Below are 52,729 nucleotides of genomic sequence, written 5' to 3' on the forward strand. Positions count from 1 at the left end.
AGGGCCAGCATCTGGTGGCCCAGGCAGATGCCGAACACCGGCGTGCCGCTGTCGACCAGCTTGCGGATCTCTGGGACGGAATATTCGCCGGTGGCGGCCGGGTCGCCGGGCCCGTTCGAGAGCAGAACGCCGTCGGGCTTGCGGGCCAGGATAGCCTCGGCGCTGGTGTTGGCCGGAACCACCGTCACCTTGGCCCCGATGCCGGCCAGCGAGCGCAGGATGTTGCGCTTGACCCCATAGTCGACGACCACGACCTCGTATTTCCCGGCCTCGGGCCGGGTGTAGCCGGCGGGCCAGTCCCACGGGCCTTCGTCCCAGACGAAGGACTGCCGGCAGCTGGCGTCCTTGGCCAGGTCCAGGCCGACCAGGCCGGACCACTCGCGGGCCTGGGCGGTCAGGGCGGGAATGTCGAACTGGCCGTCCGGCGAATGGGCGATCACCGCATGCGGCATGCCCTTCTCGCGGATCAGCCGGGTCAGGGCGCGGGTGTCGACCCCGGCGAGCGCGATGACGCCCCGCCGCTCCATCCACTGCGCCAGCGGCGAGCCGGAGCGGTAGTTGGCCGGGTCGGTCGGCGTATCGCGGAAAATCGCGCCTCGGGCGGCGGTCTCGCTGATCCCGGTGACCTGCTCGACGTCTTCCAGGTTGGTCCCGACATTGCCGATGTGGGGGAAGGTGAAGGCGACGATCTGGGCCATGTAGGAGGGGTCGGTGAGGATCTCCTGGTAGCCGGTCATGGCGGTGTTGAAACACACCTCGCCCACCGCCGAGCCGACCGCGCCAACGCCGTACCCTTGCAGGACGGTCCCATCGGCCAGGACCAGGACTCCGGTGACGCCAGCAAGCAGATCGGTCATGGCGTGGCTCCGGGGTGGTGGACAAACGGCCGCGTTGGTAGTGAGTCGGCCTTCTCGGGTCAACAAAGGAACGCGCCATGCTGGCTATGCGCCCCAACTGCGAGTGTTGCGACCGCGATCTGGCCCCTGACGCGGCCGGGGCGATGATCTGCACCTTCGAATGCACCTTCTGCGAGGGCTGCGCGAGCGAGCGGTTCGCCGGGGTCTGCCCCAACTGCGGTGGCGGCCTGGTGGCGCGACCGGTGCGGCCCACGGGCCTGTTGGGGAAGGCGCCGGGCTCGACGGAGCGGGTGCGCAAACCGCATGCGGCCTGCGTCTAGGCGGGCCGAGAGAAGCTGGCTATTACCCCGCCATGCCCATCACCACGGTCGGCCTCGATGCCGATGACACCCTCTGGCACAACGAGACCATCTTCCGGCTGACCCACCAGCGGTTCGTCGAACTTCTGTCCGAGTTCGGGGACGAGAAGGCCATCGAGAGAAGGCTGGCCGAGACCGAGAAACGCAACCTGCGGGCCTACGGCTACGGGGTGAAGGGTTTCACCCTGTCGATGATCGAGACCGCCATCGAGCTCACCGACGGGGCGGTTGGCGCCGCCGCCATCCAGGAAATCCTGGCGGCCGGACGTGAGATGCTGACCCTGCCGGTCGAGGCGCTGCCCGGCGTCGCCGAAGCGCTGAACGATCTGGCCGAGCGCTATCGGCTGGTGCTGATCACCAAGGGCGATCTGATGCACCAGGAGAACAAGGTCGCCGCCTCCGGGCTGGGCGAGCTGTTCGCCGCCGTCGAGATCGTCAGCGAAAAAGACGTGGGCACCTACACCCAGGTCTTCGAGCGTCACGGCACCGGCGCGGCCGAGGCGGTGATGGTCGGCAACTCCATGCGCTCGGACATCCTGCCGGCCCTGGCGGCGGGATCGTATGCGGCGCTGATCCCCTATCCCCTGGTCTGGGCCCACGAGGCGGCCGAGGCGCCCGCGGATCATCCGCGCTTTGCCGAGCTGGCGTCGATTGCGGAATTGCCGGCCTGGGTCGACAGTCTGGGCTGAGGCGATTCAATTCCCCGCTGGGGAAGCGGAGGTGGGTATGCGGCGTGGATTGATCCTGACCCTGGGCCTGCTGCTGTTCGGCTGCGCCTCCTCAACTACCGCCCCCGTCCATGACATCGTCATCCGCGGCGGGACGATCTATGACGGTACCGGCGCCGCGCCCTTCGTCGGGGATGTGGCCATCGACGGCGACCGGATCACCGCGGTCGGCAAGGTGGTCGGGACCGGTCGCCAGGAGATCGACGCCCACGGCAAGGCGGTCTCGCCGGGCTTCATCAACATGCTGTCCTGGGCGACCGACGACCTGATCTATGACGGCCGGGGGCTCAGCGACCTCAAGCAGGGGGTGACCCTCGAGGTGATGGGCGAGGGCAGCTCGATGGGGCCCTGGAACGCCGCCATGAAGGCGCTGGAGACCGAGCGGCAGGGCGACATCAAGTACGAGATCGATTGGTCGACCCTCGACCAGTATCTGTCCCGCCTAGAGCGGCAGGGAATCTCCCCCAACGTCGCCAGCTTCATCGGGGCCGAGACGACGCGGACCTATGTGCTGGGCGAGGGGGATGTCGACCCCAACCCTGCCCAGCTGATGGCCATGCAGGAGCTGGTGCATCAGGCCATGGAGGATGGGGCGCTGGGCGTCGGCTCGTCGCTGATCTACGCGCCGGGGACCTATGCCGAGACCGGCGAACTGACCGCCCTGGCCACCGAGGCCGGCAGGTGCGGCGGTATTTACATCAGCCACATGCGTTACGAGAGCGACCGGCTGCTCGACGGCATCGACGAGCTGATCGAGATCTCGCGGCGGTCGGGCGCCCCGGCCGAGATCTATCACTTCAAGCAGGCCGGCAAGAGCAACTGGAACAAGATCGACGCCGCCATTGCCCGGGTCGAGGCGGCCCGCGCGCGTGGCCAACGCATCACCGCCGACATGTATACCTACACGGCCGGCTCGACCGGGCTGGACGCGGCCATGCCGCCCTGGGTGCAAGCCGGCGGACGCGAGGCCTGGATCAAGCGGCTCAAGGATCCGGCCATCCGCGCCCGGGTGATCGCCGAGATGCGCGATCCCAAGGCGCCGTTCGAGAACCTCTACCGCCATGCCGGGGCCGAGGGGACCCTGCTGGTCGGCTTCAAGAACCCGGCGCTCAAGCCCCTGACCGGCCAGACCCTGGCCCAGGTCGCCAAGGCCCGCGGGGTCAGCCCCGAGGACGCCGCCATCGACCTGGTCATCGAGGACGGCACCCGCGTGCAGGTGGTCTATTTTCTGATGAGCGAGGACAATGTCCGCCACGAGGTGGCCATCCCCTGGATGAGCTTCGGCTCCGACGCCGGGGCCCAGGCGCCGGAGGGGCCGTTCCTGCTCTCCAGCACCCACCCCCGCGCCTACGGCAACGTCGCGCGGCTGCTGGGCCGCTATGTGCGCGACGAGAAGCTGCTCAGCCTGGCCGAGGCGGTGCGCAAGCTGAGCGGCCAGCCGGCCCATAACCTGGGCCTGCGCGATCGGGGGCTGCTCCGGAGGGGCTACTTCGCCGACATCGCGGTGTTCGATCCGGCCACGGTCAGCGACCCGGCCACCTACGAGAAGCCCAAGCAGTTCGCCACCGGCATGGCCTTCGTGCTGGTCAACGGCGTGCTGGCCCTGAAGGACGGCGAGCCGACCCGCGCGCCATCGGGCCGGGTGGTGCGCGGCCGGGCCTGGAAGGGCTGGCCGGACGGCGGCTGCAAGGCCAGCGCCAGGGACTGGAAGTGGTAGGGCGCGCCTCCTTCGGGGCCGGGCGACAGCGTCGCCTGTGGCGCCGGAGCCGCGCCTCGGAACGAACCGCCTCGCTCCGTGTGCGGTGCAGCATGGTCCGTCTTGACAGACTCAACCCCTCGGCGTGAGCGTCGGCTGCCCGACCAGGCGGGTTACCAAGGGACTGGGGATCATGACTTTACGCAAACGCGGCCTGACGGGCCTCGCCATCGGCATGGGCGTGTCCGCCCTGGCGCTCTACGCCGCGCCGGCCTTCGCGCAGGACACTGAGCTGCCCGAGCTGATCGTCACCGCCCAGCGGCGGTCGGAAAACCTGCAGGCCGTGCCCCTGTCGGTCACCGTCGAGCCGGCCGAAAAGCTGCAGGCCATCTTCTCCACCGGCGACGACGTGGTCTCGCTGGCCGCCCGCTCGCCGGGCCTCTACGCCGAATCCTCGAACGGCCGCGCCGCCCCGCGCTTCTATATCCGCGGCCTGGGCAATACCGACTTCGACCTGGCCGCCTCCCAGCCGGTGTCGATCGTCATGGACGACGTCGTCATGGAGAACGTCGTCCTCAAGTCCAGCCCGCTCTATGACCTGGAGCAGGTGGAAATCCTGCGCGGGCCGCAGGGCTCGCTATTCGGCCGCAACACCACCGCCGGCATCATCAAGTTCGACACCGTCAAGCCCAGCGCCGACACCAAGGGCCGGGCCACGGTCAGCTATGCCGACTTCAACACCTTCAATTTCGACGGCGGCCTGGGCGGCACGATCGTCGACGGCAAGCTCGAGGGCCGCATCTCGGTGCTCTACCAGCATCGCGACGACTGGATCAGCAACAGCTTCACCGGCCAGGACGATGTCATGGGCGGCTATGACGAAAAGGCCGCACGCGCCCAACTGCTGTGGACGCCCACGGAAGACCTGAGCCTGCTGTTCAACCTGCATACCCGCGACCTGGACGGCACCTCGGCCATCTTCCGCGGCAACATCCTGACCAAGGGCTCCAACAGCCTGAACGCCAGCTACAAGCGCGACCGCGTCGCCTATGATGGCGGCGGCGGCAACAACCAAGCCTACAAGGGCTGGGGCGGCTCGATCAACGCGGTGGCCGATGTCGGCGACGTCAAGGTGACCCTGATCAGCGCCTATGAAGAAACCCACGGCGCCAGCCGCGGCGACATCGACGGCACCGCCGGTCCCTACACCTTCAACTTCGGCCCCGGGCCCAACGTGCCCGGCACCACCCGCTTCCCGTCCGACACCACGGACGGCCTGGCCAATCTCGATCAGTGGACGGAGGAACTGCGCTTCTCCGGTGGCTCGACCGACAGCTTCGCCTGGCAGGCCGGCGTCTATTATTTCGACGGCAGCTTCACCATCAAGACCGACCCGGGCTTCCCGCCCGGCGCCACGGTCGAGCAGACCAACCGGGCCTGGGCCGGCTTCGCCCACGGCACCTGGGCGTTTGGCGAAAACCTGACCTTCGAGGCGGGCGCCCGCTACACCAACGACGAGAAGAAGCTGACCGTGCTCAATCCGCTCGGCGTCTTCGCCCCGGTCAAGGTGTCGGACGGCCAGGTCAGCTGGGACCTGTCGGCCCGCTATGAGTTCACCCCCGATGTCAGCGGCTATGTCCGCGTCGCCCGCGGTTTCCGCGGCCCCTCGATCCAGGGCCGCGACATCGCCTTCGGCGCGCCGCCCAGCACCGCCGACAGCGAAACGGTGCTGAGCTGGGAAGCCGGGCTGAAGACTGAGCTGTTCGACCGCCGCGTCCGCCTGAACGGGGCGGTGTTCAGCTACAAGATCGACGACATGCAGCTGACCGCGGTCGGCGGCGTCGGCAACACCACCCAGCTGCTCAACGTCCACCAGGGCAAGGCCTATGGCTTCGAGGTCGACGGCGAATGGCTGGTGACCGAGAACCTGCTGCTGACCGGCGGCTACAGCTACAACCACACCGAAATCAACGACGCCAACCAGACGGTGGCCGGTTGCGGCAACAATCTCTGCACGGTGCTCAACACCCCGGCCGGGGGCAACACCTACTTCATCAACGGCAATCCCTTCCCGCAGGCGCCGGAATACATCGTCGACTTCACGGCCCGCTACAGCTTCCCGGTCGGTGACGGCGGCGAGGTGTTCGCCTATACCGACTGGAACATGCAGGGCGAGACCAACCTGTTCCTCTACCGCTCCAAGGAGTTCATGACCGACGGCAACTTCGAGGGCGGCCTGAAGATCGGCTATGCCCGCACCGACGGCGCCTGGGAGGCGGCGATCTTCGTGCGCAACATCACCGACGAGGACAACATCAAGGGCGGCATCGACTTCGACAACCTGACCGCCTTCGTCAACGATCCGCGCATCATCGGCGTGACCCTGACGGCCAAGCTTCGCTAGCCGCCGTCACGGGGATTGGAGTTGGGGCCGTGGCGAAAGCCGCGGCCCTTCTTCGTTTCAGGGGATGATCTGGGTCTTCAGGGCTTCCAGCGAGGGGAAGACGAAGGCCGGTCCGGCCGCAGTGAGGGCAGCCTCATTGGCATAGCCCCAGGTGACGGCGCCGGCCGCCAGCCCGGCCTTGCGGGCCGCCTCGACATCGCGGACCTCGTCGCCGACGCAGAGCACCGCGTTCCTGGCCAGGCCCAGCCGCCTGGGCAGGGCCGCCAGCACCCGCGCCTTGCCAAACAGCGAAACGCCGCAGCCGTAGTGATCGATCAGCCCGGCTGAGGCGCCCAGCACCGCGCGCACGGTGGCCTCGCCGTTGGAGCTGACCACCGCCAGGGTCACCCCGGCGGCGCTGAGGTCGGCCAGCAGGTCCGGAACGCCCGCGAACAGGGGGATCGTGTGAGCCGCCTCGGCGCTGCGCCGCCGCATGTCGCGGGCGATGGCCGGCATGCGCCACCAGCGGACGCCGAAGGCCTTGACGATCTCGCGGCTGGGCCGGCCGCGCAGATGGGCGATCTGGGCCGCCCCCAGCTTGCGGAAGCGGTGACGTTCGGCCAGGTCTCCCAGCTCGCCCAGGAACCAGGGCGCGCTGTCGGCCAGGGTGCCGTCGAAGTCGAAGATGACGAGTTGGTAGCGGGGCATGGGACCTGAATGCCAAGACTCGGCATGGCCCGCCAGGGTGGTTAGATGGGGCCATGCCAGACGCTCCGCCCGCCGCCCGCGCCTCACCCTCGACCGCCCGCAACCGCGAGCCCATCCTGGCGGTGCTGCGCCAGCATCTGCCAGCGCGCGGCCTGGTGCTGGAGATCGCCTCGGGGGCCGGCGAGCATGCGGTGTTCAACGCCGCCGCCCTGCCGGACCTGCAATGGCAGCCGACCGACCCGGACGACGAGGCCCTGGCCAGCATCGCCGCCTGGCGGGACCAGGCCGGCCTGCCGAACCTGCTGGCCCCGCTCAGGCTGGACGCGGCGGACCCCGACAGCTGGCCGGTTCAGGCGGCCGACGCGGTGGTCAACATCAACATGATCCACATCTCGCCCTGGGCGGCGACCCAGGGCCTGATGCGCGGCGCCGGACGGCTGCTGCCGGCGGGCGGGGTGCTGGTGACCTACGGCCCCTATCTGGAGCGCGACGTCCCGACCGCCCAGAGCAACCTCGACTTCGACCGCTCGCTGAAGAGCCGCAACCCGGCCTGGGGTCTTCGGCATCTGGACGCCGTGGCGGCGCTGGCCGCCGAACACGGTCTGACCCTGGCCGAGCGGGTGGCCATGCCGGCCAACAACCTGTCGCTGGTGTTCCGCAAGGCCTGAGGCCCTGCTGGATCAGGGTCCTATCAGGTTGCCGCGAATGGCGATGATGAAGTTCAACGCCAGGAAGGGCTGGCGATTTTCGTGCGGCTGGCCGCCGCCCAGGCTGCTCGATGAGGCCGGGATCAGGGTCGCGCTGGGAGCGCCGTTGCCGTAGATGTTGACGTCCTGGGTCCCGCCGCCCTGGAGGGCCGCGATGCCGGGGGCCAGCACCTTGTTGGGCGCCGGGGTGGCGTTGGCGGCCGTGGCGGCGACCGGGACCTTGCTGGCCATCAGGGTGTGGGTATGGGCCGCCATCTCGCCGGGGGTCAGGACGTGGGATTCAGCCCCGTAGCGCCCTCCCAGGTCGATGTCGCCGCCCGCATGGACCGGGACCCGGCTGCGGAAATCGGGAAGCGCGAAATTGACCCGGCCGTCGCCGCCGTAGGTCGTGCCCAGGATCGAAAACAGGCCCTGGTTCTGGTTGATCGGCAAGCGTTGGCCATCGCACAGCGCCCATCCAAAGGGGGGGAAGCCCCAGGAAATGATCCTGATTTCACCAAGGAAGGGTTGGGCCATGGTCGGGTCCTGTGGAAAGGGCCGGCGCGCCGGACGGTCGTCTCGAAGCCTATTCGCGGGGCGGATAGATGCCCTGCAGGGCGATGATGAAGTTCACGCCCAGGCTGGGCATCATGTTGTTGTGCGGCGCGCTGGCCCCGGCGACGGCGGCGGCGGACGGGCTCATGGCGACATCCGCGGCGGCGGTCGAATAGTAGGCGACGACCCCGCTGTTGGAGCCGTCGTCATAGCCGCCCTTGGCCAGGTATTGATTGTCCGGCCTGGCTCCGGCGCCATTGATGTCGGCGGCGTTGTTGCTGACGTTGAACGCATGGCCATGACGCGGCAGTTGAGCCTCCTTCAGCGCCACGGCGTTGGCCCCGGACTTGTCGCCCAGGGAGCGGGACCTCAGGCCCTGGCCCTGGCCGTGGCCGATCGGAACCGAATTCCGCAGGTCGGGAATGCCGAAGGTGGTTTCCCCGTCGCCGCCATAGGCCGCGCCAACCAGGGAAAACAGGGCGCGATACTGCTCGATCGGCAGGATCTGGCCATCGCACGCCATCCAGCCCCTGGGCGCGAAATTGCCGGAGAATATCCGGATCTCGGCGACGAACGGCGTGCTCATGATGTCTGTTCCTCCGAGCCGTCGTCGGTCTGGCTCGGCCAGCGGCCGAACAGCGCGATGATGAAGCTGATGGTCAGGAAGGCCTGCATGTTCTCATGCGGCTCATTGGCCCCGGCGTCCTGCACGGAACTGGGGTCCAGGCTCACCGCGGGCGGGTCCGAGCCGTAGATATTGGTCCCCGCCGGTCCGGCCTGGGGGACCGCCAGCAGGGCGCCGGTCGGGACGTTCACCTGTCCCTGAGTGGTGGCCTGCTTGGGGTGGTTGTGCTGTGGGATCTGCCCGGCGGTCAGGGTGACGGTTTCGACGCCCCCCTTCTCGCCAATGGCGTAGGGCTGCAGGTTGGAACCGGCGCCCGCCCCGGCCGGCGCGCGGCCCTGCAGGTCCGGCACGGCGAAGGTATTCACCCCGTCGCCGCCGTAGATGGTGCCGATCAGTTGGAACAGGGTCTGATATTCGCCGATCGGCAACAGCCGGCCATTGCAGAAGGCCCAACCGGCCGGTGCGAAGCTGCCGCTGAACATGCGGATCTCGCCGACAAAGGGCGTGCCCATGGCGCATAACCTCCCGCTGCGAGGCGGGCGCCATGGACAGGCGGCTGGCGGGCGAGCGGCGCCCCAGACCCCTGTCGACGCCAGACTTGCCCACCCGCGTTTCGCATAACGCTATTCTACGAACTGGCGGGTGACAATGGAGGTTTCGCGTTTTCGTGGATTTGCGTGCTAGCCGCCCGGTATCGGCAGGACCTCCATGACCTCCACCCCCTCCCCGGGAAAGATAGTGAAATGCGGGTGGCCTTCGAACATCTTTACGGCTGCTTCGTGCGACTCGGCCTGGACCACGACATAGCCGGCGGCGTTGTTGCGGATGTCGGAGATGCCATCGCGGGAGGCCTTCTTGGTCTTGCCCAGCGGGCCGCCGCTGTCGACCACGGCGCCGGCATGCTCGGCCATCCAGGCGCCCCAGGCGGCCATGCCCTTGGCGATCATGGCCTCGTCGGGCGCCGCTCTCTGGGTGTCGGATATCGATCCGGTGTAGAGGGCTAGGAACTTCTTCATCGACGTCTCCTGTTTTGGCGCGAGATGGCCACTCAGTTTTCTCTTGAACGAAACGCCTTGGGCGTCACTCCGGTCCAGCGCTTGAACGCCCGCGCGAACGCCGTCGCGTCGGAAAAGCCGGTCAGATAGGCCGCCTCCTCCACGCTGATCCGCTGGCTGCCCAGATAGTCCAGGGCCAGCCGGTGGCGCAGCTCGTCCAGCACCTGCTCGAAGGTCACGCCCTCGTCCCGCAGACGGCGAAACAGGGTCTGGCGGCTGGCGCCCAGGGCGGCGGCGACTCTGGCCATCGAGGCTGGGCCGGTGTGCAGGCCGGGCGCCAGTTGGGCCTCGACGCGGCCGCGCATGGTGTGGGCGGTCTGCAGCGCCTTGAGCCGCGCCTCGGCGTGCTCGCTGAGGACGCCGAACACATAGCGGGGGTGGGCGGCGATGGGCCAGGCCAGGGCGCCGTCCTTGAAACGGCCGGCGTTCCAGTCCGCCTCGAACACCACCCTGGTCTGGAAGGCGCGGCTGTATTCAGCGGCGTAGGACGGGGCCTTGTGGGTGACATGCAGCTCCTGGACGAAGCTGGGGTCCAGGTAGGAACGGGACCCGCAGATCAGCAGGGCCATGGCCAGTTCGGTCAGCTCCGGGACCAGGTTGGGGTTGGGCCGGTGGTCGACCATCCAGACCCCGTCATCGCGGGTGACCAGGCTGTAGCGGTCCTGGCCCGCGTCGTTGACCAGAGCGCCGTAGCGGCGGACCTGGGCGATGCCCTCGGCCAGGGTCGGGCTGGCCTGGACCAGCAGCCCCACCACCGACATCTGGGCCAGATTGACCGCCTCGCCGAAGTGCAGAACCAGGGCCGGATCGCCGGTCAGGTCCTGGCCGGCCCGGATCAGGGCGACGAAGCGCTCGGCCGGCACGCGGTGGTCGGGGTCTTCCAGGTCGCGGGGGTCCAGGCCCGTGCGCTGGGAGAGCGACCCGGGGTTTGCGCCCCTGGCGACGGCGAAATCGAAAAGGCCCTTGGCCAGGCCGCCGGCGATGGTGAAGGAGGGCATAGGCCTTGATTGGTTCCTGGGGTCAGGACTCTGGCCCCGGCGGTCGTTGAGGGCGGATGGGCTGCGCCATACCCTCGAAGACTACATCAGGTTCGCCGACGGCTGGAAAGGCCGGCGGCGTGGAAGGGTATTCATGAACGAGGTTTCGCTGCTCCGTCTCTATGTGATGCGGGCGACCTTTCTGCTGATCGCTGTGGGCGAAGGGATGCAGATCTGGCCGCTGATCTTTCGTCACCGGCCCTGGAGCGACCCCATGCACGGGGTAGCGGTAGCCCTGCTGGCGGCGCTGACCCTGCTCTGCTGGCTGGGTGTGCGCTATCCGCTGAAGATGGCGCCGCTGATGCTGTTCGAGGGGGTCTGGAAAACCATCTGGATGCTGGCCATCGGCATTCCGGCCTGGCAGGCCGGCCCGCTGACCCCGGCCATGGCCGAGAACATGTTCGCCATCGGTCTGGGCGTCGTGCTGGTCCCGCTGATCCTGCCCTGGCCATACCTGTGGCGGAGTTACGTGACGGCTAAAGGCGACCGCTGGCGCTAAGGAAATCCAGCACCGCGGCGTTGAACAGCCCCGGCCGCTGCAGCGGCGCGAAGTGGCTGGCGCCGGACAGCATCTGGAAGCTTGCGCCGGGGATGGAGGCGGCCAGGTAGCGGGCGTGTTCGGGCCTGATGAACTCGTCGTGCTCGGCCTGGACGATGCGGACGGGAACAGCGATCCGGGCCAGGTCCGCGGCGCCGTAGTTGGGCTGGGTCGCCTGCATGCGGCTGACCGCATCCACGAACGGCTTGAAGTCGTCCGGCGTGGCGGAGAGGGCGGCGTAGTCCTTGGCGTGGCGGGAAAAACAGCGGCCCAGCAGCGGGTTGCTCTCGTCCAGCTCCAGCGTCCCGCTGGGATCGACATTGCAGCCGAAGAAGAACACCCCGGCCACGCGTTCGGGCGCCTGCCGGGCCAGGGCGAGCGCTATGCAGGCCCCATCGCTCCAGCCGACCAGCGGGGCGCGGTCGATCCCCAGATGGTCCATCACCGCGACCAGGTCGGCGGCCATCAGGTCGTAGCTGTAGGGGCGCTCGTCGCGGGTGCTGCGGCCGTGGCCCCGGCTGTCGACGACGATCACGCGGCGGCTGGCTTCGACCAGGACCGGGATCTGATGGGCGAAGTTGCCGCTGTGGCCCAGGCCCCCGTGCAGCAGGATGACCGGTGGGCCGTCGCCGTAGCTGGCGAACCAGATGCGGGCGCCGTCGTGTTCGACATGACCCTCGGCGTCCGGTGGCGGCAGGGTCGCGCCCTGGGCGGCGAAGATCTGCAGGTCGTCGTCGCTCACGGCTCTACAGGCTCGTGGCCCAGGTCCAGACGACCCAGGCGCTGAACGCCAGCGCCGCCAGCGCCAGGACCCTGGCGGCCATCCGCGCCCCGGGCCGCTCGATCAGCCGCGCATCGCGGATCAGGGCCATGGCGCAGAGGCCATAGACCAGCATGAACAGCGCGACCGACAGCCCGATCAGGGTGTTGAACTGCTTGGCCAGGGTCGGCGAGACGGTCAGCAGGGCCGCCCCGGTCATCAACAGGCCGGTGAGGATCAAGCCCCGGCGTGGCGTGGCCGTGGGGTCGGCCTCGGAGACGAGCTTGGGCAGATAGCCGGCATGGGCGCCGGCCCGGCCGGTCTCGGCGGTGACCAGGATCCAGCCGGCCAGGGTGCCGCAGGCCTTCAGCGTGGCGCAGACGGCGACCAGCACCCCGGCGACCGGCCCGGCCAGCCTGGCGACCACGTCGGCGAAGGGCGCGGTGGACCTGGCCAGCTGCTCGGCGGGGATGACGCCCTGCACGGCCAGGCAGGCCAGGATGTAGACCCCGCCGGCCAGGGCCACGCCGCCGAGCGCGGCGATGGGCAGGTTGCGGCCGGGATTGTCGACCTTGGCGGCGGCGGCGTTGGCGCATTCCAGGCCCAGGAAGGCCCAGAAGGCCAGCAGCATCATGGGCGGCAGATTGTGGGTCAGCGGCTGACCCGACGGGTTCCAGGAGCTGGCGAAGACCTCCGGGCTGAACTGCGCCAGGCCCAGGATGGTGGCGGCCAGCACCGGGATCAGCCCCAGGACCAGGGTCGCCCCGCCGAACCGCGCCACCGACCGCGCTCCGGCCAGGTTGACCAGGGTGAACAGCCACAGCACCGCCAGCAGGATGACCAGGGTGATGGCCGGGCTGCCGCTGGTCCCCGGGATCAGCGACTCCAGATAGCCCACCGCCGCCAGGGCCACGGCGACATTGCCGCCCCAGCACGAGACCCAGTAGGCCAGCCAGGCGACGAAGCCGAGGACCGGGTGCAGGCTCTGCTTGGGATAGGCCAGCACCCCGTCGGCCTGCGGCCGCAGCCGGCCCAGGATGGCGAACACCCCGGCGATGGCCAGGGCTCCGGCGGTGGCGGCCAGCCAGCCGATCAGGCTGGAGCTGCCGAACGGGGCCAGGCTGGTCGGCAGCAGGTAGAGGCCCGAGCCGATCATGTTGCCGGCGACCAGGAAGGTGGCCAGCCAGGGGCCCATGCCCTTGTGGGGGAGGGCGATGTTGTCGCTCATGCGTTGAGTTCCGCGATCCGGTTCTGGAACCAGCCGACCGCGCCTTCATGGCGCGGCGACAGGACGCCGGTCTGGTAGACGCCGGCATTGAGGTTGCGCTGCACGGCCTCGCAGATGTCGCGGTCCTGGCCGGTCAGCTGGTCGGAAGCCTCCAGGATGGCGGCCATGTCGTCGCCTTCCTCGTGGAAATAGAGATAGTCGAGCCGGGTGCAATCCGGACCCAGCGGCTTCATGTGCTCGACCATCAGGCCATAGCGGAAGACGTTGATCGCCAGGTTCGGCCACAGCCAGGCCCAGAGGCCATTGTTGGCCCCTGATTTCGTCGGGACGTCATGGATGGCGACCTCGCCGTGCATGGTCACCTGGTAGTCGGCGACCTCGATCTCGGCGGCGAGCTCGGGGTGGATCGGGCCGATGTGATAGCCCTCCAGATAGTTCTCGACATAGGTTTTCCAGTTACAGGCGATCTCATGGCTGCGGCGGGTGACGGCCGGCGCCAGGCGGATGCCGCGTTCTTCGAACAGGGCGTCGAGCGGGCCGACCAGATGGGCCAGCGGCGCGGCCTTGGCGTCCGGATTGACGAAGACGAAGCCGCGCCAGGTCTGCACGGCGGCGGGGTGCAGGCCGAACGCGCGCGGGTCGAAGCCTTCGAGGACGCCGAATCCGACGGCGCTGCGCAGCCGGCCATCCAGCGTGTAGCGCCAGCCGTGATAGCGGCAGGTCAGCTCCTGTCCGCACGACCCCGCGCCATCGTCGACCAGCGGCCCGGCCCGATGCCGGCAGACATTGTGGAAGCCGTTCAGCCCGCCCTGGGCGTCGCGGACGGCCAGGATGGGGTAGCCGGCGATCTCCTCGGCCAGATAGTCCCCCGCCCGCGGCATGTCGGCCTCGCGCCCCAGGAACTGCCAGCCGGCGGCGAACACGCCCCGCCTCTCGGCCTCGAACTGGGCAGGGTCGGAATAGAGGCGGGTCGGCAGGGTGATCTGCATGCCGTCAGCCCAAAGCCGGCACGGCAAAGCCGGGAATGGTCGCCTCGGCGAGCATCGACCCGCCGAACAGGCAGATCAGAAACAGCAGGCCGGTGAAGAACCAGTAGACGGCGGGATTGTCGCGCCGGTCGGCGTATTTGACGCTGAACAGCATCCTGGCGGCCGGCACGCGGCCGGTGACCAGCGCGACAATCAGATGGATGTCGAAGATCAGGTTGACCAGAACCAGAAGCCAGACCGGCATGCGCGACCCCCTCTGGCGGCGACCTGTCAGACCATAGCCCCACGCCGCGCCTTGGCAATCCTGGTCCTAGGGCGCTTTGCGGCCCCGCACGATGTGCATGACGACGACCACCACCGCCGCCAGCAGAAGCAGGTGGATGAGAAAGGAGCTGACATGCATGACGATGAAGCCAAGCAGCCACAGGACGACCAGAACGGCCGCGATCGCGTAAAGCATCGGATGACCCTCGAATTCATGGCGGCCGATTGCCCCCGGCCGACAAATGCCGCGTTCGGGGTTTGGTTCCGGGCGGCCCCAGGCGTTAGGATCGCGGCATGTCCGACGCCGTGACCGATCCCGCCGAAGCGCTGCAGACCCGCCTGCGCGCCGACCTGCGCGCGGCGATGAAGGCGCGCGAGACGCTTGAGGTCAGCCTGCTGCGCGGCCTGATCGCGGCGATCGACAACGCCCAGTCGGCGGGTATTCAGGCTGGTCCATCAGTGTCGGCCGCGCCGGCAGCCAGTTCGCAATGGATGGCGGCCGGCGGGGCGTTCGGCTCCGGCGAAGTCTCGCGGCGGGTGCTGACCGCCACCGATCTGGTCGCCTTGTTGGCGGACGAGGCGGCAAGACGCGAGGCCACGGCGGCTGAGATGGACCGTGTCGGCCGGGCCGACCTGGCCGACACGGCGCGGGCCGAGGCGGCGGTCATCGCCCGCTATCGAGGTTAGGCCTTCTTCACGAACTCGGTCTTCAGCACCAGGTCGCGGACCTTTTCGGCCCGGCATTCGATCTCGCCGGGCTCGCCGGTGAGGCGGATGCCCTTGATCAGCGTGCCGCGCTTGAGCGTGACGCTGGTTCCCTTGACCTTGAGGTCCTTGATCAGGGTGACGTTGTCGCCGTCGGCGAGGATGGCGCCGTTGCTGTCTCTGATGTCCATGGGCCGCTCCCCGGTGTGAAGGCCCGCTTTAGGATGCGCCGGCCCCGCGCGCAAATGTCGGGAATGCGATATGACGATGGGACCCATGCGCTTCGACGACCGCTTCCTGGAAGAGATCAAGGCCCGCCTTCGCCTGTCCGATGTCATCGGCCGGACGGTGAAGCTCAAGCGGCAGGGGCGGGAGTATGTCGGTCTGTCGCCCTTCTCCAAGGAGCGGACGCCCAGCTTTTTCGTCAATGACGACAAGGGCTTCTTCCACGACTTTTCCAGCGGCAAGCACGGCGACCTGATCAGCTTCCTGCAGGAGACCGAGCGGCTGAGCTTCGTCGAGGCGGTGGAGCGGCTGGCGGCCGAGGCCGGGGTGCCGATGCCCGAACCCGATCCCCAGGCCGCCCAGCAGGAACAGAAGCGCCAGGGCCTGGCCGAATGGCTGGAGCATGCCGCCCGCTGGTTCGAGAGCGAACTGGCCCGGCCGGTGGCGCGGGAGGCGCGCGACTACCTGACCCGGCGGGGCTTTCCCGACCGCGAATGGGGCCGTTTCCGGATCGGCTTCGCGCCCAACAGCCGCACCGGCCTGAAGGACTATCTGATCGCCAAGGGGGCCCTTCCGGGAGAGCTGGTCGAGGCGGGCCTCTTGATCGAGCCGGAGGAGGGCGGGGCGCCCTATGACCGGTTCCGCGACCGCATCATCTTCCCCATCGCCGACCAGCGCGGCCGCATCGTCAGCTTCGGCGGCCGGGCGATGGATCCGCAGGCGCGGGCCAAATATCTGAACGGACCGGAGACCAGCCTCTTCCACAAGGGCCGGCTGCTCTATGGCCTGCCTGAGGCCCGCAAGCTGCTGCATGCCGACAGCGCCGGCGACGGCGACCTGGTGGTGGTCGAGGGCTACATGGACGCCATCGCCTGCCAGCGGGCCGGGATCGCGGCCGTGGCGCCGCTGGGCACGGCCCTGACCGAGGACCAGATGGAGGTGCTCTGGCGGCTGCACCCCGAGCCGACCCTCTGCTTCGATGGCGACGCGGCGGGGCGGCGGGCGGCCAGCCGCTCGATGGACCGGGCCCTGCCGCTGCTCAAGCCCGGCAAGAGCTTCAAGTTCGCCCTGGTCACCGGCGGCAAGGACCCCGACGACGTGCTGCGCGAGCAGGGGCCGGCGGTGCTGAAGGCCCAGCTGGCCGCCACCACCCCCTTCGTCGAGGCGCTGTGGGTGCGCGAGCGCGACCAGGAGCCGCTGGACACCCCCGAGCGCAAGGCGGGCCTCAAGGCGAGGCTGCGCGCCGCCGCCGGAGCCATCGCCGACAAGGACCTGGCCCAGGCCTATCGCGACGACCTGCTGGGCCGGCTGGACGCGCTGATGCCGGCGCGGTCGGCGGCGCCGGCCGGAGCCTATGGCCGGCCCCGGACCCCGGGCCGGGGCGGCTGGCGCAATGCGCCCGAGCCTCTGACCTTTCCGACCGCCGAGGGCCGCAACGCCGCCCGCCGGCTAGCCACATCGGTCGATCCGATCGCCGCCGCCCTGGCCAAGGGGGCGCTGGAAGACCCGCACCGACTCGACGACCATCTGGAGACGCTGGAACATCACGGCTTCGGCGACCCGGCCCTGAGCGAATTGGCCAAGGAAATCATTCATCTAAGAATCGACGCTGACATCCTTGACAGTGGGGCCCTCACACGCCATCTCCGCGAACGTGGATTTGACGCACTGCTGACTGACATCGACCGGGCCGCCGCGAACGCGGGCGCGCCCTTCCTGAAACAGGATGTCACCCTCGCCGTCGCCAGGTCCCAGTGGACGCGTGCTTTTGAGGTGATGAACCGCTTGGCCGCGCTCGAGACCGCAGTCGCCTCCGCGAAGGGTAACCTCGCGGAGCGTTCCGACATGATTGCGATCGAGCGCCTGAAAGCCGAGCGCGACACTTTGAAGCGGCGGGTCCGGTCTGGGACGCTGTGGGATGAGAACGAGGTTTCCTGACGGAGTGTGCGCCCTAAATCCTTTCCCTTACGCCCAGGCGGTCCGCCCCCGCCTTCGCCGGAGAGCTTGATGAGCACCAATACCGCGACCGAGACGCCCGAAGCCGCTGAAGCCCCCGAGAAGGACGGCCCGCTGCTCGACCTGACCGATGCCGGGGTCAAGAAGTTCATCAAGCAGGCCAAGACCCGCGGCTACGTCACCATGGACGAGCTGAACAAGGTGCTGCCCAGCGAGGAAGTCACCTCCGAGCAGATCGAAGACACCCTGGCCATGCTTTCGGAGATGGGCGTCAACGTCGTCGAGGCCGAAGAGGACGGCGAGGCCGCCGAGGGCTCCGAAGTCGCCAACCGCGAAGAGACCGCCGTCGCCACCGACGCCGAGTCCAAGCCCGCCTATGACCGCACCGACGATCCGGTGCGGATGTATCTGCGCGAAATGGGCAGCGTCGAGCTGCTGTCGCGCGAGGGCGAGATCGCCATCGCCAAGCGGATCGAGGCCGGCCGCGACACCATGATCCGGGGCCTGTGCGAAAGCGCCCTGACCTTCGAGGCCATCATGGTCTGGCGCGAAGAACTGGGCACCGGCCGCATCCTGCTGCGCGAGGTCATCGACCTGGAGCAGACCTATGGCGGCCTCAATCCCGTCATCCCGGTCGAGGACCAGCCGCCGCCCGAGCCGGCCGCCGAACCTGAAGAAGGCGCCGAGCCCAAGGCCGAGGGCGAGGAAGACGACGACGACTTCGACGACGGCGCCGGCCCCACGGTCAGCGCCATGGAGGCCGAGCTGCGCGACGGGGTCATGGCGACCCTGGACGCCATCGCCGGCGACTTCGACGCCTTCCGCCGCCTGCAGGAGAAGCTGGTCGAGCGCCGCCTCAAGGGCCAGGACCTCAAGGACGAAGACCGCAAGTCCTACGACGCGGCCAGCAGCGCCATCGTCACCCGGCTGAAGACCCTGAAGCTGAACAACAACCGCATCGAGGCCCTGGTCGACCAGCTCTATGCGATCAACCGCCGCCTGATGGCGCTGGAAGGCCGGCTGCTGCGCCTGGCCGACAGCTATGGCATCAGCCGCGCCGAGTTCCTCAAGGCCTATCTGGGCAGCGAGCTGAACCCGACCTGGACCGACATCGTCAAAAGCCTGGGCGTGCGTTGGACCAAGTTCGCCGAGAACGACGCCGGCTCGATCGGCGACATCCGCACCGAGATCGCCGCCCTGGCCACCGAAACCGGCGTGCCGATCGACGACTACCGCCGCATCGTCCAGACCGTGCAGAAGGGCGAACGCGAAGCCCGCCAGGCCAAGAAGGAAATGGTCGAGGCCAACCTGCGCCTCGTCATCTCCATCGCCAAGAAATACACCAACCGCGGCCTGCAGTTCCTGGACCTGATCCAGGAGGGCAATATCGGCCTGATGAAGGCGGTCGATAAGTTCGAATACCGTCGCGGCTACAAGTTCTCGACCTACGCCACCTGGTGGATCCGCCAGGCGATCACCCGCTCGATCGCCGACCAGGCCCGGACCATCCGCATCCCGGTGCACATGATCGAGACGATCAACAAGATCGTCCGCACCAGCCGCCAGATGCTGCACGAGATCGGCCGCGAACCGACCCCGGAAGAACTGGCCGAGAAGCTGGCCATGCCGCTGGAAAAGGTCCGCAAGGTCCTGAAGATCGCCAAGGAACCGATCAGCCTCGAGACCCCGATCGGCGACGAGGAAGACTCGCACCTGGGCGACTTCATCGAGGACAAGAACGCGGTCCTGCCCATCGACGCGGCCATCCAGTCCAACCTGCGGGAGACCACCACCCGCGTGCTGGCCAGCCTGACGCCGCGCGAGGAGCGGGTGCTGCGCATGCGTTTCGGCATCGGCATGAACACCGACCACACCCTTGAGGAAGTCGGCCAGCAGTTCTCGGTGACCCGCGAGCGCATCCGGCAGATCGAGGCCAAGGCCCTGCGCAAGCTGAAGCACCCGTCGCGGTCGCGGAAGCTGCGGAGCTTCCTGGACAGCTAGCGCGACACGGCTCCTCTCCTCTAACGAGGAGAGGAGCCGGCTTTATCCAAACGGCCACCGCCACTTCGTCTTCTTCGGCTTGGGCGGCGCCTGGACCTTGCAGCAGTCCTTGCTCTTGGCCCCCGGCTCGTACCCCGCCCCGATCCGCGTCTCGATGGCCCCCCGGTCATTGCGATAGGCCGTGAGGTAGTCGAGGAAGGGCTTGTCGCAGCCCAGGACCGTGGCGCATTCGATCTGGCGGTCGGTGGCGTCGACTTCGCGATCGACCTCGTCCTTCAGGTCCTTGGCCGGGCCGCCGTGGCTGCGGTACTGGGCCAGGTGCCAGCAGTCGTGGAAGAAGAAGGTCGGGCGCCTCGGGCCGTCGATGCCGTCGGTCAGGAACTCGTCGATCTCCCAGTAGAAGGTGGCCGCCTCCTGGTCCATGAACGGCCGGGTCATCGCCGCGCCGTGCCACATGACCTTCTCGAAGAAGATGATCCGGTCGGTCCCCAGGAAGGCCTTGCGCTGGGCGTCCGACCACTGGGCGGCGTTGATGCGGTTGGCCATCTCGACGACGTCGGAGGCGGCGCCGTGCAGCTTGGCCTGGTCGGTGATCGAGGAATCGAACAGGCAGGGGACCTGCTTGCCCAGCACGGTGATGACGAACATGGCGCGGCCTCCCGTTAGACGGGCGGAGCTTAAGCCAACATATCCAGCAGAGTCCCGGTCATCTCGTCGGCCGCCTTGATGACGGCGAGGTTGGCCTTGAAGTCGGTCTTGGCCTGGACCTGTTCGACGACTTCGCGGCCAAGGTCGGCGTCCGGCGCGACCATGCGCACGGCGCTGGCGGTGAACCGGTCGGTGGCGCGGGTCAAGCCGGCGCTGGCGATGGAGAGGGCGTCCATGCGGTCAGACTGAACCCTCGCCCTTAAGCCATCGCGACCAAGCATGGTGAATCAGGGCGCGGAATAGACCCCGATCGCCTCGCCGCTGGCCAGGACATGCCCCTTCATCGCGGCCACGACGCCGCTGCGGCCGGCGGTGGGCGGCAGGTTGAGGACAGTGTCCAGGGCGAAGACCTGGAAGTGGTAGTGATGGTCGCCCGTCCCCTTCGGCGGCTTGGGCCCGAACCAGCCGAGGCCGAGGCCGCTGTTGAAGCCCTGCTTCATCCCCGGCGGAGCGGTGGCGGCGGTCAGGCCCTCGGGCAGGCTGCGGGTCTTGGCCGGCAGGTTCCAGGCCAGCCAGTGGACGAAGGGCTCGGGCCGGTTGGCGTCGGGATCCTCGACGATCACCACCCAGCTCTGCACCCCGCCGGTGGAGCCCCAGGCCAGGGGCGGGGAGAGGTTGTCATGATAGCCGCTGTTGCGGTCCGCCAGCCGCTGGCCGGCCCCGAGGGCGGTGCTGCTGACCGGCAGGGGGATGGCCGACAGGGCCGGGGCAAGGTTCAGCGCCAGCGGCTTGGCCGGCTTGATGACCTGGACGGGCGGCGGGGCCGGCGGGACGGCGGCGGTCGCGGCGGGCTTGCCGCAGGCCGCCAGGGCGACGGCGATGGTGAGCAGGAGAGGGGCTTTGAGCATGGGGTTTCTCCATCGACCCGACCCTGCAACAGCGGGCCAGTAACGGGCGGGTTCCTCGCCAAACACGCGACCTAAGTTGACGTGAGAGGCTCGGCAAGCCAGCTTCCGGTCCCAAGACCATAAGACCACTGGGGGAAGGGGCCCTATGAACCCGATTTCTTTGCTGCTGCGGCTGGGGGCCCTGATCCCCGTTATCTATTACGGTGTGATCGTCTGGGGCGCGCTGACCACGCCCGGCTTCAACTACATGGCCCAATCCTTCGATGAACTGGGCAAGGCCGGCGCCCCGACCGCCAAGATCTTCGCCGACGCCATGATCGCCGTCGGCGGCCTGGCCGTGCTGCTGGCCCTGACGGGCCTGCTGGCCATGCGCCGGCTGGGGGCCGGCATGCTGTCGGCCATCCTGGCCAGCCTGTGCATCGCCGGCTGGGGCGTGTGGATGATCATGGGGGGGCTGCATTCCACCACCGATCCCAAGCTGATGCAGGCCATGGGCCTGGCCATCCACGCCGCCCCGCTGTTCCTGCTCTGGGCGCTGGGCGGACGCAGCGACGTCAGCGGCTTCAAGGGCCTGCTCACCCTCTCCTTCCTGGCGGGCCTGGCCCTGCTGGCGGTGATGATGAACTGGATCCCGCAGGTCGCCGCCATGCTGAAACAGACGGTCGGGCCCATCGTCACGGCCGACAAGGCCGGCCTGTGGCAGTTCGCCTACTCGCTGACCATCGTGCCGTGGCTGGGCCTGATGGGCCTGGCCCTGGCCGGCAGCCTGGACGCCCGCGCCCGCCGCGCGGCCAACCTGAGCCGCACCAGCGTCACCACCTTCTCGGACTGACACCCACTGCAAAACGATCAGGGCCCCGGAGCGTCGCCGCTCCGGGGCCCTTTTCGTAGGCTAGTCCCTGGGGACTACTGCCAGGTGGTGTAGCCCAGCTGCAGAACCTTGGGGTAGCCGGCGTTGATGCCGTTGACCCGGAACTGGCTGATGCGGCCGCTGTTCAGCTTCATGCAGATGTAGCTGCCGACCGGGACCGCGTAGAGCGGGACCTGGGCGGTGGTGTAGCTGGCCACCGAGCAGCCGGCGAAGCCGCGGTTGCTGCGGTCGCCCACCGCGATCTTGGCCCCGTTGATCGGCGCCAGATACATGTGGGTCGGATCCACGGCGTGGAACCACAGGTCCGCCCCGGCCGCGCCAACGTTGCCGTTGTCGAAATTGACCTGGTAGGTCTGCTGCAGGGTCACCGGACCGGTGGAGAAGGTGACGGGAACCGGAACCGGAATCGGAGGCCAACCGCCGCCGGGGCCGCCCGGACCGCCAGGCCCACCCGGACCGCCGGGGCCACCCGGGCCAGGCCAGCCCGGGAAGTGGCAGCTGAAGCCGCCGGGCCGCGAGGTGCAGACCTGTCCCGGAGGGGCGTTGCGCTGGATCGAACCGGCGGCGCCGTAGCGGCACTGCAGGGCCGGCGTTCCGCCGATATTGATGACCTGCGTATCGCTGAGCGACTCGACGATGGGGGTGTTCCACCAGCCGCCGGGCAGCGGGGTGGTGATCTCGCGCCGGACCTGGCTGGCCGGGCAGTTGATTTCGGTGGCGCTGGCCGTGGCCGGCGCGGCGAGAGCCAGAAGGCCGGCGATGCCGGCCCCCGACAGAAGAAGCGACGTCTTGTTCATTTACAGCCTCCCTGGGTTTGAGTTGGCGGGACCGGTGTTGGCCCGTCGCAATCAGATAACAGGGGTCTCGATGAACGGCGCCTGAGCGCGAATATCGGATTTGTTCAGGCGAATTTTCAGCGGACCGATACTGGTCCACACTGACGCCCCGACCGGCGTGTGGAGCAGCCAGCATGATCCGATACGAGCGCAAAGGCGAGCCCCTGGCCTCGCGCGGCGTCTTCCTGATGCGGCTGGTGGGGAACGGCGTCGTCTCCCTGATCATCATCGGGGTGTCGGTGGTCGGCGGCATGGCCGGCTATCACTACACCGAACACATGAGCTGGCTGGACGCCTTCGCCAACGCCGCGATGATCGCCTCGGGGATGGGCCCGCTGGCCCCGCTGGAGACGGTGGCCGGCAAGTGGTTCGCGGGGATGTACGCCCTCTACAGCGGCCTGGTGCTGGTGGGCGCCTCGGGCCTGGTCCTGGCCCCGATTCTCCATCGGGTGATGCACAGCCTGCACGTCGCCGATGACGATGACGACAAGCCGGAGCCGCGTAAATTGCACTAGCTACCGCCAGGCGTAGTTGAAGCTGACCGACACCCGTTCGGACCGCGCGCCGTTAGCCGGCACCTCGTGGCGCAGCCAGCTCTCCCACATCAGCACCGTGCCCGCTTCCGGCGTCACATAGACGAAGGACTGGCTGTCCTCCGGCGCGTCCGTCTTGCGATTCGGGGCCGCCATCATCAGCGGCAGGCGGGGGTCTTCCAGCCTGAGGGCGGAGGCCCTGGGCGGGACTTCCAGGTAGAGGGTCCCGCTCAGCACGCTGTGGGGGTGGATGTGGCCGCTGTGGAAGCCGCCGGGCTTGAGGACATTGACCCACAGGCTGTCGAGGGTGAGGGGCCGGCCCTTGAGGTCCATGGCCAGCGCCTCGGCGAAGGCGGCGGCGTGGCGGTCCAGCTTGCGCTTGAGCCGGCCAAAGGCGGTCATCCGCTTGGGCAGGTCGTCCAGCGAGGCGTAGGAGGTGTAGCCGGGGTAGCGGTTGGCCTTGCACCAGGCCTGGCCGGCCGTGTCCTCGCCGGCCAGCAGGGCGGTGGCGTCCAGCAGGTCCTCCAGCAGGGCCTCGTCGCCGAGCTGGTCTTCATAGAGGCGGGTGACGAAGAGGGAGCGAAGGGCCATGCCCCTCAGGTAACCGCCCGCCGCGTCGCTGCATAGGGATCGTCGACCACGCGGCTGGTCAGGTTGAACACCATGGTCGCCCGCTTTTCGGCGTCATAGGCCGGCCAGGCGGGCAGCAGGCTGTTGTTGGGATCGCCCGTCCTGGCGAAGGCCAGCCAGGCGGCGCTCATCTGCTTGGCCAGCACCTGCGGCGCGGGGCCCTCGCCGACCAGGACCCGCGCCTTGTCGACATTGTCGAAGACCAGCGGGATTTCCAGGGTGTGGGGCGACTTGAACGGGCCGACCGGGGTCTCCCATTCCAGCAGGTAGGCGTAGGCCGGGGCGCGGTGCTGGTCGGCCTTGCGGGTGGCGATCTGCACAGAGCCGGCGAACATCCGGCCATAGGTGATCAGGTTGGCGGCCAGATAGGTGGGCGAATAGTCGGGGAAGTCGGCCTTCAGCGCCGCCACCACGGCCATGGCCTTGTCGCCGAACAGGTTCTTGGCCTGGGTCATCAGGCCCGCCTCGTCCAGCCTGCCGAACCAGGGGGCCGAGGCCAGGAACAGGGTCATCTCGTCCTTGTTGATGCCGATCATCACCGGCACGTTGGCGCTGATCGCCGGGGCCTTGGGATCCCAGGGCTGGGCGGGCAGGATGTCGCCATCGACCACGGGGGAGAACCCCGAGCGGTCGAAGCCGGCGCCCGGCTGCTTGGCCTCGGCCTTGTAGGCGGCGGCGATGATCTGCTGATAGGGCAGGGCGCGCAGGGCCGCGACATCGCCCTCGGCGACGCCTAGCTCGGCCAGCAGGTCCTTGCGCAGATTGGCCGCCCGCTCGGCCGGCACGGCGCGCACGCCGGGGCCGCTCTCGATGATCGCCTTATGGAACAGGCCCTTGGCGGCCGGCATGGCCAGCAGGTAGCTGACCTTGGCCCCGCCGCCGCTCTCGCCGAAGATGGTGACGTTGCCGGGATCGCCGCCAAACAGAGCGATATTGTCCCGCACCCAACTGAGCGCCATGACGATGTCGAGCATGCCGGCATTGCCGCTGCCCTTGACGCCCGGCAGGTCGAGATAGCCGAAGACGTTGAGGCGGTGGTTGAGGCTCACCACCACCACGTCGCCACGACCGGCCAAGTTGGTCCCGTCATAGATCGGCCAGGCCCCTGAGCCGTAGGCGAAGCCGCCGCCGTGCAGCCAGACCATGACCGGACGCTTGCGCTGCTTGCTCGCATCCGGCGTCCAGACGTTCAGGTAGAGGCAGTCCTCGCTCTGCGCGGCGACCTCGGCGGCGGTGGGGAAGATGGTCTGCAGCGCCTTGCCCAGCTCGCTGGTCGGGGCGGCGGCCGAGGGGCTGGGCATCTGGATGGCCGGCGCGCCGAACTTGACGGCTTGGAGGCGTCCAGACCAGCCCGCCTTGGGGACAGGCGGCGCAAAGCGGCGGTCGCCCGTCGGGGGCTCGGCATAGGGAATGCCCTCGAAAACCTGGACGGAAACGCCGGGTTCAGGGCCGTTGACGCCGCCGAGGATCGTCCCCTTCGGCGTGATGACCTGAGCCATTGGGGGCGCAGTTCGCGCGCGGGCGACCGTCGGACCCAGAAGCCCAACGCCTAGCGACGCGCCCAGGCCCAGCAGATGGCGGCGGTCGAACGCTGTGGTGTCGGTCATGCTCGCCTCCGCCCCAAATCGGTGGAAAGTCTTCGAAACCACGGTATCCCCCGGCGCCCCCTTCGTCGAGAATTCTCGCCTGCCAGCCGACAAGGGCCCTTTCGCTTCCCGCCTGAACGGCGATAACTTGCCGGCAACAAAATCCGGGAGGGACTAAGCATGAAGGCCGCCGTTCTGCGCGAAGTGGGCAAGCCGCTTCAGATCGAGGACGTCAAGATCGGCAAGCCCGGTCCCCACGAGGTGCTGATCCGCACGGCCGCCGCCGGGGTCTGCCACTCGGACCTGCACTTCGTCGAAGGCAAGTATCCCTTCCCGCTACCGGCCGTGCTGGGCCACGAGAGCGCCGGGGTCGTCGAGCAGGTCGGCTCGGAAGTGCGCACCGTCAAGGTGGGCGACCATGTCATCACCTGCCTGTCGGCCTATTGCGGCCACTGCGAGGTCTGCCTGACGGGCCATATGAGCCTCTGCACCAGTCCCGACACCAAGCGGGGCAAGGGCGATGAGCCGCGCCTGTTCCGCGAGGACGCCGGCGCCTCGACGATGAACCAGTTCCTGAACCTGTCGTCCTTCGCCGAGCAGATGCTGATCCACGAGCATGCCTGCGTGGCCATCCGCCGCGACATGCCGCTGGACGTGGCGGCCCTGATCGGCTGCTCGGTGACCACGGGCGTGGGCGCGGTGATCCACACCAGCAATGTGCGGGCCGGCGAGACCGTGGCGGTCATCGGCTGCGGCGGGGTGGGCCTGGCGGCGATCAACGGCGCGGCCATCGCGGGCGCGGGGCGGATCATCGCCATCGACCGGATCGGCTCCAAGCTGAACCTGGCCAAGCATTTCGGCGCCACCGACGTCATCGACGCCTCGGCCGACGATCCGGTCAAGGCGGTCATGGACCTGACCGGCGGCGGCGTGCACCACAGCTTCGAGGCCATCGGCCTGAAACAGACCGCCGAGCAGGCCTTCCGCATGCTGCGCCGGGGCGGCACGGCCAACATCATCGGCATGATCCCGGTCGGCACGACGATCGAGCTGCATGGCGCCGACTTCCTGGGCGAAAAGCGCATCCAGGGCAGCCTGATGGGCTCCAACCGCTTCCCGGTCGACATGCCGCGGTTCGTGGACTTCTACATGTCGGGCAAGCTGAAGCTCGACGAGATGATCAGCCGCCGTATTCCGCTCACCGGCGTCAACGAGGCGCTGGAGGAACTGAAGACCGGCGAACTGGCCCGCTCGGTCATCGTCTTCGATCACTAACATCAGCGCGCCCGGCCCCGATCAGGGGCCGGGTCTGCCGCCACGCCTTGACAGCGACGAGTGATCGGCGGCTAATTCTGTCATGACAGAAATAACCGATCAGGCGCGCAAGCTGCCTCCCGCCGTGGAGGAGATCGTCCTGCGCTGGGGCGATCTTGGCGGCCAATGGGGGGTCAACCGGTCTGTCGCCCAGATCCAGGCCCTGCTGTTCCTGAGCGATTCCCCGCTCACCGCCGAGGAAATCTCCGAGACCCTGGGCATGGCGCGTTCGAACGTGTCGAACAGCCTCAAGGAACTGATGGCCTGGAAGCTGATCCACCGCACGCCTGTCCTGGGCGACCGGCGCGATCATTACGTGGCCGAGACCGATCTCTGGCAGATGGCCACCAAGGTGGCCCAGGGCCGCAAGGCGCGGGAGATCGATCCGATGGTCGCCGCGATCAAGGACGCCATGGCGCATCTGGAAGACAACAGCGCGGGCGTCAGCCCCCAGGTGAAGAGCCGCCTGCGCAACATGCATGAATTCGTGACCACCGTGGACAGCTGGTACCAGCAGATGCTGCAGGTGCCGCCCGAGGTCCTGATGCGGCTGATCCGCATGGGCGCCAAGGTGGTGGGCCTGCTGAACCTGGTCAGCGGTAAGCCGCGTGGGGGCGGCGAGGCCGACTGACGGCAAAAAATTTCGCCATTTATTTCTGTAATTACAGAATTGCCCGTTTGAAGTGACTGAGGGGAACAGGATGCAACAAGACACACGGCCCACCAGGACGCCCAGGCGCCGCCCGACCGGGCGTCTTCTCTCGGCCTTCGCCCTGGCCCTTGCGATTGCCCTCAGCACCTACCTGCTGCTCAATTTTTCCAGTTCCGCGAGCGCCTGGCTGGCCAGCTTCTGGTTCCTGGCCATGCTGCCCGCCATGCTCTGCGCGCTGATCTGCTATTTCGGCGATCCGGACCAGAAACGGGGAGACGCTTTCTACTGGCTGGTTCCGGTGGTGCTGATTGGGCTCGTCGATGTGGGCTCGGCCCTGGTCCTGCATGAGGGTGTCATCTGCCTGCTGATGATTTCTCCCATCTGGATCGCCTTTGGATGGATCGGCGCCTTCCTGATGCGGGGGCAGCGCCGACGCGGGACAGGCCGCAACACGTTGCAGTCCAGCCTGCTGATCATCCCGCTGATCGCCGGCCTGGCGGAGGCGCAGATTCCGCGTCCGAGCGAGCAGGTCGAACTGACCCGCAGCATCCTGATCCAGGCCACGCCCGACGAGATCTGGCCTTATGCGGTTTCCAACCCCTCGATCAGTCCGCGTGAGGGACGCTGGACCATCACCCACAACATTATCGGCCTGGCCCGTCCGCGCGCCACCGTCATGGCCGGCGCCGGCGTTGGCGCGGTGCGTACCGCCTACTGGGGCGACAACATCAATTTCGAGGAGCGGATCACCCAATGGGCGCCCGGCCGCCGGCTCGGCTGGCGCTTCCGCTTTTCCAACAGCTCGCTGCAGGACTACACCGACAAGCACATCTCGCCCGATGGCGAGTTTCTGAAGGTGGAGTCCGGCGACTACACGATCCGTCGGATCTCGGCGGACACCAGCGAACTGACCCTTCGCACCCGCTATTTCGCCAGGACCCACGTCAACCTCTACGCCCGGCTATGGGGCGAGCTGCTGCTGGGGGATACCGAGGACAACATCCTGACGATCATCAAGAACCGGTCAGAGGCGGCGCATCGAAGGGGCTAGGGGCTAGGGGCTAGCTAATCCCTAATCCCTGGTCCCTCTTCTGCTACCGCCGCAGCCGCGCCTTGGCCGCGCGGTCGAAGTCGACCTGGGCCAGCTTGGGGGTTTCGCTCTTGTCGTCGGCGGGGCGGGCGCCGCCCAGCATGCCGTCGATGCGGGCCTTGGCCAGGCGGAAGTCGACCAGCTCGCGGCCTTCCAGGATGGTGCCCTGCGGGACCTTGGCGCCGATCGGGTTGACCCGAACGCCCTTGAACCAGACCTCGTAGTGCAGGTGCGGGCCGGTCGCCACGCCGGTGGCCCCGACATAGGCGACGACCTGGCCCTGCCGGACCCGAACGCCCGGCCGGATGCCCGGGGCATAGCGCGAGATGTGGCCATAGCCGGTGTCCCAGCCGCCGTTGTGACGGATGCGCAGCCAGTTGCCATAGCCGCCCCAGCGGCGGGCTTCGAGAATGACGCCGTCGCCGGCCGCCAGGATCGGGGTGCCGGTCCCGGCTCCGAAGTCCACGCCCTGGTGGGCGCGGGTGTAGCCCAGCACCGGGTGGCGGCGCATGCCGAAGAGGGAAGTGATCCGCGCGCCGTCGACCGGGGTGCGCAGCAGGAAGCCCTTGATGTTCTGGCCCAGCGCATCGAAGAACTCGATCGTCCCGCCGCGCTTGAAGCCGTAGAAGCGCTGGCCCTTGACCTCGGCGTACTGCAGGTCGCCGGCCTCGACCGTGCGGCCGCTTTCGGTGACCTTGCGATTGAACACCAGGCAGAACTCGTCGCCCGACTTGATGTCGCGGGTGAAGTCCAGCTTGTGGCCGAACAGCTGGCTGGCCTGGCTGATGATGGCGGGGCTGGCGCCGGCGCGGCTGGCGCTCTCGTAGAGCGAGCCTTCCATCTCACCGCAGGCGACCGTGGTCTCGGCGGTGACCTTCTCCTGCAGCTCGCGCAGGCGAAGCGCGCCGTCGAAGGTGCGAGACAGGGTGATGGCGCTGGCCGGGCCGGTGCGCATGGAGAGGCCGATCAGCCGGGCGGGGCCTCGGCTCTGGCGCGGCTTGGCGATGGCGGCGACGAAGGCCATGCCGGCCTTGATGTTGACGATGTCGGTGGCCTGGCTCAGGGCCTGGACCGCCCGGCGGGCGTCCTCGGGACCGACCCCGGCGCGGCCGACGGCGGCCTCCATGGTCTCGCCCGGGCGGACGGTGACGGGGACGCTGACGCCACGGTCGAAGCCGGGCATGGCCTCGGCGCTGGCGAAGGCGGCGTGCTGCAGCGAGGTGAGGGCGGCGGGATCCAGCGGCGGCACGGCGGGCAGGTCGTCGCCGGCGGTCAGCCGCCAGCCCAGACCCAGCGCGATGAAACCGGCGATGGCCACGGCGATGCGCGGAGCCAGGCGGTAGGTCGGACGTCGCGGATCGAATTCCTGCATCGTTTCCCCGTCACTGACGATGCCGCGGCAACAGCTTCAAAATGACACGGCTGAGACGCCTCTCAGCAAACACCGGGCCGTTTCATGCCCGGTAGACCCCGCGAAACGCAAGCAATATTCAGTGCTTCGGTCGATATGTCACGTCCTGGTAAACAATGTTCGACCAACGCTCAGAGCAGCGCCTGGCAGGTCTCGGCCGGCCGGCAAAGCGCCGCGCCCTTGGGGGTCACGACGATGGGCCGCTGCACCAGGATCGGGTGCTCGACCATGGCGCTCAGGATGGCGTCGTCGGACGCGGCCGGATCGGTCAGGCCCAGGTCCTCGGCGGGGGTGCCGGCGACCCGCAGGACGTCGCGCGGGGTCTTGCCCATCTGCTTGAGCAGGGCCTGCAGCTGGGCCTTGGTCCAGCCGGTCTTGAGGTATTCCACCACGGCCGGTTCGACTCCTGCCTCGCGGATCAGGGCCAGGGTGTTGCGCGAGGTGCCGCAGGCGGGGTTGTGAAAGATGGTGACGGTCATTGTCTCAGGTCTCGATACGGAATGAACTCGGGCGGTGGCGAATCGTCGTCGACAAGGCTCTGGCCCCACCAGCCGACATCGCGCCAGGCGCCCAGCTTGTAGCCCACCCGGCGATAGACGCCGACGGGCGCGAAGCCCACCGATTCGTGCAGGGCGACGCTGGCGGAATTGGGCAGGGCGATGCCGGCGAACACCGAGCAGATCCCCTGGCGGCGCAGGCGAGCGAGCAGGTCGCGATAGAGGGCCTTGCCGACCCCGCGGCCTCGCGCGGTCTCCGCCAGATAGATCGAGACATTGGCTGACCAGCGATAGGAGGCCGTTGGGCGATGGGCGCCGGCATAGGCGTAGCCCAGGAAGGCGCCGTCTTCCTCCGCCGCCAGCCAGGGAAAGTCCGGCAGGGTGGCGGCGACGCGGCGGGCCATTTCGTCGGGCGTCGGCGGTTCGGTCTCGAAGCTGATGGCGGTGTCGCGGACGATGGGGCCGTAGATGGCGGCCACGGCGGGGGCGTCTTGCGGGGAGGCGTCGCGGATGATCACGGCGTGGCGGGTCTCGCGGGTTTCAACAGCCAGCCAAACAGCGCCCAGGCCGTCAGCGCGCCGATGACTTGGCCCAGCAGAAAGGCCGGAATGGAGTGCGGCGCAATACCGGCGAAGCTGTCGCTCAGCGACCGGGCCAGGGTGATGGCGGGGTTGGCGAAGCTGGTCGAGGCGGTGAACCAATAGGCGGCGGTGATGTAGAGGCCGACACAGGCGGGGGTCAGGGCCGGGCGCAGGCGCACGCTCGCCAGGATGGTCGCCACCAGGCCGAAGGTCGCCACCGCCTCGCTGAACATCTGGGCCGGCCCCTCGCGCAGGTGGGTGGAGACCTGGATGACCGGCAGGCCGAACATCAGATGGGCGGTCCAGGCCCCGGCGATGCAGCCGGCGATCTGGGCGAGGGCGTAGAGGCCGGCCTCGCGCCATGTCAGTTCGCAATTCAAGGCGGCGACCAGCGACACGGCCGGGTTGAAATGCGCCCCGGAGATCGGCCCGAACACCACGATCAGCACCACCAGCCCCGCCCCGGTGGCCAGGGTGTTGCCCATCAGGGCGATGGCGACATTGCCGCCGGCCAGGGTCTGGCCCATGACCCCCGAGCCGATGACCACGGCGGCCAGCAGCAGCGAGCCCAGGAACTCGGCGGTCAGGCGGCGGAGTGGGCCAAACGGCGGCGGCTCAACCGGCATGACGGCCGATGTCGCTCAGGCGGGCCTGCAGGGTGAGGGTGTCCAGGCTCCTGATCGGCAATGCGGCGAACAGTTCGAGGCGCCGATAGAGCTGGCCGTAGATCTCGGCGAAGGCCATGGCGACTTCCGCGTCCGACCCTTCGACCGCCGCCGGGTCGGGCACGCCCCAGTGGGCGGTCATCGGCTGGCCGGGCCAGATCGGACAGACCTCGCCGGCGGCGTTGTCGCAGACGGTGAAGACGAAATTCAGTTCGGGCGCGTCTGGATGACTGTCCCGGGAGAACTCTTCCCACGACTTCGATTTCAGGCCTTCGGTCGAATAGTTCAGCCGCTGCAGCAGGGCCAGGGCGTGGGGATTGACCTTGCCGGTGGGCATGGACCCCGCGGACCAGGCCTTGAACCGGCCCGCGCCCAGCCGATTGAGGATGCATTCGGCCATGATCGAGCGCGCCGAATTGCCGGTGCACAGGAACAGCACGTTGAAGACGTCGGTCATGGGCCCCTCAGCAGGAAGTCTTGGCGCCGCAGGCCGCCGCCTGTTCGGTCAGCAGGGCGGCCGGGGCGCAGATGGCCGGCTCGCCGGAGCAGCAGTCCTCCATCAGGAAGGCCAGCAGGTCGCGCATGCTGTCGTAATCGGCGACATAGATGATCGAGCGGCCCTCGCGCCGCGAGCTGACCAGCCCGGCGTGGGTGAGGATTGTAAGATTGGTCGACAGGGTGTTGGCGCGGCTGTCGGTCAGCCGGGCGATCTCACCGGCCGGCAGGCCCGCCGCCCCGGCCTTGACCAGCAGGCGGAAGGCCCCAAGCCGCCCTGGATGGGCCAGGGCGGACAGGGCGGCGATGGCGTCGGTCTGTTCCATGATTCGAGAATAGCCGAATTTATGTGACAGGTGCGCGTCAGTCCCTCACCCGCAGCACGAGGCCACGGGCGCGGTGGGGGCGGTCGCCACGGGTTCCTCGTCCTCGCCATAGCGGGTCGCTTCGCCGAAGGTGTGGAAGGTCTCCCAGCGCACACCCGACGGATCGGTGACCCAGCTCTTGTCCGACTTGGCGTAGCAGCAGGTGGTGGCGGTCTGGTCGAAGGTGGTCTCGCCGGCGGCCTTCAGCCGGGCGGCGATGGCGGCCAGGGCTTCGCCGGTCTCGGCCTGGATGCCGACATGGTCGACTCCCGCCGCGCGGCCACGGCTGGAAATGGCCAGGTTCACCCGGGGATCGTCGAGCATCCATTTGGCGTAGTCGTCCTTCACGACGGCGGGCTGCGCGCCGAACAGGGTCGAGTAGAAGCCGATCGAGCGGGCCAGATCGTCGACGGCGATATGCAGGTGCAGGCGGTTCATAGTTAGTTCCCTATTTCCAGAAATCTGGAAATAAGGAAGCGTATTCGGCGGGCGCTGTCAAGCGGCCTGTTGGCGGCTACCAGGTCTGCTTGAGACTGCCGATGACGATGGTCGAGTCCGAGCTGTCCCAGGGGGCCAGGGTCTTCGGCCGCGCCGGCAGGGGTTTGGCGTCGGCCGGCCAGGACAGGGTCTCGGCGCCGTAGCGGATTTCCACCGATCCCGGTCCCGCCGGCTTGAAGGTGACGGCGCCGGGGCCGCCCACCCAGACGAGGTGGGACCATTGGCCGGGCTTGGCCAGCAGCTTGGCCGGGCGGCCATCGACGCGGACATCGGTGGCGGCGACATCGGTCCTGAGGTCCAGGCTCATGGCCCGGCCTTCGGCGGGCGGGGCGAACAGCACCGCGACCGTGCCGTCCGTCTGGGGCGGCAGGTTTATGACCGGCTGGGTGGCGGCGACAGCCTTGGCGGGCGCGGCGGGAACTCCGCGCGGGGCGAAGGGCGCGAAGGCCTGTTTGCCCAGGGCTCCGCCGTCGGCGGTCAGCACGCCGCGGGTCCAGGGGTCCATGCCGGGGCTGAGGGCGACCCGCCAGCTCTTGTGGCTGTTCAGGTCGGTGACATAGGCGATCCGGCTGACCTGAGGGTGGCGCTCGGTCCAGGGACTGTGGAAGCGCACCACGGCAAGGCCGATCAGGCCCAGAGCCATCAGCGCCGGCCCGGTCCAGCGGCTGGCCCGCTGGGCCAGCGGCCAGGCCAGGACCATGCCTAAGAAGCCGAACAGGGCCAGCAGGTCGGGGATGTCCAGGCCCTGGGCGACGCCGTGGAAGTAGACGCCCAGCCAGCCCAGGCCGATGGCGATCAGTCCCGCCTCGCCGAAGCGGATGATCGGGGTCGAGCTGGAGCCCAGTGCGCCCACGGCCGCCATGAAGGCCCCCAGCAGCAGCGGCCAGGCGATCAGGAAGGCGGTGGCCGGGGCGGCGATCTGCAGGCCCAGCGCCACCAGCAGGGCCAGGACCAGAGCGCCCAGCCAGGCGCTGGCCAGGGGCGGGGGCTTGCCCAGGAAGCTGACCGCCAGGATGGCCGTGGCCAGGCCGACGCCCAGCCCCACGACATCCCAGCCGCCGAACAGCGAACAGAGGGCGCCGCCGGCGATCGGGGCGGCCACCGCCCAGCGCACCTTGATGCCGTTGGCCAGAGCCGAGGCGGCGTGCAGGGCGACCCCGGCGGTCAGCAGGGCCAGGACGCTCTCCCACAGGCCCCACTGCGCCAGCAGCGGCCGCATCTCCAGGAAGCCGAACCCCACCCCGGTGGCCCGGCGCACCAGATGCAGCATCAGGGCCGTGGCCAGGATCATGTAGAGGGTCCCGCCCACGCCCTTGAGCGTGGCCAGCGGCGCGACGCCGGTCTTGTGGCCGGGGCGCACGGCCCGGACCAGCAGCAGGACCGCGGCCAGCAGGACCAGCCAGCCGACCCAGGCCGGATAGGCCAGCACATGGTCGCCGAAGGTCTGGCTGTAGACGGCCTCGGGCGCCGGGGCTGGCAGGACCTTGGCGAAGGCCAGGGCCCGGGCGGCGGCCAGCACCTGCTCGCCCATGTGCTGCACCGAGCCCTGGTCCAGGTTGGCGGGAGTGGAGCTGGGCGAATGATAGTCGAACTGCCGGCCGATGAAGGCGAAGTTCAGCCCGGTGATCCCGGCCGCCTTGGACACCGTGAAGTCGGTGTCGTTGGGCATGTGCTCATAGAGGAAGACCGCCAGCGAACTGGAGATCGGGGCCTTGGCGTTCTCGGCGAAGAGGCCGATCAGGGCGCCGTTCCTCGGCCCGGTCTGGAACATGTTGGCCCGACCGCCGCCGCCGCGGCTTTCCATGTTCAGCACCAGGCCGACATGCCTGGCCAGCGGGTCCTGCTCGAAGAAGGCGTGCGCGCCCAGCAGGCCCGCCTCCTCGCCGTCGGTGATCAGGATGATGACGTCGCGGGCCGGCGTCCCCTGGGCCTTGAGGATGCGGGCGATCTCCAGGGCGCTGGCCACCCCCGTGGCGTCGTCGGCCGCACCGGGCGAGCCGGGGACGCTGTCGTAATGGGCCATGATGGCGATGGCCGGGGCGCTGCGATCCCTGCCCGGAATGACGCCGATAATGTTCCGCACCCGCCCGCCGATGGCCCACTGACCGCCGTTGAAGCTGTTCTGGAAGAAGGCCCTGGCGTCCTGAACGCGGGGGGCCAGGCCCATCGCCGTCATCCGCCCGACCAGATAGTCGCGCACCGCGTCGTTTTCCGGCGATCCCAGGGGGTGAGGGGTTTTGGCGACGACCTCGATGTCCTTCATCGCCCGTCCGGCCGAGAAGACATCGGCCGGCGCGTCGGCCGCCAGGGGCCTCGGCGTCACCGTCCCCTGCCAGGCGATGAGAAGTCCGCCAACCATGGCCGCCAGCAGCCAGACACTCCGCCCCATGGTCTTTCTCCCTTATTGGGGGCGCAGGGAGACATGGTGTCGGCATAGGGGCAACTGAAAACAAAAACGCCCGCCATCGCTGGCGGGCGTTTCTGTTCGTCGAATCTGGCAGTCGCCGAGGGCTGAGGTCAGGCGACCGCTTGCTGTTCCTGCGGGTCGCGCAGCACGTAGCCGCGGCCCCAGACGGTTTCGATGTGGTGCTTGCCGTTGGCGGCGGTGGCCAGCTTCTTGCGCAGCTTGCAGATGAAGACGTCGATGATCTTCAGCTCGGGCTCGTCCATGCCGCCGTAGAGGTGGTTGAGGAACATCTCCTTGGTGAGGGTCGTCCCTTTGCGGAGCGAGAGCAGCTCCAGCATCTGATATTCCTTGCCGGTCAGGTGGACCCGCATGCCGTTCACTTCCACCGTCTTGGCGTCCAGGTTCACGGCGATGTCGCCGGTCTGGATGATGGCCTGGGCGTGGCCCTTGGATCTGCGCACCACCGCATGGATGCGGGCGACCATCTCGTCCTTGTGGAAGGGCTTGGTCATGTAGTCGTCGGCGCCGCCGCCGAGGGTCTTCACCTTGGTGTCGATCTCGGTGGTGCCCGACAGGATCATGATCGGGGTGTTGATCTTGCCGTTGCGCAGGGTGCGCAGGACGTCCATGCCGCTCATGTCGGGCAGGGAGAGGTCCAGCAGGATGAGGTCGTAGTCGTAGATCTTTCCGAGATCGACGCCCTCCTCGCCCAGATCCGTCGTGTAGACGTTGAAGCCCTCGGACTTCAGCATCAGTTCGATGGTCTGCGCCGTGGCGCTATCATCCTCGATCAACAGAACGCGCATTCAGCCCTCCCCGCGACGGCCGCGGTATTCAAATTGCCAAGGCGGAATCCGCCTCCGATGCCCAATCGCCCCGAATGTGGCGGCAGGCTGATTTAAGACTGGTTAATGGTGAACGGCCCGTAGCTCGAATCGTTAAGCCGATTTGGATTCGGTGAGCAAGCGACCCAAGTTGGGCTGGGTGACGGCGGGCCGATGAATCTTTCGTGATCGGCCCTGCGACCGTCTGACAGAGCCCGCCTTCATACCTGTTTAAGGGCATCGGCCCAACATGCTCCCAGGCGCTTGCTGCCTCGGGAATTCAAGCCTTTGCGTAGCCTTATCGCCGCTGTCGAGCGTATCGAGCCTCTGACCGTTTCCGGCCGCGTCGCGGCGGTGAACGGCCTGCTCATCGAGGCCCGCGGCGGATTGACTCATCTGGCCGTCGGGGCCCGCGCCGAGATCGTCAGGCGCGGCCAGACGCCGCTGGCGGCCGAGGTCGTCGGCTTCCGCGAGACCCGCGCCCTGTTAATGCCTTTCGGTCCGGTCGAGGGCGTGGCCCCCGGCGCCGAGATCCGCATCCAGCCGGAAGGCGCGGCCGTGCGCCCGACCAGCGCCTGGATGGGCCGCATCGTCGACAGCTTCGGCGAGCCCATCGACGGCAAGGGGCCGCTGCCTCAGGGCCAGGTCGGCTACAGCCTGCGCGCCGCCCCGCCCGCCGCCCACAGCCGGGCCCGCGTCGGCGCGCGGCTGGACCTGGGCGTTCGGGCCATGAACGCCTTCACCACCACCTGCCGGGGCCAGCGCCTGGGCATCTTCGCCGGCTCGGGCGTCGGCAAGTCGGTGCTGCTCTCCATGCTGGCCCGCCAGGCCACCTGCGACGTGGTCGTCGTGGGCCTGATCGGCGAACGCGGCCGCGAGGTGCGCGAGTTCATCGAGGAGACGCTTGGGCCGGAGGGCCTGGCCCGCGCCGTGGTCGTGGTCGCCACCTCCGACGAGCCGGCCCTGAAACGCCGCCAGGCCGCCTACATGACCATGGCCATCGCCGAGTATTTCCGCGACCAGGACATGGAAGTCCTCTGCCTGATGGACAGCGTCACCCGCTTCGCCATGGCCCAGCGGGAGATCGGCCTGGCCGCCGGCGAGCCGCCGACCACCAAGGGCTATACCCCCACCGTCTTCACCGAACTGCCCAAGCTGCTGGAGCGGGCCGGACCCGGGCCCGTGCGGCCCGACGGCACCTCGGCGGGGCCGATCACCGGCCTCTTCACGGTGCTGGTCGACGGCGACGACCATAACGAGCCGATCGCCGACGCGGTGCGCGGGATTCTAGACGGCCACATCGTCATGGAGCGGGCCATCGCCGAGCGCGGCCGCTTCCCGGCCATCAATGTGCTGAAATCCATCTCGCGGACCATGCCGGCCTGCCAGACGCCGGAGGAGCGGGTGCTGGTCACCAACGCCCGCCAGACCCTGGCCGCCTACGCCAACATGGAAGAGCTGATCCGCATCGGCGCCTATCGGGCCGGGGCCGATCCCAAGATCGACCGGGCCATCGCGCTCAACGCTCCGCTCGAGGCCTTCCTGGGCCAGGACAAGGACGAGGCGACCAGTCTGGAAACCGGCTTCGCCATCCTGGGCGACATCCTGGATAGCGCCGCATGAAGTGGGCCCAGTCGCTTATCCGGATCTCCAACTTCGAGGTCGAGGAGCTGCAGAAGCGCCTCGCCGAGATCGTCGAGCGCCGCTCCAACATCGAGATCAAGCTGGCGGTGCTGGAGGCCGAGGCCGAGTCCGAGTTGCAGCAGGCCCAGGCCACCGCCGACGCCGGCTTCTACATGGCCGGCTTCCGTGAGGGCGTGAAGATCCGCCGCGCGGCCCTGAACGCCCAGCTGGCCGTGATCGGGACCGAGGAGGAGGGCGCCCGCGACGCGCTGTCCGAAGCCTTCGAGGCGCTGAAGAAGTACGAGCATGTGGCGGAAAGCGCCAAGGTGGTCGCCCGCAAGGAAGAGGCCCGCCGCGAGACCGCCGCGCTCGACGAACTGGGCCTGCGCCGGGCGATCCGCCATTGACCCTCAGCCGCCGCGCCCTGATCGGCGCCGGCCTGGCGCTCGCCGGCTGTAGCGGCCCCAGCCGGGCCCAGCCCCAGGACAACGGCTGGCGGCCCGACCCGCGCTACCTGGACAATCCCCCCGCGCTCAAGTCCATCGCCCCGTTCGGGATGGGCGCGGCCGTGCAGGCCGGACCGCTGCGCGACGACCCGGTGTTCGCGGCCCTGGCCGCCCGCCATTACACCCAGCTGACCCCCGAGTGGGAGCTGAAGATGGAATATGTCGTCCAGCCGGACGGCCGGTTCCAGTTCGACCGGGCCGACGCCATCGCCGCCTTCTGCCGGGCCCACGGCCAGAAGCTCTGGGGCCACACCCTGGTCTGGTACGCCAACATCCCCGACGCCTTCGCCCGCCTGGACGAGAGCCGGGCCAGCTTCGGCCAGGCCTTCGACAACTACATCACGGCCACGGTCGGCCGGTATCGCGGGATCGCCAATGGCTGGGACGTCATCAACGAGCCGATCACCGACGAGGGCGGGCGTTTGCGCGACTGCCTGTGGAGCCAGAAGCTGGGCCAGGTCGACTACATGCGCCGCGCCCTGGACGTCGCCCATGCTACCGATCCGTCGGTCCCGCTGCTGATCAACGACTACGACCTGGAGACCAAGCCGGCCAAGCTGGCCGCCTATATGCGCCTGGTCGAGACGCTGCTGAAGGCCGGGGCGCCGCTGGGCGGCCTGGGCTGCCAGACCCACATCTCCGCCGGCCTGCCCGAGGGGGCGATGCACCGAACCCTCGAGGCGCTGGCCAGCTTTGGCCTGCCGATCCACCTGTCGGAACTGGACGTCTCGCTCGTCCCCGGCCGCGGCGCGCCGGCCAACAGGCCGGTCGCCGTCGCGCGGCAGGCCCAGGTCTATCACGAGGTGGTCGAGGCCTTCGTCGGCCTGCCGCCGCAGCAGCGCCTGGCCCTGACCATGTGGGGCCTGCGCGACAGCGATTCCTGGCTCAAGCGCGAGGATGCGTCCGACGCGCCGCTGCTGTTCGATGATGCGGGCGCGCCCAAGCCGGCCTTCGCGGCGGTCGCCGGGACGCTGCAGGGGCGATAGCCGTCGGCAGCGCAACCTCGAGTCGCGCTGACGCCCAGGTTGCGATAAGGTCCTCTCAGGGAGGATCAAGCCATGAGCAATATCGCCCGCATCCGTGAGGCCTACGAGGCCTGGGACAACGTCAAGGGCTCGAACCGCGCCGTCTGGGATCATCTGCTGGCGCCGGGTTTCGAGTTCCGGACCACGCTGGGCAGCGTGGAAGGCAGCGGCTTCAAGGCCAGCTATCGGCCTGACGAACTGGACGAATATTTCGAGACCTTGCGCAGCAATTTCGAAATGAAGGAGATCGCCCCGACCGTGGTGGTCGAGGACGGTCCCAACGCGATCGCGGTGTTCCAGTCCGAATGGGCGAACCGGGCGACGGGCCGGTCTTTCCGCTGCGAGGTCGCGGCGATCTGGACCTTCGACGGCGACCAGGCGGTTAGCTGCCGGGAGATTATGGACACGGCCGGCGTTGCCTGCACCCTGCCCTAGAGGCCCTCGACTGACCCCGATCATGCGGCGTTGGCGAACTCCAGGCTGCCGGCTGCGGCCCGGAAGCGGGCGGCCGCGATATTCGACGAAGACGCGCCCACCCTCTTTTGTCCCCACATCCCCAGGTTGGCGGAGTGGGGCGACTATTTGAACTGGCGGGGCGGTCGGCAACTGTACTTAATCGGGCCTATTCCCGTGGCGTGGGCTGCTTTGGGGAGAGGTGGAGTTGGCGGAGTCACCCGCGGCGGCGATCGCGCGGATGGATGTGGCCGGGCGAGCGCAGGTCGCCAGCCGCCCCGGCTACGCCATGGCCATGCGCCGGTATTTCGAAGCCTGGCTGGCGCCCCAGGCGGAGTCTGCGGTCAGCCGCAGCCTGCGGAACATGAGCCACTACATGTGCGCCATCTGGGTGTTCTGCCTGGACGCCGGGCCGGGCGGCCTGACCTTCAGCCGGCTGAGCGCCCTGCTGGGCCGGTCCGGGGTGTCGGCGGCCAAGCGGGCGCGGCCGATTCTGATCTACCTGCGCTTCATCGGCTATATCGAGCCCGCCGCGGTGGACGACGCGCGGGTCAAGCGCTGGGAGCCCACCGCCCGGATGCTGGCCGCCTTCCGTCGGCGGATGGTCGAGGACCTGACCGTGTTTGCCCCGCTGGACGCGGCGATCGGCGCGGTGCTGGAGCGGTTCGACGACCCGGCCGTGTTTGGCCGCTTCATGGCGGCCATGGGCGAAATCTCCGTCGAGATGCTGGCCGAGTACGGGCCCCGGGCCGATCCCCTCAACGTCTTTTCGCAACGCATGGGGGGCATGGCCCTGATGGCCGAACTGCTGCTGGCGGGCGGGCCCGACGGCGGTTTCCCGCCGACCGGACCGGTGCGCTTCAGCCTGGCCGGCCTGGCCCGCCGCAACCGGGTCTCGCGCATGCATGTGCGCCGGGTGCTGGCCGAGGCCGAGACGGCGGGCCTGCTGACCCTTAGCGGCGACAGCGAGATCGTCTGGACCCCGATCGCCCTGGTCAGGACTGTGGATCTGTTCGCGTACACCGTGCTGACCTACGGCCACTGCGCCAGGGCGGCCCTGGAGGAAAGCCCTTAGGGCTTCAGCGCGTGGTCGGCGTCGCTGGCCTGGCGCAAGGCGCGCAGGTCGTCGGCGATGCGGAAGATGGCGACGTAGAATTCGCAGAACGAGCGCCACAGCAGGGCCAGCACCGCGGTGATCAGCAGGCCGACCACGCCGGCCGGGAAGGCCAGCAGCTTGCCCATGATGGATTCCTCGCGCCAGGCCACGCCGACGGCGACGCCAAAGGCCCCGAAGCCGCCGATCAACACCACGCCCAGGCCCGCCCAGTAGATCAGGTGGATCACCGGGCCGGTCAGCAGGCGTTCGAATGTCAAGAGGTCCCAGAGGATGCTCTCGCCGACGCCGCGGCTCTTCTTCACTGGTCTGGCCGGGGCCATCCGCACCTCATCGGGCGGCCACACGCCGCCTCACCGGCGCATCGCTAGCAGCGCCGGCGGCTTCGTTCAATGGCAGCGAATGACGCGGTCTGCGCCTTGCCTCAGGACTTGGGCGCGGCGGCGAGGATCTGGGCCTTGGTCTGGCTGCTCTTCACGTTTTCGCCGAAGGGCGAAAGGGTGCCCTGGGGCACGCTGATCAGCTTGCCGTCGACCTGCAGCACGATCATCGCCCCGGTCGAGGACTCGGCGATGCTCTGGATAATGCCGATGTCGGCGCCGGTGGAATCGCTGACCTTGGCGCCGGCCCGGAAGGCGGGGGCGGGTTCCTTGGCGCTGGCCGGCGGCTCGGCGGTGGGGGCGGGGGGCACAGCCTTGGGCGTGGCCGGGGCGGCTGGCTCACTGGGCGCGGCGGGGGCCACCGAGGTCGGGGCCGTGGTGTCTTCTGGCGTGCTGGGCAGGGTCGGCGGCGTCGCGGCCGGGGCGGCGGCGGGCTTGGCTGGATTGGCGGGGGTGGTGGCCGGCGCGGCCTGGACGCTCATGGCCAGGGCGAGCGCCGAGGCGGCGGCGAACGCAAGCAGACGGGTTCTCATCGGGCATCCTCCATCGATCCCCCCGCCGAGGGTGCAATCCTTAACGATACGGATGGTTCCCGCTGTCAGTCCCCAGGCCAACAGCCCACCTCACTCCCGTCATGGCCGGCCGAAGTGCCGGCCACCCATGAACACGGTGCGTCAGCCGACCCTCGGACAGGCCCGCCGCCAAACTTCACTTCAGGTGATCATGGGTGGCCGGGACAAGCCCGGCCATGACGGCTGAAAGGTGGTTGGAAGCCCGAAACGGCCGACCCTAGACCGTCCCCACGGTCTTCAGCCGCGCCTTGGGATGGACCTCGTTCTGGCTCATCACCACGGTCTGGCCGCGGAAGCGCTCGATGATCGAGCGGACATAGGGGCGGACCAGGGGGCTGGTCAGCAGGACGGCGGCGTCGCCGGCCAGGGCGGCGCGTTCGAAGGCCTCGCGCACGCCGCGGATGAACTCCTGCAGCCGCGAGGGGGCCATGGTCAGCTGCTTTTCCTCGCCCGAACCGATCAGCGAGTCGGCGAAAGCCGCCTCCCATTCCGCCGACAGGGTGACGATGGGCAGGGCGCCGTCCTCGCCGCGGTTGGCCCAGCAGAGCTGGCGGCCCAGCTTGGCGCGAACCGCTTCCACCAGGCCGGTGATCGAGCCGGTGTGCGGGGCCGCCTCGCCGATGCCTTCCAGGATGGCGGCCAGGTCGCGGATCGAGACCCGCTCGCGCAGCAGGGCCTGCAGCACCCGCTGCACGGTCGAGGCGGTGACCACCGAGGGGATCAGGTCGTCGGCCAGCTTCTTCTGCTCGGCCGGCAGGTCCTTCAGGAGCTTCTGCAGTTCGGCGTAGGACAGCAGGTCGGCCATGTTGTCCTTGAGAATCTCGGTCAGGTGGGTGGTGAGCACCGTGGCCGGATCGACGATGGTGTAGCCGCGGAAGGTCGCCTCTTCCTTGAGGTTGGCGTCGATCCAGGTGGCGGGCAGGCCGAAGGCCGGCTCCTTCATATGCTCGCCGGGCAGCTCGACCTGGCCGCCGCGCGGGTCCATGGCCATCAGCGAGCCGATGCGCACTTCGCCGGAGCCGCTCTCCATCTCCTTGATGCGGATGGCGTAGCCCTGGGTCGGCAGGCGCATGTTGTCCAGGATGCGGACCGGCGGCATGACGAAGCCGAACTCGCTGGCCAGGGTCTTGCGCAGGGCGCGGATCTGGTCGGTCAGCTTGCGGCCGTCCAGGTCGTTGATCAGGGTCAGCAGGCCATAGCCCAGCTCGATCTTGATGTCGTCGATGGCCAGGGAGGCGGAGATCGGCTCCTCCTCCGGCTCGGCCTGGACGATGGGTTCGAGGTTGACGACCGGCTTCTGGGAGTCCTGCGAGCGGCGCCACGACAAGGCCCCGGCAGCGATGGAGATGACCGCGAACGGAATGATCGGCATGCCCGGCACCAGGGCCAGCACGCCGGCGGCGGCCGAGACCATGCCCAGGCTGACCGGGTTCATGGCCAGCTGGGTGACCAGGGCCTTGTCGGCCGCGCCCTCGACGCCGCCCTTGGAGACCAGGAAGCCGGCGGCGATCGAGATGACCAGGGCCGGGATCTGGGTGACCAGACCGTCGCCGATGGTCATGATGGTGTAGGTCGAGGCGGCCTGGCCGATCGGCAGCTTGTGCTGCAGCACCCCGATCAGGATGCCGCCGACGATGTTGATGCCCACGACCACCAGCCCGGCCACGGCGTCGCCGCGCACGAACTTGCTGGCGCCGTCCATGGCTCCGTAGAAGGTGGATTCCTGCTCCAGCTCCTTGCGGCGCTTCTTGGCCTCGTCCTGGTCGATCAGGCCGCTGGAAAGGTCGGCGTCGACGGCCATCTGCTTGCCGGGCATGGCGTCGAGGGTGAACCGCGCGGCGACTTCGGCGATCCGGCCCGAGCCTTTGGTGACGACGACGAAGTTCACCACCACCAGGATGGCGAAGACGATGACGCCGATGACGTAGTTGCCGCCCATCATCAGCTTGCCGAAGGCCTGGATCACCTGGCCGGCCCCGTGGGCGCCCTCGTGGCCGTGGGACAGGATCAGCCGGGTCGAGGCGATGCTGAGACCCAGCCGGAACAGGGTGGTGACCAAGAGGACGGTCGGGAAGGCCGTGAACTCCAGCGGCCTCTTGATCATCAGCGAGGTCATCAGGATCAGGACGGCGCTGGTGATCGACAGCGTCAGCAGGATGTCCAGCACGAAGGCCGGCACCGGGATGATCAGCAGGACGATGATCCCGACGACGCCCAGCGCCAGCCCCACGTCCCCACGCGCCACCCAGCCCCACACCTCGCGGGCGTTGGGACGGTTGGAAGCGGAGGGGACGGTGGTGTCGGTCATTATTTACTTCTTCCTCCCCGCGTAGCGGGGGAGGGGGACCGCGCCCGCAGGGCGTGGTGGAGGGGGCGACCGCGCTCACGGCGGTGGGAGGTTGGTACGGAGCGGACCCGGACGCGCCGCGCACGGCCCTCGCCCCCTCCACCATGCTGCGCATGGTCCCCCTCCCCCGCTTCGCGGGGAGGAAAGGAAGGCTTAAGCCGCATTGGCGCCCAGCCCGCCCTGCGGCGCCGGCACCGATACGCCGGCCTCGGAGTATTCCTTGAGCTTGTTGCGCAGGGTGCGGATCGAGATGCCCAGGATGTTGGCCGCATGGGTGCGGTTGCCCAGGCAATGGCTGAGGGTGTCGAGGATCAGCTGCTGCTCGACCTCGGCGACGGTGGAGCCGACGAAGTTGCGGCTGGCCGCCTCGGCCGCCATCGAGGCGGTGCGGGCGACAGCCGCTTCCGGGGCCGCGCCGCTCATCGGCTGGCCGTCGGGCAGCCGGATGGCGAATTCCTCGATCTCCGGGCCGGTCGACAGGAGGACCGCCCGGTGCATGGCGTTCTCCAGCTCCCGGACGTTGCCCGGCCAGCGGTGGGTGGCCAGGCGGCGCTTGGCGTCGGCCGACAGCGGCCGTTCCGGCATGCCGTTGGCGGCGGCGTATTTCTTGACGAAGTGCTCGGCCAGGGCGGTGACGTCGCCGGGCCGCTCGCGCAGGGGCGGCAGGCGCAGGTTCACGACATTGAGGCGGTAGAGCAGGTCTTCGCGGAAAATGCCGTCCTTGACCGCCTGGACTAGGTCGCGGTTCGAGGTGGCCAGCACGCGGATGTCGACCTTGACCGGCTTGCCGCCGCCGACGCGGTCGATCTCGCGTTCCTGCAGCGCCCGCAGCAGCTTGGCCTGCAGCCGCCCGTCCATTTCGCTGATTTCGTCGAGCAGCAGGGTGCCGCCGCTGGCCTCCTCGAACTTGCCGATCCGGCGGGCCACGGCGCCGGTGAAGGCGCCCTTCTCGTGGCCGAACAGTTCGCTTTCCAGCAGGTTCTCGGGGATGGCGGCGCAGTTGACGCTGATGAAGGGCTTGTTGGCGCGGCGCGACTTGGTGTGGACGTAGCGGGCCATCACCTCCTTGCCGACGCCGCTCTCGCCGGTGATCAGGATCGAGGCGTCCGAGGGGGCGATCTGGTCGGCCAGCTTGAGGACCGCTTCCATGGCCGGATCGCGGGCGACCAGCGGGCGGTTGTCGTCGCTGACGGCGGCCAGCACCGCGGCGATCAGCTCGGCCTCGGGGGGCAGGGGGATGAATTCCTTGGCCCCGGCCCGGATGGCGTCGCCGGCCCGCTGCGGGTCGGACCCCACGCCGCAGGCGACGACGGGCACGCGGATGCGCTCGGCCTCGTTGGCGGCGATCAGGGCGGCGATGTCCAGGTCATAGTCGACCAGCATCAGGTCGGCCCCCTGGCCGGCCCGCAAAGCCTGGGTGGCGGCGGCGATGGTCTCGACATGAGCCACCTTAGCGCCAGCGCTCATCGCCATCTTCACGGCGAGGGAGAGCTGTCCATTCAAACGTCCAACGACCAGAAGCCGCATAATCTAATCTCCTCGTGACAGGACCGCCGTTCAGGCGCTCGTGTCGCCGTCCTTGATGATTTCCGTCATGGTCACGCCCAGGCGGTCGTCGACGACCACCACTTCACCGCGCGCCACCAGGCGGTTGTTCACATAGATGTCGATGGCCTCGCCGACCTTGCGGTCCAGTTCCAGCACGCTGCCGGAGCTGAGCTGCAGCAGCTGGGCGACCGACAGGTTGGCCCGCCCCAGCACCGCCGAGATGTTGACCGGCACGTCGAAGACCGGCGCCAGGTCGGAGGCGATCTTGTTGTCGGCGTCGACCGCCAGCTCGGAGGCCAGGGCCTCGTCGGGCGAGAACTCGTCCAGGGTCAGGTTGTTTTCGTCAGACATGGTCTGGGTCGCCTTGTGCGATCTCGGCTTGCGAGATCAGGGGTTCAGCATGCAGGCCTTCGGCGGCCAGGGCGGCGTCGACCGCTTGCGAGACGCGCTCGGCGGCGGCGACGGGGTCGAAACCGCAGCGTCCGTCACCCCAGTCGAGGATGAAGGCGCCCAGCGGCAGGTCGGCGTCGCCCCGGGCGGTGATCTGGCCGGAAAAGCCCATGGCGGCGGCGGTGGTCTCCAGCGCCGCTTGTAGGCGCGCTTCCAGGTGAGGGGCGACCCGGGCCAGCAGCCGAGGCTCGGCCTCGATCTCGCGGCCCATGGCCTCGAGGGCGGCGGTGACCGGGGCCTCGGGGAACTGTTCCAGCGCCGCGCCGGCGATCTTGCGGGCGGCCGCCAAGGCCAGGTGGGCCGACTGGCTGCGGTGCTCGTGGGCGACGGCGGCCAGGGAGCTCAGGGCGGCGTGGGCGGCCTGGGCGAGCACGCCCATGGCCTGGGCGGCCTCCTGCTCGGCCAGCACCACGGCCGAGCGCTCGCCCTCGGCATAGGCCGCGGCGCGGATTTCTTCGACCTCTTCGGGGTGGAACAGTTTCTTGCGGGCGGGCGGCGGGGCGGAGGCGACATCGCCCCCGGCGTCGAACACCGTGTCGAAGGAGAATTTGCGGTGGGTGGGGGCTGGGCTGGTCATCAGTAGATCAGCTCATCGTCGCCGCCGGCTCCGGCCAGCATGATCTCGCCCTTGGCGGCCAGGTCCTTGGCGACCTGGACCATGGCCATCTGGGCCTGGTCGACATCGCGCAGGCGCACGGGGCCCATGCTTTCCATGTCCTCCCGCATGATCTTGGCGGCGCGCTCGGACATGTTGGAGAAGAACATCTCGCGCAGGCCATCCGAGGCGCCCTTGAGGGCCAGACCCAACTGGTCCTTCTCGACGGCCCGCAGCAGGGTCTGGACGCCGCCGGGATCGAGCTTCGACAGATCCTCGAACACGAACATCAGGGCGCGGATGCGCTCGGCCGACTCCCGGGCCCGCTCCTCCAGGGCCGCGATGAAGCGCGACTCGGTCTGGCGGTCGAAGTTGTTGAAGATGTCGGCCATCATCTCGTGGCTGTCGCGCTTGGAGGTGCGGGCCAGGTTGGACATGAACTCGGTGCGCAGGGTCTGCTCGATCTTGTCGAGGATCTCGCGCTGCACCGGCTCCATGCGCAGCATCCGCTGCACGCATTCCAGGGCGAAGTCCTCGGGCAGGGCGGCCAGCACCCGGGCGGCGTGTTCGGCCTTCACCTTGGAGAGCACCACGGCGACGGTCTGGGGGTATTCGTTCTTCAGATAGTTGGCGAGCACCGCCTCGTTCACGTTGCCCAGCTTGTCCCACATGGTGCGGCCGGCCGGGCCGCGGATCTCCTCCATCAGGGTCTCGACCTTGTCCTGCGGCAGGAAGCTGTTCAGCAGCCGCTGGGTCTGCTCGAAGCTGCCCATGATGGCGCCGGAGGACGACAGGCCCGAGACGAACTCGATGAGCAGCTCCTCGACCACATTGGCCGAGACGGTGCCCAGGCTGGCCATGGCCTGGGAGACTTCCTTGATCTCCTCGTCGTCCAGCGCCTCCCAGATGTGGGTGTGCTCCTCGCCAAGCGCGAGCAGGACCACAGCGGCCTTTTCAGGTCCGCTGAGCTTGCTGGCGTCGGTGATGGCTTTGGATTTTGCCCGCATGATCAGGTCGTCTCATGCAGCCAGGAGCGCAGGATCGAGACCGACTCGTCGGGGTGGCGGTCGACGAAGTCGCTGACCTGCTTGACGGAGCTCGCCTTCACCTGGCCCTCGATGCGGGCGATGTCGATGCGCTGCTCCAGGTCGGGGCCGGGCAGGGAGAGGGCCTGGCCGGAAGCGTCCACCGCTACCTGCGAGCCGTCGGGCATGGTCACGATCCGGGCCTGGGGCGCGCCGCCGGCTTGCTGGGCCAGCAGTTGGCTGCCGCCGGCGGGACTGCTCATCGGGGCGGGCAGGAAGCCGCCGCCGCCGGTGGCGCGCTTGAGCATCGGGCGGACCCCGAAGAGGATCAGCAGGATGCCGACGATCCCCAGGATGCCCAGCTCGATGGCCCGCATGATGTCGTTCTTGTCGAAGCCCAGCAGGGCGCTGGAGGCGGTGACGCCCTCGCCGTCCTCGGCGCTGGGGAAGCGGACATTGACCACGGTGACGGTGTCGCCGCGGCTGGCGTCGAAGCCGGCGGCGGCGCGGACCAGGTCCTCGATCTTCTTCATGTCGGCGGCGCTGCGCGGGGCGTAGGCCCCCGGCTTGCCGCCCTTGCCGATGGGGGTGATCCCGTCGACCGCCACGGCCACCGACAGCTTCTTGACCGCGCCGGGCAGGGTGATGGTGTTGGTGGTGGTCTCGCCGATCTCGTAGTTGGTCGTCGAGGTATTGGCGCCGGCGGTGCTCTTGCTCGACGGCAGGGTGATGGAGCCGGGCGCGGTCGCCGCCCCGGTGGGGATGTTGGCCGAGGCGGTGACGCCGGCGGCGCTGTTGGGGTCGCTCTCGGCGCTGGTTTCCTCGCTGGTCTGCTCGGAGCGGACCACCTGGCCGTCGGGGTCGAAGGCCTTCTTGGATTCGGTGACCTGTTCCATGTCGATGTCGGCGCTGACCTCGACCCGGGCCTTGCCGGCCCCGACCACGCCCTCGACCATGTCCTTGATGCGGGCCGACAGGGTCTTTTCGATCTCTGCCCGGCGGTCGTCGGCCTGCCGGCCGGCCACGCTGGCGTCGCTGCCGCCGGTGGAAAGGGTCTTGCCGTGCTGGTCGATGACGGTGACCTGCTCGGCCTTGAGGTTGGGCACCGCCCCGGCCACCAGGTTCTGGACGGCCTGGACCTGGTCGGCGCTGGGCTTGCGGCCGCCGATGCCGATGGTCACCGAGGCGGCGGGGGATTCGGCGTCTTCCTCGAACAGCTGGCGCTTGGGCATGACCAGGTGGACCCGGGCGAAGGTGACGCCGTCCAGCGAGCGGATGGTGCGGGCCAGCTCGCCTTCCAGGGCGCGCTGGCGGTTCAGTTGCTGGACGAAATCGGTCTGGCCCAGCGCGCTGCCGCTGTCGAACAGCTCGTAGCCGACCGAGCCGGAGCTGACCAAGCCCTTGCCGGCGATCATCAGGCGGGTGGAGGCGACCTTGTCGCGCGGCACCATGATGGTTGAGCCATCGCCGACCGCCTCGAACTTGATGCCGGCCTGCGAGAGGGCCTGGGTGACTTCCGAGGCTTCCTTCAGGTCGAGGTTGGAATAGAGCAGGGCCTTGGGCTGGCCGCCCAGGTTGAACACCAGGGCCGCCAGCACGGCCGCGACGCCGATCCCCACCCCCAGCAACGCCACGAGTCGGCCGACGCCGTACCCCCGCAACGTTCTCATCAGCTGTTCCAAGCCAAGGCCCCTGCCACTCGAATCGACGACCAGGGCGCACTCACCCATCGCTAGGCAGGATTTACCGGGTGCGTGGTAAACGGGGCTTTAAGGGGCTTGGTTACCCCGGCAATTCTTTCCGGGCGTGTTGTCGCAGGGAGGCCCGATGGCCGTCGTCGAAGCCGAAAAAGCCGTCCGGGCCCGGCGCAAACTGACCAATCGGCTGATCGCCGAGCATGAGGCCGAGCGATTGGCGCCTTTCTTTGAAGATGACGCCAAGCTGATCGCCGGCGACGGCTCGCTGATCCTGGGCGCGCGCGCCATCGTCAAGGCCTTTACCGGCCAGTTCGCCGATCCCGACTTCGTCGCCTACCGCCGCGACACCGAAGCCGTCGAGCTTGACGAGGCGGGGGAGCGGGCGGCCGAGAGCGGGCGCTGGGCCGCCCTTTCGAAATCCGGCGAGGGGCCCAGCGGCCGGTATCTGGCGGTCTGGCGTCAGACACGCGGGCAGTGGCGCCTGGAGTCGGAGCTGTTCGTCACGCTCAAGACTTAGGACTGGATGCAAGCCAACACAGCCCCGGTCCGCTTCCGGACATGAAGGCAACAACCGGATTCGACCCAAGGCGGAATTGGACACGCCTGCTTTCGGACCAGGGGGAGGTCGTCTATCGTGCGGGGGACAAAATGGGGGTCCTCATGCAGCGGCGAGACCTAATGTTGGGCGCGGCTGGCCTCATTCTCTCGCCTTCCGCAGTATTGGCTGAGGACAGCCCTTTCGTAGGCCCCTGGCACGGAACCCTCCTGTCTGAGTCGGAAGGGCAAGCCACTCGCCTGAGGCTGGAGCTCAAGCCCGACGGAACGGCCGAAATGGTCGACATGGACATTACCGGCTTTACGAGCAAGGGCCGCGTCACGTCTCAAACCTCGACGGATGTGACGGTCGAAATTGTCCTAAGTGGCTCCGCGATCCCCCAGGTGACTTTTCAGGGAAGAGCTGTTGGAGACCGCCTGGAGGGAACCTGGACACAGGGCCCATTCAAGCTGCCTTTCATCCTCAACAAGGGTGATCCCCCAGGTTGGTCCGATTGGGCGATCTATACGACTCCCGTCGTCCCTCTGAGCAAGGCGCGTCTGGAAATCTATCGGCGGACGTTCCAGATTCCCGCGCTGGCGGCGGGCGTCCGGAAGGACGGCAGGACGAGCGTATGGAGCACGGGCCGCCGGCGCGGGGACGCCGAGGTTCCAGTCCATGAAACCGACCAATGGCGGATCGGCTCTATTTCCAAGTCGATGACCGCGACGCTGGTCGCGAGACTGGTCGAAGCTGGCCAGGTGCGTTGGGACGACACGATAGGCGACGTCCTGGGGGGCGTGGTCGTCGCAATGCGTCAGTCGTACGGGCGCGCGACCTACCGCAATCTCCTCACCCACCGGGCTGGCCTCATTGGAAACCTGCCGGCCGATGTGCTGGAGCGGTTCAGTTTCGAGGCGCTCGGTCCCCGTTCAGAACGGCTGGACTATGTCCGACAGGCTCTCGCGGCGCCCCCGGTGGCGGCGGTCGGAGAGAAGTATTCCTATTCGAGCGCCGGCTACGTCACAGCGGCCGCCATGCTGGAGGCCACGACCGGAAGAAGCTGGGAGGCGTTGATGCGCCGGCACCTTTTCGACCCCCTTGGTCTCGCCAGCGCGGGGTTCGGCTCGCCCGGCCACGCTGGTCGGGTCGAACAGCCGTTCGGGCACAAGCTGGGACTGCACGGCTATGAGGTCGTCCGGGCCGGCGGTGGGTTGCACGATATTCCGGCCGTGGTCGGACCTGCGGGCGGCGTTCACATCAACCTGACTGACCTGCTAGCCTATTTGGCGGCGCACGGACAACAGCAGTCGCCGTTTCTCTCCACCGAGAGCTGGCAGACGCTGCACAGGCCACCGCCGGGTGGCGACTACGCCATGGGTTGGGCCGTAACCCCGGAAGGCAACCTCGCTCATGGGGGTGCGACAGCGCTGTGGCTTGCCCAGGTGATGATCGACCCACGCCAGGGAATTTGCGCGGCGGTGGCGACAAACGTGAATGGCGCGCTCCGCGCGGTCAACAGGGCAATCCGGGAAGCCGCGACTCGCGCTTAATTGCCGGCCATGCGCGACATCGACACCGACCGACTGACCCTGCGCCCCCATGTCGGGGCCGATTTCGACGATAGCCTCAGCCTGTGGGGCGACCCGGAGGTCACCCGCTACATCGGCGGGCGGCCCTCGACCGAGGAGGAGGTCTGGGCCCGGCTGATGCGGTATCTGGGCCACTGGGCGCTGCTGGATTTCGGCTACTGGATGGTGCGGGAGCGGACGACCGGCCGCTGCGTCGGCGAGGTCGGCTTCGCCAACTTCCGCCGGGCGATGGATCCGCCGCTGGGCGATGCGCCCGAGATGGGCTGGGTGCTGGCGCCCTGGGCGCACGGCCAGGGGTTCGCCCGCGAAGCCGTCGAGGCGGGCCTGGCCTGGGGCAGGGCCAAGTGGGGGCCGGCGCGGACCGTCTGCATCATCGCGCCGGACAACGCCCCGTCCTTGCGGCTGGCGGACCGGGTCGGCTTCAGGGAATACGCCCGCACGACCTATCACGACGCCCCGACGGTGATGCTGGAAAGGCCGGCCCGCTGAACCCCGCGGTCGACACCGCGCGCCTGACGCTGCGGCCGCCGCGGCTGGAGGATTACGAGGACATCCTGGCCCTGCGGTCGGACCCGGAGGTGGCACGATATCTGGGCGGGGCGCTGGACGCCGAGCAGGCCTGGGGCCGGGTGATCCGCAGCGCCGGGCATTGGGCGATGCTGGGCTTCGGCTTCTGGGTGGTGCGCGAGCGGGAGAGCGGCCGGTTCGTCGGCGAGGCCGGCTTCGGCGACTTCCGCCGCACCCTGGATCCGCCGTTCGGCGATGCGCCGGAGATGGGCTGGACCCTGGCGCGCTGGGCGCAAGGGCAGGGCTTCGCGCGGGAAGCGGTGGAGGCGGCCCTGGCCTGGGGCTCGCCGGTGTTCGGGCCGGTCCGCGTCGTCTGCATGATCGACGATGACAACGAGCCTTCGCTGAAGCTGGCGGCGCGGCTGGGGTTCTCGGAATATGGGCGGGCGAGCTACCAGGACACGCCGGTCATCCTGCTGGAACGTTCTCTTCCCCCTCTGGAGACCTTTGCATAAGGCCGCCGATGGCCGCGGAAGGTTGGTAAGAGGGTGGCTTAGCCTTTGCCGAGCGGGGGCGGCAGGCGCTTGGCGAGCT

59 protein-coding genes (1 of these 59 only partly in view) are annotated in these 52,729 nt (G+C 68.7%); 23 read left to right on the forward strand and 36 right to left on the reverse strand.

Going from position 1 to position 52,729, the window contains the following annotated elements:
* On the reverse strand, nt 1-857 hold the 5' portion of the coding sequence (gene carA, locus QO010_RS19510; RefSeq protein ID WP_307351972.1) for a glutamine-hydrolyzing carbamoyl-phosphate synthase small subunit. 310 nt of this gene lie to the left of the window's left edge; 857 of the gene's 1,167 nt are visible here — the first part of the coding sequence; the start codon lies at nt 855-857; the stop codon falls past the left edge of the window.
* A 77-nt stretch (nt 858-934) separates the two neighbouring features.
* On the opposite strand from carA, the gene QO010_RS19515 reads away from it, so the two are divergent.
* The 4 genes from QO010_RS19515 (at nt 935) to QO010_RS19530 (ending at nt 6,044) form a co-directional block, all read left to right on the forward strand.
* Nucleotides 935-1,177 (forward strand): DUF1272 domain-containing protein, encoded by a 243-nt coding sequence (locus QO010_RS19515; protein WP_307351974.1) that lies wholly within the window; start codon nt 935-937, stop codon nt 1,175-1,177.
* A gap of 32 nt (nt 1,178-1,209) precedes the next feature.
* Entirely contained in the window at nt 1,210-1,905 is a 696-nt protein-coding gene (locus tag QO010_RS19520; RefSeq protein WP_307351976.1) for an HAD family hydrolase, read from the forward strand.
* A gap of 37 nt (nt 1,906-1,942) precedes the next feature.
* On the forward strand, nt 1,943-3,661 hold the full coding sequence (locus QO010_RS19525; protein WP_307351979.1) for an N-acyl-D-amino-acid deacylase family protein: 1,719 nt from the start codon (nt 1,943-1,945) through the stop codon (nt 3,659-3,661).
* A 172-nt stretch (nt 3,662-3,833) separates the two neighbouring features.
* Nucleotides 3,834-6,044: a TonB-dependent receptor gene (locus QO010_RS19530; protein ID WP_307351981.1), complete on the forward strand. Its 2,211-nt coding sequence runs from the start codon at nt 3,834-3,836 to the stop codon at nt 6,042-6,044.
* Between the two features lie 57 nt (nt 6,045-6,101).
* Here the strand turns inward: QO010_RS19530 and QO010_RS19535 are convergent, their stop codons facing one another.
* Nucleotides 6,102-6,731 (reverse strand): HAD hydrolase-like protein, encoded by a 630-nt coding sequence (locus tag QO010_RS19535; RefSeq protein ID WP_307351983.1) that lies wholly within the window; start codon nt 6,729-6,731, stop codon nt 6,102-6,104.
* 53 nt (nt 6,732-6,784) lie between these two features.
* On the opposite strand from QO010_RS19535, the gene QO010_RS19540 reads away from it, so the two are divergent.
* A complete protein-coding gene (locus QO010_RS19540) occupies nt 6,785-7,399 on the forward strand; it encodes a DUF938 domain-containing protein (RefSeq protein WP_307351985.1) in 615 nt (204 codons plus the stop codon).
* 12 nt (nt 7,400-7,411) lie between these two features.
* Here QO010_RS19540 and QO010_RS19545 read toward each other — a convergent pair whose 3' ends face one another.
* The 5 genes from QO010_RS19545 to QO010_RS19565 form a co-directional block, all read right to left on the reverse strand.
* Nucleotides 7,412-7,954: a phage tail protein gene (locus tag QO010_RS19545; RefSeq protein ID WP_307351986.1), complete on the reverse strand. Its 543-nt coding sequence runs from the start codon at nt 7,952-7,954 to the stop codon at nt 7,412-7,414.
* A 49-nt stretch (nt 7,955-8,003) separates the two neighbouring features.
* A complete protein-coding gene (locus tag QO010_RS19550; protein ID WP_307351988.1) occupies nt 8,004-8,558 on the reverse strand; it encodes a phage tail protein in 555 nt (184 codons plus the stop codon).
* Nucleotides 8,555-9,109 carry a phage tail protein gene (locus QO010_RS19555; protein ID WP_307351991.1) on the reverse strand — a complete coding sequence of 185 codons (555 nt, stop codon included), beginning with the start codon at nt 9,107-9,109 and terminating at the stop codon, nt 8,555-8,557. The genes QO010_RS19550 and QO010_RS19555 overlap by 4 nt, the downstream gene beginning before the upstream one ends.
* Nucleotides 9,110-9,277: 168 nt before the next feature.
* Complete coding sequence (locus QO010_RS19560) at nt 9,278-9,613, reverse strand: YciI family protein (RefSeq protein ID WP_307351993.1); 336 nt, start codon at nt 9,611-9,613, stop codon at nt 9,278-9,280.
* A gap of 32 nt (nt 9,614-9,645) precedes the next feature.
* On the reverse strand, nt 9,646-10,650 hold the full coding sequence (locus tag QO010_RS19565; protein WP_307351995.1) for an AraC family transcriptional regulator: 1,005 nt from the start codon (nt 10,648-10,650) through the stop codon (nt 9,646-9,648).
* A 133-nt stretch (nt 10,651-10,783) separates the two neighbouring features.
* Here QO010_RS19565 and QO010_RS19570 point away from each other — a divergent pair, with 133 nt between their 5' ends.
* Nucleotides 10,784-11,188, forward strand: coding sequence for a hypothetical protein (locus tag QO010_RS19570; protein ID WP_307351997.1), 405 nt, complete (start codon nt 10,784-10,786; stop codon nt 11,186-11,188).
* Here the strand turns inward: QO010_RS19570 and QO010_RS19575 are convergent.
* From QO010_RS19575 to QO010_RS19595, 5 genes are all read right to left on the reverse strand, one after another.
* The gene (locus QO010_RS19575; RefSeq protein WP_307351999.1) at nt 11,166-11,969 is read right to left on the reverse strand and encodes an alpha/beta fold hydrolase; all 804 of its coding nucleotides are present in this window, start codon (nt 11,967-11,969) and stop codon (nt 11,166-11,168) included. The two genes, QO010_RS19570 and QO010_RS19575, sit on opposite strands and share 23 nt — an antisense overlap.
* Nucleotides 11,970-11,973: 4 nt before the next feature.
* Complete coding sequence (locus QO010_RS19580) at nt 11,974-13,215, reverse strand: amino acid permease (RefSeq protein ID WP_307352000.1); 1,242 nt, start codon at nt 13,213-13,215, stop codon at nt 11,974-11,976.
* Nucleotides 13,212-14,204 (reverse strand): aromatic ring-hydroxylating oxygenase subunit alpha, encoded by a 993-nt coding sequence (locus QO010_RS19585; RefSeq protein WP_307352001.1) that lies wholly within the window; start codon nt 14,202-14,204, stop codon nt 13,212-13,214. The genes QO010_RS19580 and QO010_RS19585 overlap by 4 nt, the downstream gene beginning before the upstream one ends.
* 4 nt (nt 14,205-14,208) lie before the next feature.
* The gene (locus QO010_RS19590) at nt 14,209-14,448 is read right to left on the reverse strand and encodes a hypothetical protein (protein ID WP_307352002.1); all 240 of its coding nucleotides are present in this window, start codon (nt 14,446-14,448) and stop codon (nt 14,209-14,211) included.
* Between the two features lie 66 nt (nt 14,449-14,514).
* Nucleotides 14,515-14,664 carry a lmo0937 family membrane protein gene (locus tag QO010_RS19595; RefSeq protein WP_307352004.1) on the reverse strand — a complete coding sequence of 50 codons (150 nt, stop codon included), beginning with the start codon at nt 14,662-14,664 and terminating at the stop codon, nt 14,515-14,517.
* A 98-nt stretch (nt 14,665-14,762) separates the two neighbouring features.
* Between QO010_RS19595 and QO010_RS19600 the strand changes: the two genes are divergently transcribed.
* On the forward strand, nt 14,763-15,155 hold the full coding sequence (locus tag QO010_RS19600) for a GatB/YqeY domain-containing protein (RefSeq protein ID WP_307352005.1): 393 nt from the start codon (nt 14,763-14,765) through the stop codon (nt 15,153-15,155).
* Here QO010_RS19600 and QO010_RS19605 read toward each other — a convergent pair.
* Entirely contained in the window at nt 15,152-15,364 is a 213-nt protein-coding gene (locus tag QO010_RS19605; RefSeq protein ID WP_307352006.1) for an alkylphosphonate utilization protein, read from the reverse strand. The genes QO010_RS19600 and QO010_RS19605 overlap by 4 nt on opposite strands.
* Before the next feature lie 85 nt (nt 15,365-15,449).
* Here QO010_RS19605 and dnaG point away from each other — a divergent pair, with 85 nt between their 5' ends.
* Nucleotides 15,450-17,336, forward strand: coding sequence for a DNA primase (gene dnaG / locus QO010_RS19610; protein WP_307352073.1), 1,887 nt, complete (start codon nt 15,450-15,452; stop codon nt 17,334-17,336).
* Nucleotides 17,337-17,405: 69 nt separating this feature from the next.
* Nucleotides 17,406-19,355 carry an RNA polymerase sigma factor RpoD gene (gene rpoD, locus QO010_RS19615; RefSeq protein ID WP_307352007.1) on the forward strand — a complete coding sequence of 650 codons (1,950 nt, stop codon included), beginning with the start codon at nt 17,406-17,408 and terminating at the stop codon, nt 19,353-19,355.
* A gap of 42 nt (nt 19,356-19,397) precedes the next feature.
* Here the strand turns inward: rpoD and QO010_RS19620 are convergent, their stop codons facing one another.
* The 3 genes from QO010_RS19620 to QO010_RS19630 are packed head-to-tail and all read right to left on the reverse strand — an operon-like array spanning nt 19,398 to nt 20,911.
* Nucleotides 19,398-20,003 carry a hypothetical protein gene (locus QO010_RS19620; protein WP_307352008.1) on the reverse strand — a complete coding sequence of 202 codons (606 nt, stop codon included), beginning with the start codon at nt 20,001-20,003 and terminating at the stop codon, nt 19,398-19,400.
* A 29-nt stretch (nt 20,004-20,032) separates the two neighbouring features.
* Nucleotides 20,033-20,239, reverse strand: coding sequence for a flagellar basal body rod C-terminal domain-containing protein (locus QO010_RS19625; RefSeq protein ID WP_307352009.1), 207 nt, complete (start codon nt 20,237-20,239; stop codon nt 20,033-20,035).
* A gap of 51 nt (nt 20,240-20,290) precedes the next feature.
* Nucleotides 20,291-20,911, reverse strand: a complete 621-nt coding sequence (locus QO010_RS19630) for a YbhB/YbcL family Raf kinase inhibitor-like protein (protein WP_307352010.1) — start codon at nt 20,909-20,911, stop codon at nt 20,291-20,293.
* 145 nt (nt 20,912-21,056) lie between these two features.
* On the opposite strand from QO010_RS19630, the gene QO010_RS19635 reads away from it, so the two are divergent.
* Nucleotides 21,057-21,743 carry a DUF998 domain-containing protein gene (locus tag QO010_RS19635; RefSeq protein ID WP_307352011.1) on the forward strand — a complete coding sequence of 229 codons (687 nt, stop codon included), beginning with the start codon at nt 21,057-21,059 and terminating at the stop codon, nt 21,741-21,743.
* Between the two features lie 74 nt (nt 21,744-21,817).
* Here the strand turns inward: QO010_RS19635 and QO010_RS19640 are convergent, their stop codons facing one another.
* Nucleotides 21,818-22,579: a hypothetical protein gene (locus QO010_RS19640; protein WP_307352012.1), complete on the reverse strand. Its 762-nt coding sequence runs from the start codon at nt 22,577-22,579 to the stop codon at nt 21,818-21,820.
* 173 nt (nt 22,580-22,752) lie between these two features.
* Here QO010_RS19640 and QO010_RS19645 point away from each other — a divergent pair, with 173 nt between their 5' ends.
* Entirely contained in the window at nt 22,753-23,133 is a 381-nt protein-coding gene (locus tag QO010_RS19645; RefSeq protein ID WP_307352013.1) for a hypothetical protein, read from the forward strand.
* Here QO010_RS19645 and QO010_RS19650 read toward each other — a convergent pair whose 3' ends face one another.
* Complete coding sequence (locus QO010_RS19650; protein WP_307352014.1) at nt 23,134-23,742, reverse strand: TIGR02466 family protein; 609 nt, start codon at nt 23,740-23,742, stop codon at nt 23,134-23,136.
* Nucleotides 23,743-23,747: 5 nt separating this feature from the next.
* Complete coding sequence (locus QO010_RS19655) at nt 23,748-25,388, reverse strand: carboxylesterase/lipase family protein (protein WP_307352015.1); 1,641 nt, start codon at nt 25,386-25,388, stop codon at nt 23,748-23,750.
* 159 nt (nt 25,389-25,547) lie between these two features.
* Here QO010_RS19655 and QO010_RS19660 point away from each other — a divergent pair, with 159 nt between their 5' ends.
* The 3 genes from QO010_RS19660 (at nt 25,548) to QO010_RS19670 (ending at nt 28,384) form a co-directional block, all read left to right on the forward strand.
* Nucleotides 25,548-26,642, forward strand: a complete 1,095-nt coding sequence (locus QO010_RS19660) for a Zn-dependent alcohol dehydrogenase (RefSeq protein ID WP_307352016.1) — start codon at nt 25,548-25,550, stop codon at nt 26,640-26,642.
* Between the two features lie 82 nt (nt 26,643-26,724).
* The gene (locus QO010_RS19665) at nt 26,725-27,312 is read left to right on the forward strand and encodes a GbsR/MarR family transcriptional regulator (protein ID WP_307352017.1); all 588 of its coding nucleotides are present in this window, start codon (nt 26,725-26,727) and stop codon (nt 27,310-27,312) included.
* 70 nt (nt 27,313-27,382) lie between these two features.
* Nucleotides 27,383-28,384 (forward strand): SRPBCC family protein, encoded by a 1,002-nt coding sequence (locus tag QO010_RS19670; protein ID WP_307352019.1) that lies wholly within the window; start codon nt 27,383-27,385, stop codon nt 28,382-28,384.
* 43 nt (nt 28,385-28,427) lie between these two features.
* On the opposite strand, the gene QO010_RS19675 is transcribed toward QO010_RS19670, so the two are convergent.
* The 9 genes from QO010_RS19675 to ctrA all read right to left on the reverse strand — a co-directional run bounded on the left by QO010_RS19675 (nt 28,428) and on the right by ctrA (nt 36,148).
* Nucleotides 28,428-29,795, reverse strand: a complete 1,368-nt coding sequence (locus QO010_RS19675) for a peptidoglycan DD-metalloendopeptidase family protein (protein WP_307352021.1) — start codon at nt 29,793-29,795, stop codon at nt 28,428-28,430.
* 170 nt (nt 29,796-29,965) lie between these two features.
* Entirely contained in the window at nt 29,966-30,313 is a 348-nt protein-coding gene (gene arsC / locus QO010_RS19680) for an arsenate reductase (glutaredoxin) (RefSeq protein ID WP_307352023.1), read from the reverse strand.
* On the reverse strand, nt 30,310-30,849 hold the full coding sequence (locus tag QO010_RS19685; RefSeq protein ID WP_307352024.1) for an arsinothricin resistance N-acetyltransferase ArsN1 family B: 540 nt from the start codon (nt 30,847-30,849) through the stop codon (nt 30,310-30,312). Before QO010_RS19685 ends, arsC begins: the two co-directional genes overlap by 4 nt.
* Nucleotides 30,846-31,538 carry an aquaporin gene (locus QO010_RS19690; RefSeq protein WP_307352026.1) on the reverse strand — a complete coding sequence of 231 codons (693 nt, stop codon included), beginning with the start codon at nt 31,536-31,538 and terminating at the stop codon, nt 30,846-30,848. The genes QO010_RS19685 and QO010_RS19690 overlap by 4 nt, the downstream gene beginning before the upstream one ends.
* A complete protein-coding gene (locus QO010_RS19695) occupies nt 31,528-32,034 on the reverse strand; it encodes an arsenate reductase ArsC (protein ID WP_307352028.1) in 507 nt (168 codons plus the stop codon). Before QO010_RS19695 ends, QO010_RS19690 begins: the two co-directional genes overlap by 11 nt.
* Nucleotides 32,035-32,041: 7 nt before the next feature.
* Nucleotides 32,042-32,398, reverse strand: coding sequence for an ArsR/SmtB family transcription factor (locus QO010_RS19700; protein WP_307352030.1), 357 nt, complete (start codon nt 32,396-32,398; stop codon nt 32,042-32,044).
* 45 nt (nt 32,399-32,443) lie between these two features.
* The gene (locus QO010_RS19705) at nt 32,444-32,875 is read right to left on the reverse strand and encodes an ArsI/CadI family heavy metal resistance metalloenzyme (RefSeq protein WP_307352032.1); all 432 of its coding nucleotides are present in this window, start codon (nt 32,873-32,875) and stop codon (nt 32,444-32,446) included.
* A gap of 76 nt (nt 32,876-32,951) precedes the next feature.
* Entirely contained in the window at nt 32,952-35,324 is a 2,373-nt protein-coding gene (locus QO010_RS19710; protein ID WP_307352035.1) for a M20/M25/M40 family metallo-hydrolase, read from the reverse strand.
* Nucleotides 35,325-35,452: 128 nt separating this feature from the next.
* The gene (gene ctrA / locus QO010_RS19715; protein ID WP_307352037.1) at nt 35,453-36,148 is read right to left on the reverse strand and encodes a response regulator transcription factor CtrA; all 696 of its coding nucleotides are present in this window, start codon (nt 36,146-36,148) and stop codon (nt 35,453-35,455) included.
* Nucleotides 36,149-36,454: 306 nt separating this feature from the next.
* Here ctrA and fliI point away from each other — a divergent pair, with 306 nt between their 5' ends.
* From fliI to QO010_RS19740, 5 genes are all read left to right on the forward strand, one after another.
* Nucleotides 36,455-37,789, forward strand: a complete 1,335-nt coding sequence (gene fliI, locus QO010_RS19720; protein WP_307352039.1) for a flagellar protein export ATPase FliI — start codon at nt 36,455-36,457, stop codon at nt 37,787-37,789.
* Nucleotides 37,786-38,196, forward strand: a complete 411-nt coding sequence (locus tag QO010_RS19725) for a flagellar FliJ family protein (protein WP_307352042.1) — start codon at nt 37,786-37,788, stop codon at nt 38,194-38,196. Before fliI ends, QO010_RS19725 begins: the two co-directional genes overlap by 4 nt.
* Entirely contained in the window at nt 38,193-39,281 is a 1,089-nt protein-coding gene (locus tag QO010_RS19730) for an endo-1,4-beta-xylanase (protein WP_307352044.1), read from the forward strand. Before QO010_RS19725 ends, QO010_RS19730 begins: the two co-directional genes overlap by 4 nt.
* Nucleotides 39,282-39,353: 72 nt before the next feature.
* Nucleotides 39,354-39,755 (forward strand): nuclear transport factor 2 family protein, encoded by a 402-nt coding sequence (locus QO010_RS19735; RefSeq protein ID WP_307352045.1) that lies wholly within the window; start codon nt 39,354-39,356, stop codon nt 39,753-39,755.
* Nucleotides 39,756-39,981: 226 nt separating this feature from the next.
* Nucleotides 39,982-40,848 (forward strand): hypothetical protein, encoded by an 867-nt coding sequence (locus tag QO010_RS19740; protein WP_307352047.1) that lies wholly within the window; start codon nt 39,982-39,984, stop codon nt 40,846-40,848.
* On the opposite strand, the gene QO010_RS19745 is transcribed toward QO010_RS19740, so the two are convergent.
* From QO010_RS19745 to fliF, 8 genes are all read right to left on the reverse strand, one after another.
* Entirely contained in the window at nt 40,845-41,210 is a 366-nt protein-coding gene (locus tag QO010_RS19745; protein ID WP_307352075.1) for a DUF4282 domain-containing protein, read from the reverse strand. The two genes, QO010_RS19740 and QO010_RS19745, sit on opposite strands and share 4 nt — an antisense overlap.
* Before the next feature lie 101 nt (nt 41,211-41,311).
* Complete coding sequence (locus QO010_RS19750; RefSeq protein ID WP_307352048.1) at nt 41,312-41,800, reverse strand: hypothetical protein; 489 nt, start codon at nt 41,798-41,800, stop codon at nt 41,312-41,314.
* A 256-nt stretch (nt 41,801-42,056) separates the two neighbouring features.
* On the reverse strand, nt 42,057-44,147 hold the full coding sequence (gene flhA / locus QO010_RS19755) for a flagellar biosynthesis protein FlhA (RefSeq protein ID WP_307352050.1): 2,091 nt from the start codon (nt 44,145-44,147) through the stop codon (nt 42,057-42,059).
* 192 nt (nt 44,148-44,339) lie between these two features.
* Nucleotides 44,340-45,713 carry a sigma-54-dependent transcriptional regulator FlbD gene (flbD, locus tag QO010_RS19760; protein ID WP_307352052.1) on the reverse strand — a complete coding sequence of 458 codons (1,374 nt, stop codon included), beginning with the start codon at nt 45,711-45,713 and terminating at the stop codon, nt 44,340-44,342.
* 30 nt (nt 45,714-45,743) lie between these two features.
* Nucleotides 45,744-46,085 (reverse strand): flagellar motor switch protein FliN, encoded by a 342-nt coding sequence (gene fliN / locus QO010_RS19765; RefSeq protein ID WP_307352054.1) that lies wholly within the window; start codon nt 46,083-46,085, stop codon nt 45,744-45,746.
* Nucleotides 46,078-46,761, reverse strand: a complete 684-nt coding sequence (locus tag QO010_RS19770) for a FliH/SctL family protein (protein ID WP_307352056.1) — start codon at nt 46,759-46,761, stop codon at nt 46,078-46,080. The genes fliN and QO010_RS19770 overlap by 8 nt, the downstream gene beginning before the upstream one ends.
* Nucleotides 46,761-47,786 (reverse strand): flagellar motor switch protein FliG, encoded by a 1,026-nt coding sequence (gene fliG / locus QO010_RS19775; RefSeq protein WP_307352058.1) that lies wholly within the window; start codon nt 47,784-47,786, stop codon nt 46,761-46,763. The genes QO010_RS19770 and fliG overlap by 1 nt, the downstream gene beginning before the upstream one ends.
* A 2-nt stretch (nt 47,787-47,788) precedes the next feature.
* Complete coding sequence (gene fliF / locus QO010_RS19780; protein WP_307352060.1) at nt 47,789-49,474, reverse strand: flagellar basal-body MS-ring/collar protein FliF; 1,686 nt, start codon at nt 49,472-49,474, stop codon at nt 47,789-47,791.
* Between the two features lie 157 nt (nt 49,475-49,631).
* On the opposite strand from fliF, the gene QO010_RS19785 reads away from it, so the two are divergent.
* The 4 genes from QO010_RS19785 (at nt 49,632) to QO010_RS19800 (ending at nt 52,650) form a co-directional block, all read left to right on the forward strand.
* The gene (locus tag QO010_RS19785; RefSeq protein WP_307352063.1) at nt 49,632-50,018 is read left to right on the forward strand and encodes a YybH family protein; all 387 of its coding nucleotides are present in this window, start codon (nt 49,632-49,634) and stop codon (nt 50,016-50,018) included.
* Nucleotides 50,019-50,332: 314 nt separating this feature from the next.
* A complete protein-coding gene (locus QO010_RS19790; protein ID WP_307352065.1) occupies nt 50,333-51,589 on the forward strand; it encodes a serine hydrolase domain-containing protein in 1,257 nt (418 codons plus the stop codon).
* A gap of 9 nt (nt 51,590-51,598) precedes the next feature.
* Nucleotides 51,599-52,117, forward strand: coding sequence for a GNAT family N-acetyltransferase (locus QO010_RS19795; protein WP_307352067.1), 519 nt, complete (start codon nt 51,599-51,601; stop codon nt 52,115-52,117).
* A 29-nt stretch (nt 52,118-52,146) separates the two neighbouring features.
* The gene (locus QO010_RS19800) at nt 52,147-52,650 is read left to right on the forward strand and encodes a GNAT family N-acetyltransferase (RefSeq protein ID WP_307352077.1); all 504 of its coding nucleotides are present in this window, start codon (nt 52,147-52,149) and stop codon (nt 52,648-52,650) included.
* Nucleotides 52,651-52,729 lie beyond the last annotated feature (79 nt).

This window comes from Caulobacter ginsengisoli, assembly GCF_030814835.1.
Classification (GTDB): domain Bacteria; phylum Pseudomonadota; class Alphaproteobacteria; order Caulobacterales; family Caulobacteraceae; genus Caulobacter; species Caulobacter ginsengisoli.

Bases quoted from the DNA above. Each gene is read 5' to 3' on its own strand.
- fliG (WP_307352058.1), bottom strand. From the start codon at position 47,786: ATGCGGGCAAAATCCAAAGCCATCACCGACGCCAGCAAGCTCAGCGGA.
- QO010_RS19560 (WP_307351993.1), bottom strand. From the start codon at position 9,613: ATGAAGAAGTTCCTAGCCCTCTACACCGGATCGATATCCGACACCCAG.
- QO010_RS19625 (WP_307352009.1), bottom strand. From the start codon at position 20,239: ATGGACGCCCTCTCCATCGCCAGCGCCGGCTTGACCCGCGCCACCGAC.
- fliN (WP_307352054.1), bottom strand. From the start codon at position 46,085: ATGTCTGACGAAAACAACCTGACCCTGGACGAGTTCTCGCCCGACGAG.
- QO010_RS19535 (WP_307351983.1), bottom strand. From the start codon at position 6,731: ATGCCCCGCTACCAACTCGTCATCTTCGACTTCGACGGCACCCTGGCC.
- QO010_RS19710 (WP_307352035.1), bottom strand. From the start codon at position 35,324: ATGGGGCGGAGTGTCTGGCTGCTGGCGGCCATGGTTGGCGGACTTCTC.
- QO010_RS19695 (WP_307352028.1), bottom strand. From the start codon at position 32,034: ATGACCGACGTCTTCAACGTGCTGTTCCTGTGCACCGGCAATTCGGCG.
- QO010_RS19515 (WP_307351974.1), top strand. From the start codon at position 935: ATGCTGGCTATGCGCCCCAACTGCGAGTGTTGCGACCGCGATCTGGCC.
- QO010_RS19565 (WP_307351995.1), bottom strand. From the start codon at position 10,650: ATGCCCTCCTTCACCATCGCCGGCGGCCTGGCCAAGGGCCTTTTCGAT.
- dnaG (WP_307352073.1), top strand. From the start codon at position 15,450: ATGCGCTTCGACGACCGCTTCCTGGAAGAGATCAAGGCCCGCCTTCGC.
- QO010_RS19630 (WP_307352010.1), bottom strand. From the start codon at position 20,911: ATGCTCAAAGCCCCTCTCCTGCTCACCATCGCCGTCGCCCTGGCGGCC.
- QO010_RS19650 (WP_307352014.1), bottom strand. From the start codon at position 23,742: ATGGCCCTTCGCTCCCTCTTCGTCACCCGCCTCTATGAAGACCAGCTC.
- QO010_RS19645 (WP_307352013.1), top strand. From the start codon at position 22,753: ATGATCCGATACGAGCGCAAAGGCGAGCCCCTGGCCTCGCGCGGCGTC.
- QO010_RS19795 (WP_307352067.1), top strand. From the start codon at position 51,599: ATGCGCGACATCGACACCGACCGACTGACCCTGCGCCCCCATGTCGGG.
- QO010_RS19620 (WP_307352008.1), bottom strand. From the start codon at position 20,003: ATGTTCGTCATCACCGTGCTGGGCAAGCAGGTCCCCTGCCTGTTCGAT.
- QO010_RS19665 (WP_307352017.1), top strand. From the start codon at position 26,725: ATGACAGAAATAACCGATCAGGCGCGCAAGCTGCCTCCCGCCGTGGAG.
- QO010_RS19595 (WP_307352004.1), bottom strand. From the start codon at position 14,664: ATGCTTTACGCGATCGCGGCCGTTCTGGTCGTCCTGTGGCTGCTTGGC.
- QO010_RS19660 (WP_307352016.1), top strand. From the start codon at position 25,548: ATGAAGGCCGCCGTTCTGCGCGAAGTGGGCAAGCCGCTTCAGATCGAG.
- QO010_RS19530 (WP_307351981.1), top strand. From the start codon at position 3,834: ATGACTTTACGCAAACGCGGCCTGACGGGCCTCGCCATCGGCATGGGC.
- QO010_RS19585 (WP_307352001.1), bottom strand. From the start codon at position 14,204: ATGCAGATCACCCTGCCGACCCGCCTCTATTCCGACCCTGCCCAGTTC.
- QO010_RS19540 (WP_307351985.1), top strand. From the start codon at position 6,785: ATGCCAGACGCTCCGCCCGCCGCCCGCGCCTCACCCTCGACCGCCCGC.
- ctrA (WP_307352037.1), bottom strand. From the start codon at position 36,148: ATGCGCGTTCTGTTGATCGAGGATGATAGCGCCACGGCGCAGACCATC.
- QO010_RS19555 (WP_307351991.1), bottom strand. From the start codon at position 9,109: ATGGGCACGCCCTTTGTCGGCGAGATCCGCATGTTCAGCGGCAGCTTC.
- QO010_RS19600 (WP_307352005.1), top strand. From the start codon at position 14,763: ATGTCCGACGCCGTGACCGATCCCGCCGAAGCGCTGCAGACCCGCCTG.
- QO010_RS19605 (WP_307352006.1), bottom strand. From the start codon at position 15,364: ATGGACATCAGAGACAGCAACGGCGCCATCCTCGCCGACGGCGACAAC.
- QO010_RS19525 (WP_307351979.1), top strand. From the start codon at position 1,943: ATGCGGCGTGGATTGATCCTGACCCTGGGCCTGCTGCTGTTCGGCTGC.
- QO010_RS19735 (WP_307352045.1), top strand. From the start codon at position 39,354: ATGAGCAATATCGCCCGCATCCGTGAGGCCTACGAGGCCTGGGACAAC.
- arsC (WP_307352023.1), bottom strand. From the start codon at position 30,313: ATGACCGTCACCATCTTTCACAACCCCGCCTGCGGCACCTCGCGCAAC.
- QO010_RS19550 (WP_307351988.1), bottom strand. From the start codon at position 8,558: ATGAGCACGCCGTTCGTCGCCGAGATCCGGATATTCTCCGGCAATTTC.
- QO010_RS19520 (WP_307351976.1), top strand. From the start codon at position 1,210: ATGCCCATCACCACGGTCGGCCTCGATGCCGATGACACCCTCTGGCAC.
- QO010_RS19670 (WP_307352019.1), top strand. From the start codon at position 27,383: ATGCAACAAGACACACGGCCCACCAGGACGCCCAGGCGCCGCCCGACC.
- fliF (WP_307352060.1), bottom strand. From the start codon at position 49,474: ATGAGAACGTTGCGGGGGTACGGCGTCGGCCGACTCGTGGCGTTGCTG.
- flhA (WP_307352050.1), bottom strand. From the start codon at position 44,147: ATGACCGACACCACCGTCCCCTCCGCTTCCAACCGTCCCAACGCCCGC.
- QO010_RS19705 (WP_307352032.1), bottom strand. From the start codon at position 32,875: ATGAACCGCCTGCACCTGCATATCGCCGTCGACGATCTGGCCCGCTCG.
- flbD (WP_307352052.1), bottom strand. From the start codon at position 45,713: ATGCGGCTTCTGGTCGTTGGACGTTTGAATGGACAGCTCTCCCTCGCC.
- QO010_RS19690 (WP_307352026.1), bottom strand. From the start codon at position 31,538: ATGCCGGTTGAGCCGCCGCCGTTTGGCCCACTCCGCCGCCTGACCGCC.
- QO010_RS19655 (WP_307352015.1), bottom strand. From the start codon at position 25,388: ATGACCGACACCACAGCGTTCGACCGCCGCCATCTGCTGGGCCTGGGC.
- QO010_RS19580 (WP_307352000.1), bottom strand. From the start codon at position 13,215: ATGAGCGACAACATCGCCCTCCCCCACAAGGGCATGGGCCCCTGGCTG.
- QO010_RS19675 (WP_307352021.1), bottom strand. From the start codon at position 29,795: ATGCAGGAATTCGATCCGCGACGTCCGACCTACCGCCTGGCTCCGCGC.
- QO010_RS19570 (WP_307351997.1), top strand. From the start codon at position 10,784: ATGAACGAGGTTTCGCTGCTCCGTCTCTATGTGATGCGGGCGACCTTT.
- QO010_RS19750 (WP_307352048.1), bottom strand. From the start codon at position 41,800: ATGAGAACCCGTCTGCTTGCGTTCGCCGCCGCCTCGGCGCTCGCCCTG.
- QO010_RS19790 (WP_307352065.1), top strand. From the start codon at position 50,333: ATGGTCGACATGGACATTACCGGCTTTACGAGCAAGGGCCGCGTCACG.
- QO010_RS19725 (WP_307352042.1), top strand. From the start codon at position 37,786: ATGAAGTGGGCCCAGTCGCTTATCCGGATCTCCAACTTCGAGGTCGAG.
- QO010_RS19785 (WP_307352063.1), top strand. From the start codon at position 49,632: ATGGCCGTCGTCGAAGCCGAAAAAGCCGTCCGGGCCCGGCGCAAACTG.
- QO010_RS19545 (WP_307351986.1), bottom strand. From the start codon at position 7,954: ATGGCCCAACCCTTCCTTGGTGAAATCAGGATCATTTCCTGGGGCTTC.
- QO010_RS19700 (WP_307352030.1), bottom strand. From the start codon at position 32,398: ATGGAACAGACCGACGCCATCGCCGCCCTGTCCGCCCTGGCCCATCCA.
- rpoD (WP_307352007.1), top strand. From the start codon at position 17,406: ATGAGCACCAATACCGCGACCGAGACGCCCGAAGCCGCTGAAGCCCCC.
- QO010_RS19640 (WP_307352012.1), bottom strand. From the start codon at position 22,579: ATGAACAAGACGTCGCTTCTTCTGTCGGGGGCCGGCATCGCCGGCCTT.
- QO010_RS19745 (WP_307352075.1), bottom strand. From the start codon at position 41,210: ATGGCCCCGGCCAGACCAGTGAAGAAGAGCCGCGGCGTCGGCGAGAGC.
- QO010_RS19635 (WP_307352011.1), top strand. From the start codon at position 21,057: ATGAACCCGATTTCTTTGCTGCTGCGGCTGGGGGCCCTGATCCCCGTT.
- QO010_RS19770 (WP_307352056.1), bottom strand. From the start codon at position 46,761: ATGACCAGCCCAGCCCCCACCCACCGCAAATTCTCCTTCGACACGGTG.
- QO010_RS19590 (WP_307352002.1), bottom strand. From the start codon at position 14,448: ATGCCGGTCTGGCTTCTGGTTCTGGTCAACCTGATCTTCGACATCCAT.